The following is a 51,714-nucleotide window of genomic DNA, read 5'->3' as shown; positions in this document are numbered from 1 at the left end:
GGGTCGCGATGCATGGCATCGCGCCCGCCGTTTTTCGTACGGAGAGCGTTTGGTTTCGGGGTCGACGCCGAGTCTGGTGTTGCGCTTGACGACGCGCCGATCCGGTTCGGTATTCCGGCGTAAAAATGTCACGCATTGTGAGTGCGCGTGCTTCCTGATAGCATGAGGGCTGCTTCACGGAGATGGCATACCTCCGGCGTTCGTTTCGCAAACCGCCCCTCCCCGGGGCTGATGATGCCTGCAAGATCCTGGCGTGCCGGGAGGTTGCGGGCTATGCGTACGAGCATTTCTCTCGTTCCGTTCGAATCCCGATTCCCTTCCGGCAGTGTTCAGGCAATTTGTCGACGACGTCGCTCGTCCCGATGTTTGAGTCCATGAAGATGTTTCACGATTCCCCGTTGCGTGACCTGTTCGGTGTACTGCCGCGTGCCGCCCATGTCAGTGCGCTCGCCGCGCTCGTCGGTGTGATGGCCGGCAGCGCCTCGGCGCTATTTCTCGTTGCGCTCGATCTCGCGACCGATACCCGGCTGATTCACCCGTGGCTGCTGTGGCTACTCCCGGTGGCCGGCTTCGCGGTCGGCTGGATCTACCTGCGCCTCGGTGCCAGTGTGGAAGCCGGCAACAATCTGCTGATCGACGAGATTCACGATCCGCAACGCGTCGTGCCGTTACGCATGGCGCCGCTCGTGCTCGTTAGCACCGTCGTCACGCATCTGTTTGGCGGGTCCGCCGGGCGGGAAGGCACCGCCGTGCAGATGGGCGGCGCCCTGGCCGATCAACTCACCCACGTCTTCCGGCTGTCCGGCGAACAGCGTCGTGTGCTGCTGATGTCGGGTATCGCGGCAGGGTTCGCATCGGTGTTCGGCACGCCGCTCGCGGGGGCTGTCTTCGGTCTGGAAGTGCTCGCCATCGGGCGCTTGCGTTATGACGCCCTGTTGCCGTGTCTCGTTGCGGCGCTGGTTGGCGACGCCGTCACGCGTGCCTGGGGAGTGCATCACACCGCGTACATGATCGCACCTGGCTTATTTACCGCGTCGATGTCGCTCTCGGGCGCGTTCAGTGCCGCCGTCGCCGGGGTGCTTTGCGGCCTGACCGGCATGGCCTTCGCGCAGGCGACGCACGCGACGTCTGCCTTCATGAAACGGCGCATCGCCTATGCCCCGCTGCGGCCCGTAGCCGGGGGCGTGCTGGTTGCGGCCGCTGCCACGGCGTTGGGCACGCCGCAGTACCTCGGTCTCGGTATTCCGACCATCGTCGACGCGTTTCATACCACGCTGCCCTGGTACGACTTCCTCGGCAAGGCGCTCTTCACGGTGGTCACACTGGGCTCGGGGTTCAAGGGCGGGGAGGTGACGCCGTTGTTCTACATCGGCGCGACGCTGGGCAACGCACTCTCGCATGTGTTAACGTTGCCCGCAGCCGTGCTCGCGGGCATCGGCTTTGTCGCGGTATTCGCCGGGGCTGCCAACACGCCCATTGCGTCGACGTTGATGGCCATCGAGATCTTCGGCCCGCAGATCGGAGGCTATGCTGCGATCGCGTGCGTGCTGGCGTATCTGTGTTCCGGGCATACGGGGATCTATCGTGCACAGCGCGTCGGGCACGGCAAGCATGGCGCCGTGCCGGAAGGCATGCGGCTTGCCGACCTGCCGGCATGGCGCAAGTCGCTCGGGGCCGGTCGCCGTGCTGCGGAAGACGCGCAGGACACGCGCCGCCGCTAAACGGTGCCGCGCGCCAGATCCCTCAGCGTTCGCTGAAATGCCGCCGCGTTTTTCATGCCCTGATCCTCGTGATTCGTGTTGAAGAGGACATGTGTGTCGTCGGCCAGCGCCGCAATGCGTTGGACGCGAGCCGAAATGTCGATCAATTCGCTCGCGCTGTATTCGTAGACGAATCGCCCGGACGAGGCGACAACGCCCTGCCGGTTCCACGCGTCCGCATTCCGGCCATGCAAACGCACGACACACAGATCGTCGCGCGTCGTCGCCCATACGGCGGGCACCGTATTGTCGAATCCCCCCGGACTGTCGACGATGGTGTGCGCCGCGCCCGTCTCGCGCAACATGGCCAGCGTGGCGGCTTCGCGCGATGGCGTGTCGAACCAGCTGCGGTGCCGGAATTCGATGGCGTGCCGCTCGCCCTCCAGCCGCCGTGCCGTCTCGAAGACGAGCGCCCGGCCTGCCTTGTCGTTGCGCACGCGCGGCGAGAACTGGAAGTGAATCGCCGTCAGTTGTCCGCTCTGACGCAGCGGCTCGACGGCTTCGAGATAGCGTCGCCAGAGTTCGTCGCGCAGTTCGGTGGGGATGTCGTGCGGCGTGACGTCGCCTGCAAGCCCTGGTCTCGCCCCACCGCTCGCGCCAAGTGCGTCGGCGATGTCGGGGGGCAAGGCCGCGAGGGGTGTCGTATGGCCGGTGAACGCGCGAAACGCCTTGATGTGGAAGCGAAACGAGGGCGGCGTACGTTGCGTCCATCGCCATGCCACGGCGGCATCGGGCAAACGGTAATAGCTGCTGTCGACTTCCACCAGATCGAACTTCGACGCGTAGTGACGCAACCGTGCCTCGGGCGTAGCAACGCCCGGCGGGTAGAACCGTCCGCAAGCAATGAGTGTCGGATCGGTCCATGACGAGGTGCCGGTGCGAATCGTCATGAGGCAGGTCGGTGGGGCTTCAATAGGGCGCTGGCGGGGAGGCAGCCGCGAATTGTCTCGAATTGTCTCGAATTCGAAAGGGACTCGATGGGCATTGGCGACGCCGTTATAATGTACAAATATACAGTACTCTTTGAGCGTAACCCCGGGCAATCGTCCGCATTCCCGTGGTTTTCCCAGATCTCGCATGTCAGAACAGCCGACTGCCGCCGCCCGCAATCCGTGGGCCGAACTCAACGAACGCCAGCGCGAGGCCGTCGACCACGGTGTGGGTGACGGTGGCGAGCCCGGCGGCCCGTTGCTCGTCATTGCCGGGGCGGGTTCGGGCAAAACCAGCACCCTTGCCCATCGCGTGGCCAACCTGATCGTGCGCGGGGCGGATCCCAATCGCATCTTGCTGCTCACGTTTTCGCGCCGCGCGGCGGGCGAAATGGAGCGGCGTGTGGGGGCCGTGCTTCAGAAGGTGTTGGGGCTGGCGTCGTCGCAACCGCCGTCGCTGCCGTGGGCCGGAACGTTTCACGCCATCGGCGCGCGCCTGCTGCGTGACTTTGCTTCGCGCATCGGTCTGTCGGAAGCGTTCACTATTCACGACCGCAGCGATGCCGAGGATCTGCTTGGCATCGCGCGTCACGAACTCGGTTTTTCCAACACGCAGTCGCGCTTTCCGCTCAAGGGCACCTGCCTGTCGATCTATTCGCGGGTGGTGAACAGTCAGGCACCGCTCGCGGAGGTACTCGCGAAGCATTTCCCGTGGTGCGCGCAATGGGAGGCGCAGCTCAAAACGCTCTTTGGCGCCTATGTCGACGCGAAGCAGGCACAGCACGTTCTCGACTACGACGACTTGCTGCTGTACTGGGCTGAAACGATGGGTGCACCGGAACTCGCACGCGAGTTGGGCGAGCGCTTCGATCATGTCCTCGTCGACGAGTATCAGGATACCAACCGCTTGCAGGCGCAGATTCTGCTCGCGATGAAGCCCGATGGGCGCGGCCTGACCGTTGTCGGGGACGATGCGCAGTCCATCTATGCTTTTCGCGCGGCCACGATCCGCAATATCCTCGATTTCCCGGCACAGTTCGCCGAGCCCGCGCATGTGGTCACGCTCGAGCGTAACTATCGGTCGACACAACCGATTCTGGATGCATCCAATGCCGTGATCGCCGAGTCGAGCGAGCGCTATGCGAAGGCGCTGTGGACCGATCGCCACTCGACGCATTTGCCGCAGCTCGTCAACGTGAGCGACGAATCGGGGCAGGCGCGCTGGGTCGCCGATCAGGTGCTGGCGCAGCGCGAGACCGGCACGCCATTGAAGCAGCAGGCGGTGTTGTTTCGTACCGGCAGCCATAGCGCCGCGCTGGAGTTGGAGCTGACACGCCGCAACATCCCATTCGTGAAGTTCGGGGGGCTGAAGTTTCTTGAGGCGGCGCATGTGAAGGACATGCTGTCGATCCTGCGCTGGGCGCACAACCCGGCCAGCCGCCTGTCGGGGTTTCGGGTGGCGCAACTCATCCCGGGCATCGGTCCGGTGAGCGCGACACGTCTGCTCGACGCCATGGCGCAATCGGCCACACCCGCTCAGGTGCTCGCGGACTTCAAACCGCCGTCGGCGGCAGCCGCCGATTGGCAGGCGTTCGTGGAAGTCTTCATGGCGTTGCACGACACACGTGTTGCCTGGCCCGCCGATGTCGATCTCGCGTTGCGCTGGTATGCGCCGATGCTCACGCAACGCTTCGACGATGCCGCCGTGCGTCAGGCCGATCTCGAACAGCTCGCCCGCATTGCGGGCACGTACGGCTCTCGCGAGACATTCCTGACCGAATTGACGCTCGACCCCCCGGACGCGACGAGCGCGCAGTCCGGCGTGCCGTTGCTCGATGAGGACTACCTGATTCTGTCGACCATCCACAGTGCGAAGGGGCAGGAGTGGCACTCGGTCTATGTGCTCAACGTGATCGACGGATGCATTCCGTCCGACATGAGTACGGGTGACGACGCGGACATCGAGGAAGAGCGGCGGCTGTTGTATGTGGCGATGACGCGGGCGAAAGCATCGCTGCAACTGGTGGTGCCGCAGCGGTTTTACGTGCATCAGCAAACCGGTCTGGGAGATCGTCACGTGTATGGCACGCGCAGCCGCTTCGTCTCCGACAAGATGCTGCCGCTGTACGAAATGTTGCCGAAGCCGCGCGAAGGCGATGTGCCGCGTGGGCCGGTGGGCGACGTGACCGTCCACATCGATGTCGCAAGGAAGCTCCGCAGTGCGTGGTCCTGACATCGTTCTACGCCAGATGCGGTTACGCCGAGGTCGCGATGTATCCCGGCGAGGAATGGGGTAGCGGCTTCACGACCGTGTTTGCCGGCCAAGGCCCTCTGAGCCGCGAAAACGCTCGCCACGTTTTTCGTTGTCAGATACGGAAATTTTCCGAAGTTGCCCTCTTTTGCGCATCAGGTATAGTCGCCGCATCGGCGGCGGGGCGTTGCGCATCGCCGCCATGCCGTTTCCATAGAAACTTCAAAAGACGCATGCGAGGGGATGCAAATGCAATGGCTGGTTGACCAATTGACGTTGCTGCCGACGGGAGTGTTGCTTGTCTGTATGGCGCTCGGCACGGCGGTGGTTGCCGTCGTCGTCGCCTGGCTTGCGCGTATCTGGTTGTTCGATCGGCTGGCCGACCCGTCCGAAGTGCGCGGCACGGTGGCCGACGTGGTCCATGGCAGCCTGCTGGCGTTCATCGTCTTCGTGCTTGCTCATGTGTTGACCGACGTGCGTGGCAACCTTGGCCGCGCCGACGATCAGGCGTTGCACGAGGCGTCAGTGGTGAGGCGTCTGGATCGGGAACTCAAGGCGGTAGGAGATGCCGATGCGCAGGCCGCGCGCGTGCTGCTGCGCAGTTACGTGAAGTCTGCGGTCACCGACGAATGGGCGACGTTGGGCGCGGCCGATCCCGACCTGTCGCCGGTGACGGAGCAAGCGCTGACGGCGTTCGTCGGTGTCACGCGCCGAGTGATCGCGAAGCACGAAGACAGCGCCAGTTCGATCCGCACGCTGCTCGACCGGCTGGAGGAGTCGCGGCAGGGACGCTTCGAGAACTCGACGAAGACAGTACCCGGCGTGTTCTGGTGGGTCATTTCGCTCTTCATGCTGGCGGGAATGGCGATGAATGGGCGGTATCCCGGCTCGTGGAAAGGAAATTTCATCATTGCGATCCATATGGGTGCCATCGGGATGGTGGTTGCCCTGATCATCAATCTGGATGAGCCGTTCCGTGGTGTGTCGGCCATCTCGCCTGCGCCACTGGCGAAATCGGTGGGTATCGCGGTGACCCGCTGACGTGGGCGTTTCGCGAGCGTTTCTTGTCCCGGATTGGTTCCGGTTGTCGTAAGCAGGAGAGGAGAACGATGTATTCGAATATGCCAGCGCCGTCGGCGGAATCGACACCGGAAATCGAGGCGTTCCGCCCAGGTGTCTACCGTCACTACAAAGGCAATTGCTACCTCGCGCTGGGCATCGCCCGCGCCGACGAGACCAATGAACCGGTAGTCGTCTATACGCGACTCTATCCACGTGAAGGGTTGCCCATGAGCACCCGCCTGCTGCGCATTTGGAACGAGCCGGTGATGACCCAGAGCGGGCCGGTGCCGCGCTTCACGTACATCGGCCACACCACCCCCGCCGCGTGAGCCATCGTGTTTGCGCGCCTGCGCGCTCGGTATCGGCGCCGCCCGAACTGCACGATTCACCTCACCTCGCCATTTTCAGGATCTCGCTCCCGTGACCTCACTCCTCCCGATGCGCCATCAGGCCATTGCCGCTTCCCGCGCGTACCCCGTAGCGGCCGACGAGCACGATCCCCGCATCGCCGAGACGAATGACGCGACATCGGCGTCGAAGCCCGCACCGCGCAACCTGCGCCGTTGGTGGGCCTTGTTCGCGATTCTTCCGTTTGTGACTTCGGTGTCGGGGTGTGGATTGATGGCCGCGCCATGCCGGGTGACGTCAGCGGGGCTGAAGATCATTCCGGGCGTCGGGGGCGTGCTGGCCGCGCCGACGGACGCTTGCGCAGCGGCCATCGACTGATCGTCCCGCGTGACAAGCGGCCGGACGGCAGCCAGTTTCCGGACGTAGAAAAAAAGAAAGCCCGCAAGCTGCGGGCTAAATCCATATCAGGAGGAGACATGGAGGAGACGAGTTCAGTATAGGACGACGTGCTGCAACGCACCATATGTATTTTTACGTAAGTCCCCACATGTTGCGTACTTGCAACGACAAATAAATCTCATGAAATCAATGATTTATTTCCATTGCAACGTATGTCCCGGTCTGTCCGGTTTCTTGAATTTCGATTTCTTCCTCTAGTTATTGTGCGTGCGCACGTCTTTTCGTCGACATTTGCTCGAGGATGAACGGCACCGAATCGCGCAGGGACGGATTGAGCGTCGCGTCGTGGTCGAGTCCATCGTATAGGTACACGCGCGTCGTGGTGCCCGCTTTGGCGACGTCGTGCGCAAATGCTTGCTGCATGATGACCGGCACGTCGATGTCTTTGCTGCCAATACCGATGAACACCGGGTGCTTGATGTGAAGTGTCGGGTAGCGCAGCGACGGCGTTTGGTGGTTCAGCAGCGTCTGGATCATCGGCTGAAGGCTGTTGCCGGCGTTCAGGCCTGCGGCGGTGGAATGACTGGTCAACTCGTCAATGCAAAGCGTGCGGGCCTCGTCGAGCACAGGTAGCGCCTGCGGTGAGAAGTACCGCGCTGCCTGCAACGTCGGATCACGGTCGGCCGCCGACAGGAACAGGTACATCGCGTAGGGAATCTTCGGGTCCGGCGCGCCCGGATCGGGTTGACCCGCGAACAGCATGGCGGCGGACGTCTGGGCATTGAAGTACGGCGTGCCCGTGAGCACCGTCGCGATCACTTTGACGTCCGGCGCGTACAACGGTTGATAGCCTGCCGCCGAGAACGCCGCATGCGCCCCCTGCGACTGCCCGACGATGACCACGCGATTCTGCAACGGGAACACGCTGCGTGCGGCGAGCAGACTGTCGAGCACGCTATAGGCTTCCGCGCGCGCATTCAGGTAGTGATGCAGCCCTTGCGAGCCGAGGCCCGCGTAGTCGGGCGCCACAATCGCGAAGCCGAGCGAGAGCCAGGTGCCAAGGTACTGAATGTCGCGTTGGCTGCGCACGTTGAGCGACGGCGCACACGCGCTGGCGATACCCACGGTGCCATGCGCCCACACCACCACGGGCCAGCCGCCGCGCGGTGCCGGCCCCTTGGGCAGGAAGACTGCGCCCGTGTCCTCGCGGGCCTCGATGCCGCCAACGCCGTCGATGGAACTGTAACGAATGCGGAATTGTTCGCCGGCTTCGGGTAAGCCATGGTCCGCTTCGAGTGGCTGCCGGTCGACGATGGCACCGTGAGGAATGGTGGCGGGAGCGGCGTCGGGCGTGATCGCGTGGGCGGCGCGGCCGATGACCAGACTGGCGAACAGGGCGGCGCTCGCGAAGCGCCAAAGGCGGTTGAACATGTTGAGCTGTCCTCGTCTTGGGTTGTGCTTCTGAAGCTCTCACGGGCGGCGAATATGCGTTGTCCGCATGTCGGCAGCCATTGCCCTGGCCAGTACAGGTGACGTTACACCGTCCCCTGCCGAATGTCTCGACGGATCCCGTCTCAACCTGGCCTCAACCCGTCGTCAGCCGTGCGACGCCTGATTGCCCTGCGTTTGCGCGACGGCGGCTTGCTCTGCGGCCTCACGCCACGCGCGACGCGACCGGCGCATGCGACGCAGCGCGAGCGACGACATCGTGATCCAGCCGAACGGACGCGGATCGACGAGCATGCTCACCGCGCGGGCGTAATCGAGCACCAGACCCGGCGTCCAGGCCATGGTCTTGGCTCGCTTGCGCAGTTGGGCCGCGACCCATAGTTCTGGCGTGAGCCACAAGCGTACGAATGTCCACCAGCCGGCGTCCGCACCGTCCTGCAGTCGCCCGACCCGGCCTTCGATGGCGGCTTCGAGTGCCTTGGCGACGCTGCTCGAGCAGTTGCGGTGCGTGAGGTTATACGTGGCGTTCTGTTGGTACGTCTGCCAAAAGGCGCTCAGTTGCCGGGGGCTGTAGTTGCGAATGCGGACTTTGACCGTCGACGGACACCAAGCCTTCGATTCCGTCGCGTAGTCCGGCTGGAACACGCCCGGCACATCGTTTTCGCGCGTGGCGCGCAGCAATTGCCCGAACTGGTCCGGCGAGCGGTCGATTTCCTTGGCCGGGTAAAGACTCACGTATATACCCTCATGGCTTTCCAGCGCCGCGTGACCCGTCGAGATCACGCCGTTCTTGTCGACGGCGGCGATGTAGCGATCGATTACCGGGTGGCGGCGTGCCGGCGCCTTGGCCGAGCCCGAGGGTGTCCAGACATGGACGGTCAACGCCGGCTCGGAATCGGCCGGTGGGCCTTCCCAGCGCGGTGCACGCGGACGCTCTTCCCACAAGTGCCGCTTGTCCTCCGGGCTGCCGAGAATCTGCTCGACGCGGAAGTCGCGGCGCATGCGTCGCGCTCGCATCGCGAGCACCAACACGTTCCAGCCGGTGAACGCGAGTCCCAGCCCGATCGCATACGGCAGCGTGCCTTTGTAATGCGTCGGATACGGTTGGTAGAAGAAGATCGCGACGGCGATCTCAAGCAACCCACCCGCCATGGCCCACGCCCAGCGCGGATAGCGCACGACATACGCGGCCACGCATTGCAGCAGGCCGTCGGCGAGGAACAGGGTGCCGAACAGCATCGACAGCCAGAAGTTGCCGGATCGTTGGTCGAAGAACAGCACGAGCAACGCGGCCACCGTGAACGCGCCTCCTTTGAGCCCGCGCACGATGCGCTGGCCACCTACGCCAATGGTAACGATGGCGAGCGTTGCCAACCCTTCGAGCAGGAGCAGCCAGGCGAACACCTTGAGCGGGAAGTGCACCACACCGTCGAGTGCGTCGAAGATGAGCGCCAGCCCGAAGGCGAAGAAGATCGCACCGATCCAGATCAGTGCGCGCGCCCGGCGGCGCAGGTAATCAACGCCAAGCAACAGCAGTATCAGACGTACCAACGTTAGGTCTCCATCGCATGCGTCCACCCCGCCGATCACGGGGAAAGCGCGCGCCCCGAATGCGGGAGGAATTGGGAGTTAGCTTATTTGACGCTATCTTAGCGCGTGAACCGTGACAGGCCAAAAAACAAAGGCGGCGCGCTCCTTTCGGGGCGCGCCGCCTGTTGTGACAGACAACACAGACGCAGCGCCCCGTGGGGCGATGCGTTAGCCGGCTGACTTACTCCTTTTTGCCTTCGAGCTGCGGCAGGGCGTCGTCGCTCGATGCGGTGAGCAGACCGGCCTTGGCGTAGGTCATCAGCTTCTCGCGCGTGTCGACGATGTCGAGCGTGCGCATCGTGAGTTGACCGATGCGGTCGAGCGGCGTGAAGACCGAGTCGCCCTTTTCCATCGTCAGGCGCTCGGGCTTGTAGGTAAGGTTCGGCGAGGTCGTGTTGAGCAGCGAGTAATCGTTGCCGCGACGCAGTTCGATGGTCACTTCGCCGGTCACGGCGCGCGCCACCCAGCGTTGCGCCGTCTCGCGCAGCATGATGGCTTGCGGGTCGAACCAGCGGCCCTGGTATAGCAACCGGCCCAGACGGCGGCCGTTCTCGCGGTACTGCTCGATGGTGTCTTCGTTGTGAATGCCGGTCACGAGCCGCTCGTAAGCGATGAACAGCAGCGCGAGGCCCGGGGCTTCGTAGATGCCGCGGCTCTTCGCTTCGATGATGCGGTTCTCGATCTGATCGCTCATGCCCAGACCGTGACGGCCGCCGATGCGGTTGGCTTCTTCGAACAGTTCAACGGCGTTGGCGAACGTCTTGCCGTTCAGCGCCACCGGTTGACCCTCTTCGAAGCGCACGGTGACTTCTTCCGCCTTGATCGCGCAATCGTCGCGCCAGAACGGCACGCCCATGATCGGCTGCACGATCTTGATGCCCGAATTCAGGTGCTCGAGATCCTTGGCTTCGTGCGTCGCGCCCAGCATGTTCGAGTCCGTCGAATAGGCCTTCTCGACCGACATCTTGTAATCGAAGCCGTTGGCGATCAGGAATTCCGACATTTCCTTGCGGCCGCCGAGTTCGTCGATGAACGTCTGGTCCAGCCACGGCTTGTAGATTTGCAGGCCCGGGTTGGTCAAGAGACCGTAGCGGTAGAAGCGCTCGATGTCATTGCCCTTGTACGTGCTGCCATCGCCCCAGATATTGACGTCATCTTCCTTCATCGCGGCGACGAGCATCGTGCCCGTGACGGCGCGGCCGATCGGCGTGGTGTTGAAGTAGGTGACACCGGCGGTCGAGATGTGGAATGCGCCCGATTGCAGGGCGGCGATGCCTTCGGCCACGAGTTGCGTGCGGCAGTCGATCAGGCGGGCATTCTCGGCGCCGTACCCCATGGCGCGGCGCGGGATTTCGTCGTAGTCCGGTTCGTCCGGCTGACCCAGATTGGCCGTGTAGGCGTACGGAATCGCGCCTTTTTGGCGCATCCAAAGCAGCGCAGCGCTGGTGTCGAGACCGCCCGAAAAGGCGATGCCGACCCGTTGTCCCGTGGGAATGTGTTGCAGAATCGTGGTCATCGGCGTGAAAAAGCTGGGTTTTTAACCTGTCAAGTATCCCCGTCCGGGCTATGGATGGTCAAGTCTGACGGCCGATTCCCGTGTGCCAGGACGGCTGCGACCTCCCGAATTCTCACCATTGCGTACCCGCCACGCTGCACGCCGAGGCCAGAAAATCCGAAAACGCCCGGATCACGAGCGATGCCTGACGATGCTGCGGATAGACCACGTGAATTGCCGTCGGCGCGGGCGCGAAGTCGTCGAGTACCGTGACCAGCCGCCCGCTCAGCAGGGCCGGCGCGACGATGAACACCGGCAGCCATGTCAGGCCGAGCCCCGCCACGGCAGCGTCGCGCGCCAGTTCACCGTTGTTCACGCGCAAGCGTCCAACCACCGGTATGTCGACTGGATGCCCGTCCCGTGCGTAGGTCCAGCTCACGCGCTGGGTGTGGCCGTAGGGCAGCAAGGCGTGCTCGCGCAGGTCTTCCGGGGTTTGCGGCGCATCGCGGGCTTCGAGATAGCGAGGGCTGGCGCACGTGACCATCCGCATGGGGGCAACGGTTCGGGCGATCAGCGACGAATCGGCCAACTCGCCGATGCGGACCGCCACGTCGTAGCCTTCGGCAATGATGTCGACGGTGCGGTCGTTCAGTTCAAGCTCGATCGTGACGTCGGGATATGTCGTGAGGAACGACGGAATGACCGAGCCGAGGAACATCGTCCCGAACGACATGGGTGCCGAGACACGTAGATTGCCGCGCGGACGCTCGCCCTGACTGCTCACGGCGAGGTTGGCCGCCTCTACGTCATCGAGAATGCGCCGGGCGCGCTCGTAATAGATCCGGCCGAGGTCCGTGACCGCCAGCCGCCGCGTCGTGCGCAGCAATAGCCGCACGCCCAGCGCTTGCTCCAGCGACGAGATGCGGCGGCTCACGAATTGCTTCGAGAGCCCGAGCTTCGCCGCTGCCCCCGTAAAGCTCACCGCGTCCACGGCGGTGACGAAGATGCGCATATCGTCGAGCAAATCCATCGGCAAGATTCCAGTCGTAAGAGAATTCGGGTGACAACGACGGGATTTGTCCCGTGATTGTCACCCGGTAGCTGACAATCTTAGCCGACGCGGGCGTTGCCTCGCTTGTGCCTCGCTATCGAAGCGCCAACCGCAGTCCCAACAAGATCGCGGCGGTGCCCGCCACGGCGAGCGCGGTCGGGCGATGGCCGAAGATGCCCCAGTCGAGCAATGCCGTCACCACGGGTACCAGATAGAACAGACTGGTGACGGTGACGAGGTTGCCCGTTGCGATCATGCGGTAGAGCAGCAGCGTGGCGCCGACCGAAATCACGAGGCCCATATACAACAATGGCAGCCAGAAGCCCCACGACGCGTCGAGGTGCCACGGCTGCGTGGGCGCGACAAGCAACGCCAACGCGAGCCCAACCGCGTATTGCAGCGGCAGTACGTCGAGCGGCGTCTGGCGCGAGCCTTTCTGCGCGAGCGTGCCGAGTGTCATGCATGCGAGCGCGCCGAGCGCCCACACCGAGCCTGCCGCCGACAATCGCGCCGACATCAGACTCTGCGCGACGACGAGCGCCAGTCCTGCGAGAGCAACGGCAAGCCCGGCAAGACGCCGTGCGCTGTGCGTCCGCTCAAGCGCCACGAGCGTGAGAATCGGCTGCACGCCCAGCACCGTTGCGAGTGCGCCGGGCGTGATGCCGTTCGCGAGCGCCAGCAGATACGCCGCCTGATAACCGCCGATGAGTAATACCCCGGTGCCCGCGACTTGCCATCGGGTGCCCGCGGCCGGCCACCATTGACGGCGCGTGAACGCAATGAGTGTAAGCGCAGCGAGCGCCACGCCAAGCCGCACCACGAGAAACGCAAACGCCGACGCATGCGTCAGCCCCCATTTGGCGGCCAGTGCGCCGCCGCTCCACAACAGAACAAACAAGAGCGTGGCGCCATGCCGGCGCCACGCGAGACTTTCCACTTGCATCGATCTTCTCCTGAGCAGGATGTGCGGCCTGCCGGGCGTCGCGTCTATAAAAATGGCTGGAGAACGCCATGTCCCGTGACGCGACACAAGGCGCATACGCAGCGTGAAGACGTGTCGTCGCGTACGACGGACGACAGGCGACGCGCCGGCAGGCGGATCAGTACTGAAATTCGGATGAAAAGGTGTTGTGCCGGGTGTTGGGCACCCAGCGCGCCAGACGTGGCGTCAGGCCACGACGCTGACGTCGGCAACCACCACGGCGGGCGGTGCCACACCGGCCGGCGGCGCCGGCAGAGGCGCTACGACTGCTGTGAAGCGTGCGCGCAGACGCGAGCCGGCACCGCATTGCAGCGGTGCGACATCGGACTTGGCAAGTCGGAGAGACGCGCGAGCAGTCATGGATCAATGAGGAAACAAACGATGCCCGTCACTCGAAGGGCGTGGCCACAATGTACACGCCGCGGCTGCACGCGGCAAGCCCCAACGTCGACGAGGGATCAAGCCGCCGGCCACGCACCCGTGCGTTCGACGCTGGGCGACGTCTCGCCGTCACGCCACCGTGCGGGCAGCGCGCCGCGCACGCGACGGACTTCACGCACGCGTAAGCGCACGAGTCGTTGCGCGCCTTCGAAGCCGCTCTGTGCTTCGTCATGCCAAAGAATTTCGGCGTTGCCTGCCACGTGAAGAAAGTCGCCGGACGCGAAGTCGACGAACACCAATCCCGCGCGCGGATTGGCGTGCAAATTGCCGAGCGTGTTGTAGAACGCATTGCCACGAAAATCGGGCCACGTCAGCGTGTGTGCATCCTCGACACGCACGAAGCCCGGCTTGCCGCCACGGTGCGACACGTCGGCCCCGGCACTGTGTTGCGCCGCACCGTCGCCGGCGTAATGCGTGGCGACGAAGAACGTATCGGCACTGGCGATCTGCCATTGCGCGTCGTCGTCGAGCGACGTTTGCGCCGGTTCTGCCCGTGGCGCTTTGTCGTGACCGTCCGGCGAAATGTCTCGTTTGCGGATGTACTGCGGGCAGTTGCCGAAGCTCTGCGCGACGCGAATCGCGAAGCCCCGCGTATCGGCTTCGACGACCGGCCCGTTCACGCGATTCCTGCGACGCGTCGATGGCTCCAGCCCCAATATGCCGATCGGCGCGCCCAACGTCATTGCGCCATGCAGCGGATCGGTCGAGGGCGGCAACGTGTCGACACGCAGCCGCGTTGCGTCGGGGGAGTGCGCGAAGCCGGGCGTGCCGCTGAGCAGCGTTGCCCAGGGCTGCCCGCGCGCGTCCAGTGCGCCTACGACGAGAAACGGCAACTGGGCAAAGAACTGGCGATGCTGATCCGGCATTGCGGTACGAATGACGCGCGCCCCGATTGCCGCCATGGCTTCGCGGGAACCGGCGAGTGTCTGAACGGCGATCTCACCCGCATGGAACGGCGAGGCAGCGAACGAGGTTTCTACGGGCGCGGTCATGATTTCCTCCCGACGTTCAGGCGGCGTTCAGGCCGCATGCCGTCGATACCATCGGCACGAAGCGCGGTAGCGCGGCCACACGAGCCAGCCATGCACGCACGGCGGGATAGGGGGCGAGCGAGACGTTGCCCTCGGGGGCATGGGCGAGATAGGCGTAGCAGGCAACGTCGGCAATCGTCGGCGTGTCGCCAGCGAGGAACGGCGTGGCTTGCGGTGCGGTGAGATAGGCCTCGGTGCGCGAGAGCAAAAGCGTAGCGCGCTCGATCATCGCGCTCGCGTCGACGGGACGCTGGAACACCACGACGACACGTGCCGCCGCCGGCCCGAATGCCATATCGCCCGCTGCCACCGACAGCCAGCGTTGCACCTTCGCGGCGGCGACGGCATCGCGCGGCAACCATGTGCCACGGGTGTCGTAGCGCGTCGCCAGATACGTGAGGATGGCATTCGAATCGGCAATCACCCGCCCGTCGTCATCGATCACGGGGATCTGACCGAAGTGATTCATGGCGAGAAACGCGGGCTGCTTGTGTTCTCCAGCGAGGAGGTCGATATCGATGGTCTCGTAGGGCAGATCCAGCAAGTGCAGCATCAGTTCGACGCGATGGCAATGCCCCGAGAGCACGTGCCGATAAAGGCGGATCGGGCGGGCAGGGCGAGCGGGATGTTGCGCTTGAGCTTCGGCAGGATGAGTCATGAAACGTCTCCGGGTAATGACGGGCGGGTGCCGGCCCTGTTGCCGGAGCCGCCACACCATGAGCGCATTGTCCATCCTGCCGATTTCCGGATAAATGCTCCGAAGTTGATTTGACTACTCCGAAAATCGGAGTAATGATGCGCGGCATGGATAAACTTCGTGCCATGCAGACGTTCGTCGCCATCGTCGATCGGGGCAGCCTGAGCGCTGCGGCGCGCGCGCTCGATTCATCGCTTCCGGCAGTGGTGCGCACTCTGGCGGCGCTCGAGACTTCGCTCGACGTGCGCTTGCTCAACCGCACGACACGCCGCATCGCGCTGACCGAAGAGGGGCGGACGTATCTCGACACATGCCGCCAGATACTCAGCGCGCTACAAGAGGCCGAAGCACGGCTGGCGGCACGGCACGAAGCGCCCACGGGTACGCTCGTGGTCACGGCGCCGGTGCTCTTTGGCCAACTGCATGTCGCGCCTGCGCTGTATCGCTTTCTGCGCGCCTATCCGGCCGTCAAGTGCCGTCTGTTGCTCAACGACCGCGTGGTGAATCTCTGGGAGGAGGGCATCGACGTCGGCATTCGCATCTCGCCATTGGAGGACTCCAGCCTGGTCGCGCAGAGCATTGGGGCGATTCGTCGTGTCGTGGTGGCGAGTCCCGAATGTCTGGCCGAGCAGGGCGAGGTTGCGCATCCGCGCGAGCTTGCCGGCAAGAACTGCATCCGCTCGCATGGCGGCGGCTATGGACAGTGGCGGTTCTGGGAGGGTGGGCGGGAGTTCGTCGTGCCGGTCGACGGCAATCTCGAAATCAGTCACGGCTTCACTGCGGTGGAGGCGTGCATCGGCGGGATGGGCTACGGCTGCTTCCTCTCGTATCAGGTGGCCGCGCCGATGGCGGACGGACGCCTGGTGCGCGTACTCAAGGACTACGAGGGGCCGGCACGTCCCGTCAATATCGTGTATCCGCATGCCCGGCTGCTGCCGTCGCGTACGCGGGCATTTGTTGAGTGGATGAAGCGCGAGTTGCGCGACGTGCCGATGGTGTGAGCGCGGGCGTGCGACAGGGAAGACGCGAGCGTCAGATAAAAGAACGCGGAAAGCGGCAGTGCCGCTTCCCGCTTAAAAAGCCCGCCGACGCCAACCGGCGGGCCGCTTCGTACTTGATGGGGTCAGTCGTCGTCGCCGCGGCGCCAGCCATGGTGCCAGCCGCGATCGCGGCGCTCGTCCCAGCGGCGCTCGCGCCAATCGTGCCAGCGATCGCGGCCGTAGTAGACGACCGGCTGCGGGGCTTCGTACACCGGACCCGGCTGCACATAGACCGGCTGCGGTGCGACGTAGACGGGCGGGGCTGCGACGACCGGCCCGGGCATGCCCAGATATACGCCAACGTCTACGTGGGCCGATGCGGCGGTCGAAGCGACAGCGGCGGCGGCGCCAAGGGCAGCGATGACAAGCATGCGTTTCATGATGACCTCCAGGGGCGCTCGCAGGTTAACGCAAAGGGCGAGGATGCTGCGCGCGCGTAGGCAATGTAGCCAGTGAGTCGGATCGATTCGCGAAGGCGGGTGAAGCGTTGGGGGAGCGATGCCTGTCGTCGAACCGTTGAGGCAAGTGTAGCGACGAGGCTGCGTAGCAGGTGCTACGAGTTTGTCTGGGATGTGTCGTTTTGTAACGCGACTGGACGGGCTTCGCCAGCGTGCAGAGCCAGACGAGTCGACGAGAGAAGGCGGCCGGAAAAATCGGTCGCGGAAAAAACAAAAGGCGTCACGCGAAAACGCGCAACGCCTTGTGCTTTGATTCGTTGGTAGGCTCGATTGGACTCGAACCAACGACCCCCACCATGTCAAGGTGGTGCTCTAACCAGCTGAGCTACGAGCCTAGAAAGACCGCGAGTATAGGGTCAATTTCTAAACCTGGCAAGTGTTTCGCGCGAAATAGCCGGAAAAAGTCGCCGGCGTGCTCATTCGCCGCGCTTCACCGGCCCGCGCTTCGGCTTGATGCGCACCCAGAGTCCTTTGTTGCCCCCGCTGCCTGCACGCTGCTCGACGTCGAACAGGCCGATAGTCGTCACGAGGTCGCTCAGCTTGCCGAAGCCATAGTTGCGCGCGTCGAAGTCGGGTGCCTGCTTGGCGATGTGACTGCCGATGGGGCCCAGGCTGGCCCAGCCGTCTTCGTCCGAGACACCGGTCACCGCATTGCGCAGCAGCCGCACGAGGCGTGTGTCGCGCTTCAGATCCGACGCGGTGCGGCGCTTGCGCGGCGCAGGCGCCTCGTCGCCGTCGGGCTCGTCGTCCTGGCGCAGCAATTCCGTGTAGATGAATTTGTCGCAGGCGGTTACGAACGGCTGCGGGGTCTTGCGCTCACCGAAGCCGTACACGATCAGGCCTTGCTCACGGATGCGCGAGGCGAGGCGCGTGAAATCGCTGTCGCTGGAGACGAGGCAGAAGCCATCGAATCGCCCCGTGTAGAGCAGATCCATCGCGTCGATGATCATGGCGCTGTCGGTGGCGTTCTTGCCGACGGTGTAGCGGAATTGCTGGATTGGCTGGATCGAGTATTCGAGCAGGCACTTCTTCCAGCCGTCGAGATTCGGCTTCGTCCAGTCGCCGTAGATGCGCTTCACGCTCGCCACGCCGTACTTGGCCACTTCGGTGAGCAGGCCTTCGACGATAGCGGGGGCGGCGTTATCGGCATCGATGAGAACGACGAGCGTGGGGCCCTGGGCGGCCACCGGTGTTTTTTCAGGCATGGCGAGATTCCTTGATCGCGAAGACGTTTCGCATTATGGCCCGGAACCGTGTCCGCCATGCTTCGATGCGAGTCAGTATGCGCCGCGATGCCGACCTTGCCGCGCCCGCTGCCCCAATGGCGCGAACCACAGCACCGCAATGCCGACGAGCAGGCTCGCCGCCGCGAACATCAGGCCAGAGGTGAAGGCGTGCGTCCAGTCCTTGAGCACGCCGACGACGATCGGGCTCAGCGCCGACCCGAGATTGCCGACAGCATTGATGACCGCCAATCCGAGTGCGCGCGTGTGCGGCGCCAGACTGCGATCGGGCACCGTCCAGAAGATCGCCATCGCGGTATAGGCGCCGGTCGAGGCCATGGCCACCCCCGCCAGTCGCAGCGATGGGTCGGGTGCGAAACACGTCACGACCCAGCCTGCGGCGGAGAAGAGCATCGGCAGCACCAGATGCCAGCGGCGCTCCTGCAACCGGTCGGAGCGGCGTCCCCACCAGATCATGCCGGCAATCGTGCACACCGACGGAATGGCCGCGAGCAGGCCGATGGTGACGTTGCTGCTCGTTGTGCCGAAGCTCTTCACGATCTGCGGAATCCACAGCGATGCGAGCGAGAGCGTGTTGACGAGGCAGAAGTACCCGAGCGCGAACTTCGCCACGCTCGGCGTGAGGATGGCGCGCCACACGCTGCCGCCCTCGCTCGACGCCGTACCTGCTTGCTGCGCGCTGGCCGCAGCGCGGTCGCGGGCGATCATCGTGTCGAGCGTCTGCTTCTCGGCGGGGCTCAACCAGCGCGCGTCGGCCGGCTTGTCGTCGAGATACCACCACGTGACGAGACCGAGCAGCACCGTGGGCAGTCCCTCCAGCACGAACAGCCATTGCCAGCCCGCGAGCCCGGCGACACCGTCGAGCCGCAGAAGATAACCCGATGCAGCGGCACCCAGCGCTGACGTGACCGGCATCGCGATCATGAACCAGGCGTTAGCTCGGGCACGGGCGGCCGACGGAAACCAGTCGCCCATGTAGAGCAGCATGCCCGGCAGGAAGCCCGCTTCGGTGACACCGACGATGGCACGAATCAGGTAGAGGCTCGTGGCGTCGTGCGCGAACATGGTGGCGCTCGAGGCGAGTCCCCATGCCATCAGAATCGTGCCGATCCAGCGGCGCGCGCCGAACTTCACGAGCATTAGATTGCTCGGCACGCCGCACAGCACATAGGTCAGGTAGAACACGGTCGAGGCCATGCCGAACATCGTGCTCGTGAGCCCCAGGTCCTGGCTCATCGTGAGCGCGGCGAAGCCGACGTTGATGCGGTCGAGAAACGAGAACAGGAACAGCACGAACAGGAAGCCGAGCAAACGGCGGGAAACCTTGCGGACGACGGCGCGCGCCATCGCGTCGTTCGGAGCCTCCTGTTTCGTGTGTGCGTCATCCAAGGCGGATGCGGATGCGGCAACGCCACCGGCGAGGCCGGCGGCAGACGTGATGCGACTCATGATGGGTGTCTTCTCCAACGCTCCCCGCCTTGGTTTGTACGTGGCGGTGTAATGAAATCGGCGCCGCCATCGAGGGCGGACGCCAAAAGGAAGGGTGTTGAACGGCGAGTCAGTTCGCTTGGGTCAATGCGTTCTGCGTGCTGCTCGCCGCACGTCCGATGAGATCGATCACCCGTTGCGGATCGCGGATCTCATGGGCCAGCAGCAGGGCGACCTTGGCGAGCAGCAACTCGCGTTTGTCTTCCGGTGCGGCGTCGATGGCCAGTGCGAGGGTGTCGTAAATTTCCTCGAGTCCGGCGATGGCGGTTTGTTCGGTAGTCATGACAGTGTTTCCTTGAGGGGCGCGACGACTCAGGCGCGAGCCGTTGCCTGCGCGAGCGCGCTGGCAAGACGCGTTGCGTCAAGCTGCTGCCAACGTGCGCAGACATGATGGTCGGGACGCACGAGATACGCCGTGCCGCCGGCCGCACCATATTTCGCGGCGGCGCGGCCATTCGGATCAGGCAGCGTGATGTCAGCGCCTGCGACGGTGCGTTGCGACGCCGCAAACGCGATCACCTTCACCGGCACACCGTTTTCACGCCACGTCGCGATTTCGTGACGCAAGCCCTCGCCGAGCGGTGCATCGCCAAACGTCACCAAATGAAATGCAGCGCCGAGATGGTCGTAGAGATAGTGGTTATCGCCGAGCTTCACGTTCGGTGCCGGGGCACCGACGGCGGGGCCTGTCGTCATCTGCGCGTTGTCGTCGTTGGGGCAGTTCAGCGGCGAGTCGCGGTAATCGTGCGCCCGCGACGTGCGCCAGTGAAACAGCGGCCGCACGAATTCGTGATCGAGCGAGAGATCCAGCACGGCGTCGCGCAATACACGAAAGCCGTGCGATGGCGGCGTCATGAAGCGCGTGCTCTTGCCGGCTTCGGCAATGATCTCGCGTGCGGCGCCCACGCGGTCGTGCGTGTACGAGGCAAGCAGTGGCGCGGGCGCTGCGCCTTTCGCGACGGCCGCGAGTTTCCACGACAGATCGATGGCGTCCTGAAAGCCGGTGTTGGCGCCGCGCACACCGAAGATCGGCAGCAGATGCGCGGCGTCTCCTGCGAAGAGCACGCGGCCCTGCACGTAGTCGGGCAGCGTGAGCGCGCGTGCCGAATACACCGAGCACCAGTCGAGTTCCCACGGCTTGCCGCCGAGGCCCATCATGTCGAGTTGCGCGTCGATGCGCTCGCGAATCGTCTCGGGTTGGAGCGCGTGCTCGGAGGTCTCGGATGCAGGCAATTGATAATCCACGCGCCAGATGCCGTCCGGCTCACGGTGCATGAGCACGGTGTTGCCCGGATTCCAGTCGGGGGCGAAGTAGGCCAGACGCTCGGTCGGCAGATCGAGATCGATACGAATGTCGGCGATGACGAAGCGGCCCTCGTAGCTCGCGCCTTCGAAGCGCAGGCCCAGCGCGGTGCGCACGGTCGAGCGCGCCCCATCGGCGGCGACGAGCCAGCCGGTACGTTGGGTGTACTCGCCGTCGGGTGTGTCGATTTGCAGGGCAACGCCATGCGCATCCTGTGCGAGTGCGACGAGTTTGTTGCCCCAGCGCATGTCGATGAGCGGCTCACGCTCGACGGCGTCCACCAGATAACTCTCGAGCACGTTCTGTTGCAGGTTGATGAGCGGCGCGAAGCGGTCGTCCTCGTCCACCGGCGATTCCATGCGGAAGACGCGCTGGCCGCGATAGTAGGAATTTCCGCTGGTCCAGGGCAGGCCTTTGGCGACGACGGCGCCGGCCACGCCCACGGCTTGCAGAATCTCCTGCGAGCGACGCGTGAAGACGATGGCACGGCTGCCTTCCGAGACTTGTTGTTCGGCTTGCAGCACGACGCAACGCACACCGTGGCGCGCCAGCGCGAGCGCCGTGACCATGCCGATGGGGCCGCCGCCGACGACGGTGACGGGCACCTCCGGGGTGTCGCCCTGCGGCGCAAAGTGAGGATGGACGCGATACGTGTGATAAAGCGATGCGCGCGGGGTGGTCTCTGGTCGATGCATGATGCGGCACTCAATAAGCCGCTCGGCACGTGCGCAACGGGTCTCGTGTCAGCGGCGAGACAACGGTTGCACATCGCGCGAATGACGAAAAACGCCACCGAGCATTTGGTTGCTAACGCAACAATTCTAGTGTGCTAAGGTTGCGTTCGCAACCAAATATCGACCCATTTCGTCTAGGGGAAAACACTGAAATGCGGCCAGCCCACAAATCGCTCGATCAGTTCCTGACGTACAAGATGCACCGTCTGATGAAGCAGCACGACAAGCGTGTTGCGCAGTCGTATGCCGACGCGGCGCAGTTGAGTCTGGCCGAGTCGCGCGTGCTCGCCGCCGTGGGCACGGCGGGGGCGTTGTCGAACTCCGAGCTGGCGCGTCGCGCGAATCTCGACAAGAGTCAGGCTAGCCGGGGGGCGGATGGTCTGGTCTCGCGCGGGCTGGTGCGTCGCGGGCCGGACGAACACGACGGTCGCGCGGTCAAGGTGGCGCTCACACCGGAAGGCGAGCGTGTGTGGCGCGTGGTGATCGACGCGGCGCGCGCGCACTACGACCGGTTGTTCGAAGCGCTGACGGACGACGAAATGCGCGTGTACGAGCGCTTGCTCGACAAACTGTTGTTGCGCTCGGACGAACTCGACGCGCTTGAGTGACGCTCACTTCACGCGTTGCGTCACCACAAAAAGCAAGGGCACCCGAAAGTGCCCTTTTTTATGCGTTCTCGCCTAAGCCGATCGCCTGCTCACGCGAACGTCAGCGTCTTCGTCAGATCGCCCGGCGGCATCGCGCCGCGTTCGGCGAAAGCCGCGTTGCGATGGGCGATGCCTTCGAGCGTCGGCAGATCGTGCAAGCGCGTGACAAAACGCAGGATCGACGTGGTGTCGTAGAACGTGTGATCGACATTGCCGCGCTTGGCGAACGGCGAGACCACGAGCGCCGGCACACGCGAGCCCGGACCCCAGCGATCTCCCTTCGGCGGCGCGACGTGATCCCACCAGCCGCCGTTCTCGTCGTACGTAATCACGACCAGCATGTTCTGCCACTGCGGTGCTTTCATCAGGTGCGCGAGCACGTTCGCCACGTGCTGGTCGCCCGACTCCACATCCGAATAACCGGCGTGCTGGTTCAGGTTGCCTTGCGGCTTGTAGAACGTGACGGCCGGCAGCTTGCCGGCGATGGCGTCGGCGATGAATTTGTTTGCGATCGGGCTATCGCCCTCGCCGCCATCGCGCAGATGCGCTTCGCGAGCGGCCGTGCCCGGCGCGAACTGTGCGAAGTAGTTGAACGGCTGATGGTGGTACTGGAAGTTCGGCCTGTCTGCACCGCCCTTGTGATCGAGCGCCGATTGCCATGCGCCCGCATACCATGCCCACGACACTCCCTTCGTCGAGAGCAGGTCGCCGATGGTGGCGAACGTTTGCGGCGGCAGCGTAGCGGGGTTCGACGGATCGGCCAGACGCTTGTCGCCCGACGCTGCCGGCTTGATCGGCGACGGCTGGTAAGCCGGCATCATCGTGTTCACCGCGAAGTTGTCGGGCGTGATGGCGCCGTCGCGCACGAACTTCGGCTTGCCGTCGGCGGCCGATGCGGGCGATTCCGGGGCCACTGCGAGACGCACACCTTGCGGCCCGTCGGCCAGCACGGCGATCTTGTCCTTGGCGGGGCTTTGGGCCGCGTTCGGATACACGGGCGGGCGGCCCGAAATCAGGAACTGGTGATTCAGGAACGAGCCGCCGAATGCCCCCATGAAGAAGTTGTCGCACATCGTGTACTGCTGCGCGATCTTGTACATGTCGAGCGTCTTGGCGGTCTCGCCGTAGTAACCCATGACAAGACCACCCGAATCGGCCCATGCGGCGAACTGGTTGTTCGCGCCGTCGTTGATCTGCATCTGGTTCTGCCAGAACAGGTGCCACAGGTCGCGCGTGATGACCGATGTCGGCAGCAACTGACCCTCGGCGTCCTTGAGCATGAACGGTGCGTTCGGCTGACGGGCGATGTCCTTCTCGGTGATGTGGTACTTCTTGCCGCCAAGGGTCTGCGCGCGCGGCACCACGCCGTCGAAGAACGGCGGCAGCATCGGCATCGGCGTCTTGCCGTCGCGATCGAGCTGCGTGTAGGCCGCTGCGGCGACCTTCGAGAGCGGCTTCTCCAGGCCGGGGAAATCGGCGAACAGATTGTTGAAGCTGCGGTTCTCGAGATAGATCACGACGACCGTCTTGATGTTGGCCTTGAGCTGCGCGTCGAATGTGCCGCCTGCGGCCACCGCCGTCGGCGCACCGGCGCCGCCTTCGGCGGCACAGCCGGTCAATGCCGTGGTAGCGCCTGCCGCACCGGCGGCACCGATGGCGGCCAGGCCCTGAAGCAGGCGGCGACGCGACGGGTCCGACGGATTGTCGTCGTGCGCGAGATCGGCATCCAGAGCGGGGTCGTGGGGGTGGGGCGTGGCGTCGTTCGTCATGATGTCCTTGATTGGCGTATCGGGCAGCGGCGCTCGGCCAGGCGCGCGCGAACATCCGCAACCGGTTGGCAGGGGCAGACGTCGACGTACGGGAACGGCGTCGCCGGCTGACCCGGGCGGGCGAGGCAGACGACGTTTTTACGCGGGGATTGTGTCAATTCGGTGACGCCGCCATGGCGTCACGACAGGCGAAACGCAGCGGGGCGCTTCAGGCGGATGGCGTGGCTTGGTGTCCGGGGTAGCCGGTGTCTTCGAACAGCCCCGTGCGGAACTGTTCGACCAGATCGTCGAGCAACGCGCGCAGGGCGCTCGGCATCTGCTTGCGCGACATGTACACGCCGTAGACGGTCATCTCGCGCGGCACGTAGTCGGGCAGCAGGGCTCGCAGGGTGCCGTCGCGCAGATGCGGCAGCACCGCATAGACGGGCTGCATGGAGATGCCCGCGCCTGCCAGCGTGGCGGCGAAGACCACGTTCACTTCATTGGCCGACAGATTGCCGCCGACGGGCACGCCGAGCGGCGTGCCGTTGTGCGTGAACTGCCAGAGGCTCTTGCCGAAGTAGGTGTACGTCAGACAGTTGTGCAGCGCGAGGTCTTCGGCGCGCTCCGGCGTGCCATGGCGCTGGAGATACGACGGTGCGGCGCAGATCACGGAGTGGCATGTGGCGAGGCGCCGCGCGATGAGACCGGGCGAAGGTTCGTTGGTCACGCGAATCGCCAGATCGATGCGCTCGTCCACCAGATCGACGGTGCGGTCTGCCACCACGAGGTCGATGGCCACCCCTGGGTGCCGAACGATGAAGCGCGTGACGGCTGCGGCGAGAAACGCCTGACCGAGCGACGTGCTGCAAGCCACCCGCAGCAGGCCGCGCGGCGTGCTGTCGGTGTGCGAGGCGCCCGCCAGATCGTCGGCGATCCCGAGCATTTCCCGGCAGCGCGGCAGCGCGTCGTTACCGGCGTCGGTGAGGCTCACCGCGCGCGTGGTCCGGTGCAGCAGCCGCGTGCCGAGCCACGCTTCGAGTTCCGCCAGATACCGCGAGACCATCGCCCGCGACATGTCCAGCCGCTGCGCCGCTGCCGTGAGCGAGCCGCGTTCGGCCACTTCGGTAAAGACACGCATTGCCGTCAGACGGTCCATGATTTGCTCGATCGATGCAACAAAGTGATCGTCATTATGGGCTTTTTTTGAACGATTGACGCGACTACGATGGCATTCATGAGACGCCGTCGAGCGACGGCACTGCACGACACAGGACATACCGAAATGACTCAGGCAACGTTGCATTACATCGCCGATCCGCTGTGCGGCTGGTGCTACGCTGCCGCGCCGCTGGTGCGCGCGGCACGCGACGTGGCGGGCCTCGACGTCGTGTTTCACGGCGGCGGCATGATGGCCGGCCCGAACGCGCAACCCGTCACACCGCAGCTTCGCAACTACGTCATGCCGCACGACCATCGCATTGCGGCGCTCACCGGTCAGCCGTTTGGCGACGCCTATTTCGAAGGGTTGCTGCGCGACGGCGCCGCCGTGTTCGACTCCGCACCGCCCACGGCCGCCGTGTTGGCTGCCCAGGCGCTGGCCGGGCGCGGCCTCGACATGTTCGCCGCGTTGCAGCGCGCCCATTACGTCGACGGCAAACGTATTGCCGAGCGCGACGTGCTCGCCGGTATCGCGGCAGATCTCGGCCTTGACCGGGACGCCTTCGCCAACGCCTTCGACGCACAGGATGCGGCCGCGCTCATGCGGCATTTCCGCGAGAGCCGTGCGTGGCTCACCCGGGTGGGCGGCAGTGGCTTCCCGACCTTCGCGCTGGAGATCGGCGCTCAGATAGAACGGCTCGAACCGGGCCGCTATCTGGCGCAACCCGATGCCTGGCGCGATGCGCTGCGCGAGCGTTTGCTGGCGGCGCAGACGAAGGCATCTGCCGAGGGTGACGCTGGCGTGTTGCCGCAATGCGGTCCCGACGGCTGCGCGCACTGAGCATTCCCCCCCCTTATTCCGAATTCCCCCTCACCTCCAGGAGATTCCTGATGAAAGTCGCCTTGATTGGTATTACCGGCCGCGTGGGTACGCGCGTTGCCGCCGAGTTGCTGCAACGTGGTCACACCGTCACGGGGATCGCCCGGAATCCCGAGCGCGTCGAAGCCGAGGCGGGTCTCACCGTCGTCAAGGGTGATGCGGTGAACCCGGCGGCGCTCGCGCCGCTGCTCGCCGGTCACGACGCCGTGATCAGCGCCGGTCGTTTCGCGTCGATGGATGCGGGCAAGCTCCTCGACGCGGTGACGCGCGCGAGCGTGCCGCGTTTGCTCGTGGTGGGCGGTGCTGGCAGTCTGGAAATCGCGCCGGGCAAGGCGCTCATCGACACGCCGGAATTTCCGGACGCCTACAAGCCGGAGGCCAGTGCCGGGCGTGTCTTCCTGCAAGTGCTGCGCGCCGAGCCGAAAGACTCGCCGCTGAACTGGACGTTCCTGTCGCCGTCGGCGTTGTTCGAGCCGGGGGAGCGCACGGGCAAATTCCGCGTGGGTGGCGACGGCCTGCTGGTCGACGCCAACGGCAAGAGCTGGATTTCGATGGAAGACTACGCCATTGCGCTGGTCGACGAACTCGAGAAGAACCAGCACCCGCGCGCGCGTTTCACGGTCGGGTATTGAGCGCAGTACGACGGCGGTGCGCGCCGCTCGCAAGAACGATCAGCGCGCCAGCCGGAACGTGAGGTTGTAACGCACGGCCCGAGCGTCGAAGCTGCCTTCGACGCTCGCAATACCGTGATAGACGAGCCGCGACGGCCCGCCCCACACGACCACGTCGCCCGGCGCAAGACGCACGCGACGTGTGCGATCGCCGCGCTGGAGACCGCCCCACAGGAAGGTCGCGGGCAGTCCGAGCGAGACCGACACAATGGGCGCGTCCAATTCACGTTCGTCACGATCCTGATGCAGCGTGAGTCGCGCATCCAGCGCATAGCGATTGATGAGGCAGGCGTCGGGTCTGAAGTCGGGATAACCGGCTGCCTCGGCAGCGTGACGGGCGAGCGCAACGAACGAGGCGGGCATCGGTGGCCACGGTTGCTTCGAGAGCGGATCGTGCGTGCCGTAGCGATATCCCTGCCGGTCGCTGATCCATCACACTTCCCCGCAATTCGTCATGGCGACCGACATGCGCTTGCCACCCGGCGTCAGCCAGTGACGCAACGGCGCCCGGGCAACGACCGCATCGATGTCCGCCTGCAAGGTCGCCAGTTGCGACTGCGCAAACCCCCGCAGCACGAAGGCCCCCGGACCGAGTTCGTCGACCGGCGGGCTGTCGTGGCGGGCGTCGTCGTTTGCGCTGCCGAAGAGATCGAGCGTCATGTGGCGTCGTGCAGGATCACGCCGAGCGTATGCCGATGGCCGCTGTGCACGCGGCTCACGCCGTGCCGCATGTTCACGCGATACACCCCGCGCGTGCCGTTCGCCGGACGGTGGTGCACGGCGAACACGACGGCGTCGCCGCGCGTGAGCGGCACCACTTCGGCACGCGACTGCATGCGCGGGCGCTGCTCGGTGAGGACGAATTCGCCGCCCGTGAAATCCTCGCCGGGCTGCGACAGCAAAATGGCCACCTGCAACGGGAAGACGTGTTCCCCATAGAGGTCTTGATGCAGGCAATTGTAGTCGCCCGCCTCGTAGCGCAGCAGCAACGGCGTGGGGCGGCGCTGCCCGGCCGCATGGCATTGCGCGAGGTAGGCGCTGTGCGTGGGCGGGTAGCGGACATCGATGCCCATCGCCGCGTGCCAGCGGTGCGCGATCTCACGCAGCGGCGCGTAGAACGCTTCGCGCAGTTCGGCGACGAGCGGCGGCAGCGGGTAGGCGAAGTATTGATATTCCCCTTGTCCGAAACCATGACGCGCCATCACGACACGGCTGCGAAAGCAGGGCGATGTCGGCATGGTGCTCATTCTCCCGTTCGTCTCGCCGTACATCGCGCAGAGATCGTGGCATTCGTTGCCGTTCAGCAGATGGGGAATGCGCGCTGCACCGAAGCAATCGAGTTCGTCTTCCAGTGCGGCCCAATCGAGGGATTTGACTGACTTGGGGGGCGTGAGCGACGAAGGGCGAGCGTTCACAGTTCCCCCTTATCCGGATTCGACGCTTCGCTGCTTTCCCCGCGCTCGTGAGCGAGCAGTGCACGCTTGCGCTCGACCCCCCAGCGATAGCCCGACAGTGCGCCGTCGTTGCGCACGATCCGGTGACACGGAATCGCCACGGCCAGCTTGTTCGACGCGCACGCTTGCGCCACCGCACGCACCGCACGAGGTGAACCGATGCGCTCGGCGATTTGCGCGTAGCTGGCCGTCTCCCCTGCGGGGACTTCCCGAAGCGCCTGCCAGACACGTTGCTGAAATGCGGTGCCACGCACATCGAGCGGTAACGACAGACCGATGCGCGGTGACTCCACAAACCCCACGACTTGCGCGACCCAGCGCTCGAACTCCGCGTCCGCGCCCACCAGTTCCGCCTTCGGGAAACGGTCCTGCAAGTTCCGCACGAGCGGCTCGGGTTCGTCGCCCAAAGAGATGTCGCACAGGCCGCGCGAGGTGGCGGCAACCAGTAGCGCGCCGAGCGAGCACTGCGCCACGGCGAAGCGAATCGACTCGGCCTTGCCCCCTGCGCGGAACGCGGCCGGCTTCATGCCGAGCAGCGCATCGGCCTTCGCGTAGAAGCGGCCGTTGGAATTGAACCCGGCATCGTAGAACGCCGACGTGACGCTCTCGGCCGAAGGCAACGCGTCGCGCACACGTTCGGCACGGCGGGCGTTGGCATAGGCGCGAGGGGTCACACCCGTGACGGCGCGAAAGAGCCGGTGGAAATAATGCGGACTCAGGCCTGCTTCGGCGGCGAGGACTTCCAGACGTGGAGGCGCCTCGGCCGTGTCGATACGCCGGCACGCGGCGCTCACCAGTGCAGCGTGCCGCGCGTCGAGTGCGTCCTGATCCGGCTTGCAGCGCTTGCACGGACGAAAGCCCGCCCGTTCGGCCGCTGCCCTATCCGTATGGAACGCCACGTTCTCGCGCCGTGCGAGCCGCGCCCCGCACGATGGGCGGCAATACACGCCGGTTGTGCGCACGGAGTAGAAAAATTCCCCATCTGCCTGCTTGCTGCGGGCAACGACCGCTGCCCACTTGGCGTCGTCGGTCGCATAGCGCGGCGAGGCCGGGGCAGGCGTTGCCCGGGCCTGCGCATCGCGCGGGCCAGAGGTGGCGGTGCCGGGGCGAAGCGGACGTTTGGCGGTCATTTGGTCGGTACGCATCACGGTGTTCTCCCGATGACTGAAGTGTTGCCTTCAGTGTAGGGAGCGGGGCGCGACGCTGCGCTCCGTTTCTTGCTATCGAATTCGATCAGATGCCCGGGGGCATCGTGGTGCCAAGCTTCGCGGCCAGACTCATTACCATTACCAGCACGAGGGCTTCGATAGCGACGACGCGCGCGAAGGCCGTCGTATCGAGCGGCGTCTCACCCGTATCGAGCGCAAGGCGAGGCAGGAAATGCCAACGATTCCAGGCCCCGAGCAACGCGGCACAGGCCACAAGCACGAGCTTCGTCATCAGCCACGCCAGATACGGCGCATTCTGATCGGCGACCCACAGCGAGGGTGTCTCACCGAGCACGCGCCAGGCGTTGAACGCCCCCGTCACGAGTGCGACGAACATCGCCAGCGCGGCGACCGACGACAGCCGTTCACCGTAGGCGGCGCGCGCCCCGACGGGCCAATGACGCCAACTCGGGATCGCACATCCGGCCACGAGCAACGCGCCCGCCCACGACGCGGCGGCTCCGACATGCAGCGCACGAACGCCGATGGCGAGCCACGGCGTCGACGCATCGGCCGCGTGCCCCGTGCCAGCGCGAGCGAGCGCCAGCACGACAGCCCCGGCCGCGTAGATCGTGCGAGCGTAACGCTCCTGACGACGCTCGCGCCGATGATGCCGGTCGCGGGGATCGTCGGCGATAGGCAACACGGCGCGCAGACGGCGGCGAGCGTCGTACCAGGCCCATGCCCCCGCACACAGTAGCGCTACGCCGAGCGCCGCGACCCACTGCATTCGGCCGAAGTGCGATTGCGTGAGCACCCGCCACACGTCGCCGAGCATGGCAGACGTGTTTTCCCAGTCGCCGCCGGTCATCGTCTCGGTACTTGCGACGACGTAGGCAACCCACGCGAGCATGGCAAGCCCGGCGGCAAACGCGGGCAGCACGCGCACCGTGAGACTGCGCCGCACGGCGTGCGGACTGCGCAACAGCAATACGCCGAGCGCGAGCGCCAGCGCGAGGTTCAGCAGTCCCGCCGTGGCGGGTTGCCACGTCCCGGCGGCCAGATCGCTCGACATCACTTCACAGTGAACTTGAAGTGGCCCTGCGTGCGATGGCCGTCGCTCGCCACGGCGGTCCAGTTCGTCTGATAGATGCCGGCAGGCAGCGTGGGAAGCGATAGCGTGAGTGTTTTGCGCGCGGTGTCGAGTTCGGGCTTCGTCTGCGTGACCGGCTTGCCCTGGGCGTCGACGACACTCAGCTTCGAGAAGGCGCCTTCAAGCGCCGAGTCGAACGTGACACGCACCGACTTCGGCGCTTCGACGGTGGCCTGCGCGGCGGGTTCGCTCGATACGGCGTGCGCATGTGCCCATGCCCCCTGAGAGAGCCCGGCTAGCCCCAGAACTGTCGCAAGCGCGAGGCCCTGCGTCGCGCGACGCAACAAGGCGGTGGCGCGAGGCGCGCGGGAAGCGATCTTGGAAGGACGCATATCGAGTTCGGCAAAAAAGACGGAAAGATCGGGAAGGTCTGAAAAGCGGCGTTCGCGGGCGAACCGGCGACCTGTGAACAGCGCGTCGTGCACCCGATGCCGGGGTCGCCGGTGGCCGATCTGGCACGCATGGATACGCGACCCGCGCCGCTCGCGCAGTATCGCAGACCTTGCTGACCCGTGCAGCCGCCCGTGGGTTCCGGCGACAGGCTTCGTGCGGCGATGTGTTGCGTCAGCCGTTGTGTTGCCCGCCGGGAATGTGCAACTGAGTTGCAAAAATAGGATGGCCGCCGTATCATCGCGGCATATTGCAACTCTGTTGCATTAATTTGCCTGCGGACGGCGCGGCGACGGGCGATGACGCCGGTGCGGCGAGATATCCCGGGCGGGTGTCGCCGGCGCGCATCCTTCAGGGGATCGCGTGTGCTGAGCGCGCCTTGCCCGCCCCACAAGATCACAGGACTTTGTTGTCATGACCCTCCCTCTCGCGAAATCCGGCGGCGCCGATCGCCGCCTGCCTGTCACCGTGCTTTCCGGCTTTCTCGGCGCGGGCAAAACCACGCTGCTCAATCATGTGCTGCGCAATCGCGACGGCTTGCGAGTGGCCGTGCTCGTCAACGACATGAGCGAGGTGAACATCGACGCCTCTTTCGTGGAGCGCGGCGCGGCCAACGCGGGTGCGGCGCTGTCGCGCACGGAAGAGCGACTCGTCGAGATGAGCAACGGTTGCATCTGCTGCACGCTGCGCGAGGATTTACTCATCGCCGTGCGTGAGCTTGCGTTGGATGGCCGCTTCGATTACCTGCTCATCGAGTCGACGGGCATTGCCGAGCCGATGCCGGTGGCCGCGACGTTCGAGTTTCGCGACGAGGCCGGCCAGTCGCTCGCCGACATTGCGCGTCTGGATACGATGGTGACGGTCGTCGACGCCTTGCATGTGCTCGAAGACTTCCACAGCCTCGACACGCTTGCGCAGCGAGGCGAAGTGGCAGGGGAGGAAGACGAGCGGCGTCTTGCCGAACTGCTGACCGAGCAGATCGAGTTCGCGGACGTGGTGGTGGTGAGCAAGGTGGATTGCGTCGATGCAACGCGGCTCGACGCCGTCAAGGCGCTGATTACCGGTCTCAATCCGTCGGCCCGCATCGTGTTGGGCGGGCGCGGACAGGTGCCGTTGCCCGAAGTGCTGGGCACGGGGCTGTTCGATGCACAGCGCGCGCAACAGATGGCCGGATGGGCGCAAGCGCTCGCGGGCGAGCACGACTCGGAAGCCGACACTTACGGCGTGACGAGCTTCGTGCTGCGCCAGCGTGAGCCGCTGCATCCGGCGCGCTTCGCATCGTTCATGTCGATGCCGTTCGATGGGCTGATTCGTGCCAAGGGGTATGTTTGGGCCGCGAACCGGCCGGCGTGGGCGCTGGCCTACTCGCGCGCGGGCAACACTGCGACGCTGGAGCCCGTGGGTCATTGGTGGGCCGCCGCAGACGAGGATCAATGGCCGCCGGAAGGTGACCCGCAGCGTGCCGTCATCGAGGCGAATTGGGAAGCGCCGTGGGGCGATCGCATCAACGAAGTGGTCTTCATCGGACGTGACATGGATCGCGATGCCGTCGAACGGGCGTTCCACGCGTGTTGTCTGAGTGCTGTCGAGCTGTCGCAGGGCGATCGCGCATGGCGCGATGCCGAGCATGCGCTGCCGATCGAGATGGAAAGCGAGATGGCAAGCGAGAACGCATGAGCCGTGAGGGATCGCCCAAGTCGCGTGGCGAGCGCGAGCGTCCGCTGAAGCGAACGGTGGAACGCGGCCCCCGCAGTCTCGCCGTCACACAAAAGCGGGCGCAGTTCACACTCTCGCGCAGCTTCGTGTTCGAAGCGGCGCACACGCTGATTCGGCACGACATCGATTCGCCGAGCATCGACGCGAGCCGCCGCATCCACGGCCATAGCTACCGTGCGACGGTGGAAGTGACGGGCAGTCCGCAAGGCGAGAGCGGCATGGTGCTCGACCTCGCTTGCCTCGATGCGCAATTGCGCCGGGTGAGCGAGCGGCTCGATCACCGGCTGCTCGACGATGTCGCCGGTCTCGGCCCGGCGACACTGGAGAATCTCTGCGCGTTTATCTGGCGCGCGCTGGCGCCGCATCTGGCCGGGCTCTCGCGGGTCACGGTCAGCCGCGACGCACGTGGCGACGCCTGCTCGCTTACGATGCGCGACGCCTGAATTACCCGAGGAATCGCGGGCGCCGCCATAAGAAAACGCGGCCGGCACCGTGAGGTACCGGCCGCGCGGGCGCGTGGAGAGTCGCGTCCAAGACGCCACGTGCGTAGAGACGCAGACCGTACGCAGCGTCTACCTGCCTCGCCTTAGAAGTTGGGCGTTTCCTCCGGCCGCAGGTCGAACACGAGCACTTCGGCGTCGGTGCCGTTCGAGAGCGTGAGCGCGGTTTCGTCGCGCACCCGCACCCCATCCCCTTCACCCAACGCCACCCCATTGAGGCTCACGCTGCCGCGCGCCACATGCACATAGGCGTAGCGGTTCGGCGCGAGCGTCAGCGTGGCCGACTCATCACCGTCGAACAGGCCGGCATACACCCGCGCATCCTGATGGATACGCAGCGAGTCGTCGCTGCCGTCCGGCGAGATGATCATGCGCAGACGGCCGCGCTTTTCTTCGGGCGTGAAGCGTCGTTGCTGATACTCCGGTGCAATACCCGTCTGATTCGGCACGATCCAGATTTGCATGAAGTGCACCGGCGACGTGGGCGAGTGATTGAACTCGCTGTGCGCAACACCGCGCCCGGCGCTCATCAATTGCACGTCACCCGGTTCGATCACCGACCCCGTACCCATGGTGTCCTTGTGTTCGAGCGCGCCTTCGAGCACGTACGAAAAGATCTCCATGTCGCGGTGCGGGTGCTTGCCGAAGCCCTGTGCCGGGGCCACGCGGTCGTCGTTGATCACCAGCAGATCGGAAAAGCCGACTTGCTTCGGATCGTAATAATTGGCAAACGAGAACGTGTGGCGCGAACTGAGCCAGCCGTGATCGGCAACGCCTCGGTCTGCAGCTTTTCTGATGTCCAGCATGATGGGCTCCTGTGTCTTCATCGTTTCGTTAAGAGGCTTGATTGACCTCGATGAATGTCATTTTAGAGTCCTGACGGAGAACTACAATCCACTTGAATGGCGAATTATTGTCAACTGGTTGGTGACAATTGGCGGCGGTTGGCGAACGCTCGCCGTCCGGCGGGGAGACAGACGATTCCTATCGGCCAGGGTACAAAAGGCCGAAAGCGTCAGCATCGGTGCGCGTGCCGCCGCTCGATGTGCGAGACTACGAACCTTCTTTCGCAAGGCCAGCCGGCCGGCCACCGCAGCACAAACTGGCGCGGCCGGCAGATATCGGCACCTCCGGCTGACAAGGCCCGAGGGCCGTGCCGTTGTCCGCCGCCCCCAACTGGAGATTTGTCATGAGCCGCACCTATGCATTTCGTATCGTCAATGTGTTCGCCGAAACCACCTTCGGCGGCAATCCGCTGTGCGTGTTCGAAGACGGGCGCGGCCTGAGCGATGAGGAAATGCGATTGCTGGCACGGCAGTTCAATCTGTCGGAGACGACATTCATTTTTCCCTCGGAGACGGCCGACGCGCATGTGCGCATCTTCACGCCCGGCTACGAGATGCGTTTCGCCGGGCATCCGACGCTGGGTACGGCACACGTATTGCGCGCCATGCGTGAGCTGGGCGACGACGTGACGCTGCAATTCGCCGCCGGACTCGTGCCGGTCAAGGCCGACGGCGATCACTGGACGCTGACGGCGCCCTCGTCGGGTGAGCCGAAAATCAAGAAGGCAAGTGAAGCGGATGCCGACATCGCGGCGCTGGTGCAACTGAGCCGCGACGATCTCGCGCAATCGCCGCAATGGGTCGATACCGGTGCCGATCAACTGCTGATTCCGCTGCGCGACGCCAACGCCGTCGCGCGGGCGCAGCCCGACAGCGCGCGTATGGAGCGGTGGCCACTCTCGAGCCTTGAGCGCAAGACCGGTTACGTGTTTTCGATCGATGGCGAGAAGGACGGCGAGTTGCAGGTGAGCGCACGCTATTTCTTCACGACACAGGGTGGCGGGGTGAACGAAGATCCGGGCACCGGTTCGGCTTGCGCCAACCTCGGCGGCTGGTTCATCGGTCAGGGCTATCCGCTGCCGGTGCGCGCACGCGTGACGCAGGGCGATGCCATCGAGCGTCCGTGCCGACTGACGCTTGAAGTGACGGCAAATCGGGAGATTCGCGTCGGCGGCAACGTCATCGAACTTGCGCGCGGCGAGGTGCGCCTGTAAGGCGCGGGGGAAGAGTGTCGTATGTATGCATTGGCAGCACCGGTCGAGACCGAGCTGGACATCAGGAAAAGCCGGTTTATCGGCATCGTCATGCCCGTGACCTCGCGAGAGGCCGCGATGCGCGAACTCGACGCGCTGCGTGGGCGTTACCCCAACGCCACGCATTACTGCTGGGTGTTGTTGTGTGAAGGTGCGTCGGGTTTCGACGACGACGGTGAGCCGGGAGGCACGGCGGCCAAGCCGATGTACAACGTGCTCATGCACAAGGGGCTGGCGAATGTGCTGGCGGTTGTCGTGCGGTACTACGGCGGTATCAAGCTCGGCGCAGGCGGGTTGACCCGGGCTTACGGACAGGCGGTGAGCGAAGCGCTGAAGCTTGCGACGCTCACTGCCGTCGAACCGACGACGGAGCCGCGTTACCGCTGCACGTTTGCGCACGAAGCGACGCTGCGCCGGCTGGCGGAGCGTCACTCGGCCGAGGTGCTCGACGCCGCCTACGACGATGCCGTCACGCTCCGGTTACGGCTGAAGGTGCGTGACGTGGCGGCATTCGAAGCCGACGCGACCGAAGCGCTCAGCGGTGGTCTGGCGCGGTGCGACTGACCGCCTGAAAGGCGGCAGCCGCACCGGAGATGCACTGGACATGTACCGGCCTCGCGTGGGGACGGCGCCGAAGCAGACGCGTCCCCGGCGTGCCGGTTACGGCACCTCCGCGCTGCGATCAGCGTACGTTGACCACGCCGCGCATGCCGGCTTCGAAGTGCCCCGGTTCGAGGCAGGCGAATTCCACCGTCCCCGGTTGGGTGAAGTGCCACACGAGCGTCTTGCGCTCGCCGGGTTCCACCGTCATGGCATTGGGCTCGGCGTGAGTCATGCCGGGCATCTGCTGCATCATTTTGGCGTGCTCAGCGAGCGACGCTGCCGTGCCAAGCGTCATTTCGTGACGGATCTTGCCGTTATTGGTGACGACGAAGCGCACTGTGTCGCCACGGCGCACGGTGAGCGTGGCAGGCGAGAAGCGCATGGTGTCGCGCATGTCGACGTCCACGGTACGCGTGACCTGGGCGTCGTCACCGGGTTCCCCGATGGCCGCCGCCGCGCCGCCGTGACCGTGCTGCATGTGCATGGCGTGCGGATCTTCGGCCAATGCGGGAAGGGTGAACGCCAGCGAGGCGGCGCCGAACACGAAGGGAACCGCGAAAGCACGGGTGAAGCGCGACGAGACACGTGAACGAATCATGATTTGACTCCGGTTTTGCCCGCGTTGGCAGGCTGACGATGGGTAGAGGGTAACGCTGAAGTGCTGCCTTGCCACGGGCTCGCAACCGAGCCTCGCGGCGCGCGATACCAGCCGGGATCGCGATAACTGTCGCGCGGCAGGTCCTGCCGCACTTTCAATGTGGTGAACATGCCGCCCATTTCGATGGGGCCGTACGGGCCGGTGCCGGTCATCATCGGCAACGTGTTTTCCGGTAACGGCATTTCCATACCGTTCATCGAGGCGCCGGTTTCGCCCATCGCCATATAGTCGGGAATGATGCGGGCGATCTTGGTGGCGATCTCGCGCTGGTTCACGCCCAGCATGGTCGGCACGTCGTGACCCATCGGGTTCATCGTGTGGTGCGACTTGTGGCAATGGAAGGCCCAGTCGCCGGGCTCGGTGGCGTCGAACTCGATGGTGCGCATCTGGCCCACGGCAACGTCGGTTGTGACTTCCGGCCACTGCGCCGTGGGTGGTACCCAACCCCCGTCGGTGCCGGTCACCTTGAACTCGTGACCGTGCAGATGGATCGGGTGATTCGTCATCGTGAGGTTGCCGATACGAATGCGCACCCGGTCGCCCTGACGCGCCACCAGCGGATCGATGCCCGGAAACGCGCGGCTGTTCCACGTCCAGAGATTGAAGTCCGTCATCTCGTTCACGCGCGGCGTGCGGCTGCCAGGGTCGATGGCGTAGGCGTTGATGAGGAACACATAGTCGCGCTCGACCGGCATGAACGACGGGTCTTTCGGATGCGTGACCCAGAAGCCCATCAGGCCCATGGCCATTTGCATCATTTCGTCGGCGTGCGGGTGATACATGAAGGTGCCGGCACGCTTTGCTTCGAACTCGTAGACGTAGGTCTGTCCCGGTGCGATGGCACGCTGGTTCAGGCCCGCCACGCCATCCATGCCGTTCGGCAGACGCTGGCCGTGCCAGTGCACGCTCGTCGCCTCGGGCAGACGGTTCGTCACGTACAAGCGCACGCGATCGCCTTCGACGACTTCGATGGTCGGCCCGGGGCTCTGCCCGTTGTAGCCCCACAGGTTCGCCTGCATGCCCGGTGCGATTTCGCGCACGACGGGCTCGGCGATCAGGTGAAACTCCTTGACGCCATTGCGCATGCGCCACGGTAACGTCCAGCCGTTGAGCGTCACGACCGGACGATACGGGCGGCCGTTGGGCGGCGAGTGCGGTTTGGCAGTGCTGGCGTCGCTGCGCGTGGCGGCGTCGGGCAGGGCGGCCAGGGCGGTGCGTTCGACGGCGGTCGCGCCCATCACGGCGAGGCTCGCATTACGTAGGAATCGTCGGCGCGAAGTCATGCGCCACCTCCATGTTGGTGAGCGGAAGACGGTTGTGAGGGCGATACGGCACGGGTGGGCGGTGAGGCCGTGCCTTGTGGGGCCGCAGGCGCGGAAGCCGTACCGGCGGTGTCGTGGCTGCCGGCCTCACCGCCGCCCAGGCTCTCGCGAAACGACGCTTCGGCCAGCCAGAAGCCGGCCGTTGCGTCGATGTAGGCGAGCACCGTATCGCGCTGCTCGCGAGCGTCGGTCAACAGGTCGAAGACGCTGGCGAGCATGCCGTTGTAGCGCAGCAGCCATTCGTCGGAGACGCGCTGACGCATCGGCAGAATCGTGACGCGGTAGTGCTCGGCGATGTCCCACGCGGCGAGCGTCTGGGCGCGACGCGTGCGAACGTCGGCGCGTGCTGCGACCGCCGTGTCCGCGAGGCGATCGACGCTCTGGCGATAGCGGGCTTGCGCACCGGCCACGCGAGCGGTGCCCCAGTCGAAGAGCGGCACCTCCAGCGAGATTTCATAACCGCGCTCGCTGGGCGAGCCTGTTGCACTGTTGTTGCGATAGGCGGTATCGAGCACGTTCACGAAACGCGTAATGCGCGTGAGCCCCAGATCGCTCGCCGTGCTGTCGAGCGCGGCGCGAGCGGCCCGAATGTCGGCGCGATCGCGTAACGCCTGTGCTTCTGCGTCAGGCCACACCGGACGCGTGCGCGGAAGCGCGGGCAGACGCGCCGGTAGCGTGAATGGCAATTGCTGGCCCCACAGGCCCATTTGCCGGGCGAGTTGCTCTCGCGCCGTGCCCGCCTGCTCCCGGGCTCGCGCGAGACGCGCTGCCGTGTCGGCGTAGACGAGATTCTCCTGCGTGCGGCGCATTGCGCTGAAGTTGCCCGCACGGGCCATGCCGTCGGCGAGTTCGCTGGCAGCCTGCGTGGCGAGACTCGTCTGTTCGAGAATCTGCACACGCTCCTGCGCCGCAACGGCCTCGATCCAGGCGCGGCGTGTAAGCGTTGCCTGTTCGATGATCGCTTGCGCCACTTGCGCCTGCACCTGCGCAAAGCGGCGCGCCTCAATCCGCGAGGCGAGTGGCATCGTGAGCACGCGAACGAAGTCGAGCCCCCACGTGCGCTCGATGCTGATATCGCCGCCGCCTTGCAGCCGTTGAAACGAGAAGCGCGGATTCGGCAGCCGGCCCGCTTGCACGAGCGAGGCTTCGGCGATGCCGAGTTCCTCGTACGTGGCTTGCAAGCCACGATGATTGAACAAGGTCAGCCGTACGGCGGCGTCGATGTCGAGCGGACGAGAGAGCAGATCGTCGCGCGCCTTCGCAAGGTCTTGCGCCGCCGCATCGTCGCGTGCCCAGGTCACAGGTTGGCCGAGATGTTGCTGCGTCGCGTCGGCGACCGCACCGAAGCCGCCGTCGCTGCTGAACGTCGCGCAACCCGACAGGGCCAGCGTGGCAAGCACTGCGGCGGCCCATGGCGCCCGGCGGTGATGGGGGTGGCGCGGTCGCGATACGACCGGCGTGGCGCGTCTATCGACGCACGACAGCGGCAAGCCGGGGAAGGGATGTGAGACCGTCATCGCGAGTCTCCCTGCACGTTGTGTCCCGCATTTCCGGTATGTCCGGCATGTCCGGCATGTCCGTTCGATGGCGGCGTGTCCATGTTGCCGGTGGACCCTCCGGTCATGTCAGGGCTACCGCCGGGCATACCCGTCATGCCCGGCATCGCGGCGACGCTGGCATTCACTTTGCGCCAATCGCCCGTTGGAACGGACAACGCAGGCCGTGAGAAGTCATGGAGAACGCCGACCGGCGGCGGCCCGGCGGGGGCCTCCGGTGCCGCGGGATCATTGGCACCGGTCATGCCGGTATGGTCGTCGAGCGCCGGCGGTGCCGTGGCGCTCGACGCGTTGGCGGCCGGCGCAGACCATGCGCCCAACAGCGATAGCGCGACCGGCACGATCCACGCGTGCCGTCGTAGGGAAGGAAGCATCATTGATACGCTCGTCAAGCTGGCGATGCCGTGGCCGCGCCGTAAAGCGGCGGGGTAGTCCGGCGTCGCACGTTCGTCGGGCGGACGGACTCAGGGCACAAATGACGGGCGAACGCAGGCCAGTCACGAAATAGTGCGGAAAGTCAGTCCGACGGGGAACAGAGACGGCGGGCGGCAGGCCGGGGAGGGTACGGCATCAGGCGATGCCGCTGTGACCTTCGGCCCGACGCGCGACCGTCAGGCGGCGAGGTCTTTGGGAGGGCGCTCAAGCACGGCGACCACGGCGCTGGCGGCCGACGTGCGCAGGAAGGGAATGGCGGTGGACGGCTGTGCGTCCGGCATGCGAATGACGACACTTGGCGGCAGCGCCGTGCAGACAACGCAGGCGGCACACGCCGAGCAACTGGTGTAATGGCTGTGCGTATTGCTGTCTGACGATGCGTGGTCCCGCGATGTATCCTGGTGCGCCATCGGATGCGACGGCGCGTCGTCCGGGGCCGCACTGTCGTGGCGATGCATGCCCGGCATGGCGTCGCCCTGTGCGGACATCGTCATGGCGTGAAGCATGGCCATCGAGGCGGTGGCGTCATTCTCAGCCGCAGTGGTGGCGCTCTGCATTGCCGATGCCGAAGTTTCCGGCGTGCAATGCGTGCGCAGTGCGGCCATGGCCTGTAACGGCATGGTTACGCACAACAGCCACAACACGAGAAGTTTGCGCCAGCGATTCATGCCGCGCAGTCTAGCATCGCCCGCGCCATACTCGCAAATCGGCGCGAGGGTGGCGCGTTCGTCAATGTTCGAACAAATGAAATGCTTCGAAGTGCGTGCGCCGCCGCGAGAGCGCAACGAGATTGACAACACACACCACGGCGACCAGCACGAAGAGGGGTGCCGAGACTTCGATAGTGTCGCGGGCAAGAAACGAGATGAGTGTCAGCCCGATCATGAGTGTCAGCATCGCCCGGTGCAGCCACGCAGCCAGACGAAGATGCCGTTCGGATTGCGCAATCAGCACCACGAGCGAAACATAGAACGGCGCGGCTAGCAGCGCCAGCGCGCAAAGCGCGAGCAACACGCCGAGCACGCTTGCGAGTAACTCGTGCCCATCGGCAGCGCTCGATTGCACGCCGGCGACGATGGCTGCGGCGAGGTAGAGCAGCATCAGACCATCCAGAACGATCGCGAGTCGGCTCATGACTTCTCTCCACCTATTGATAACAGGCCCAGCCAGATTGCCGCCGCCTCAATGCTTGCGGGATCGGATGCCATCTGAATGCGGTAAATCGACACGTTGCCGTTGTCGTCGGCACAGAACAGGTCGCGCTCGAGATCGGCAACGATATCGAGCCGCTGCTGGAATCGGTAGAAGCCCAGTGGCGTGAGATCCTGCACGAGCGCGGCGAGCGTCTCGGGGTATAGATACAACCGTTGGGGCCAGTGACCATGGCGGAACCGGAACTTGCCGATGGCGCCGAGCACGTGGGCGAGCGTGCCGCCGTGGCCGCGAACGTGCCGCATCGCGTGCGCCGTATGGCGTGCCGCGCCAGCAACCGGTCTATGGGGGCGAAGACCGCCACGAAGGGCGAGGTGTCCCATGGTTCACCCCGCGTAACGCACAACGACGCGAGCGCATTGCATGCCATGCACCGCTGATGACGTCCACGTATCCACAAACACTCCGTTGACTTCCCGAAAGTGAGTGCCCCGGCGAATATTGATCTTGTGTGTTGATAGTTACAGAGCGATGCCACGCGCGAAATCCGCACTTTCGCTTAATCCGTCGGCATGAGGTGTGGCACAAGTCCGCCTGCGCGCGAGGGGATGCGTTTCAGTGCGAGCGATACCAATGAAAACCGGCGGACTGAGCCGCCGGTTGAGGCCCCATCGGGGCGTCGCCAGCCGCGTGTACCGGCGCGGCATGGTAAGGGCCAAGAAGACTTGGCACCTGAGGGTATTGCCGTCATGCACTGAACCACCATCGGTTCCCGGCCTTGCCCATGCAGTCTCACTGCAATTTAAGTATAGGTCGCCAACGGCGCTCGTGAATCGGTCTTTTGGATGAGAGCACGCAGTGCGCGAACTATCAGACCTGCTGGCACTCGAATTGGCGCACGATTTCCCCTGTGACCGTGGTTTCGTCCGCGCAGACTTTGCGTTCTAATGGCACCATTCATGGCGGATATCGCAAGTGGCGCAGCCCCATACGGCAGCCACGCCGCACGCCACCGCACCCCGTTACAACATTCCAACGATGGCAACGAACTCACGACAACGATGGGCCCTGCTGGCTTGCCTTTGCGCAGCACAGTCGACCTACGCCGCAGACCAGTGCGAGGGCATCCTCATGCTGGCCAAGAGCGCACAGAATGGTTTTGAAGATGTCACCGGCCCGCTCGCGGCCAAGAACGACCGCGGCGAGAGCTATCAGGCTACCTATTCGGTGCCCGGCGGCGACTGCAAGGTGTTCCGGGCCACGGGCCTCGCGCCGACCTACGAGTGCATCTGGGATTACCAGAAGATCACACCGATGGATCTGCGCAATCAGGCGCAAGCGTTCGCTACGCAGGTTTCGCGCTGCACCCGGGGTGTGACCACCCTGCGCACCACGACGACGAACCCGGCCGGCCTGCCCGCCGAATGGCAGAGCGCGAGCAAGAAGTACGCGCGTGTCGTCAACTTCACCGTTACGGCGCAGGATCTGGTGACGCAGCGCGGCGAGCGTCTGCGCGAAATCTCGCTGTCCGTCGAGAAACAAGTCGAGAAGTAAGGCGGGTGCCGGACTCGCAGCGGTCGATCGCCCCCTCGGCGCCCGCCTGTCACGCGGTTGCCAAGCGGTACCGGGCAACGCTTCCCGGGCTTTCTCGCGTGGCCGTGTTGCGGCAGTTACAAACGGTTGCAGACCCCGTCAGGCATTAACATTTTTTCGGTCGACGCTCGTTCGGCTGACCCGGTACAGTCATCCTTGAGGCGTATGGCGCACATGCAACCCGCAGGTGCCGATGCGTCCCGTGCCAACCGGCCCCACTCAGGGCCGGGTGCCGTGGTTGAACCCAAATGCGTGCCCGACTTCATTACTGTTTCCTGTTGCTGCTTGTGTGTGCCTACCCTGCCTGGGCCGGAGGCGGGCGAGGGCGCGATATGCTGGACGTGAACAAGGCGTCGCTTCGGGAAGATATCAGCCGTTTCAATGCCGATCGCGGCCGTGGACAGTCGGCCTATCCGAACTGGGCGGCACCGGCGGAACCGCGTGAGCGCCAGTACACGCCGCAAGGCGAACCGCGTGGCTCGCGCGACGGCGGGGGCAACCGTCGCAATCGCTAACAGCTAACGCTTCGCCGCCAACCGCTAGCCGCCGTCACAGCATCCCGACGTTCGCCGCTGCCGATGGGACTTCCCTCCCGGCATGCTGCGACGTCGCTCCCCCCTCATCCATGCTTCATGGCACCCGGCAACGCGCCCGGTCCGGACTCCTATTTTTTTCTACCCCGCGTTTCCGTATGCACCTGATGTTGCACATGCGCAACGTTGGATCTGGCTGACCCTTTCCAACGGCGTCTGCCGGTCGTGCTTGCCCACTCCCTATTGTTCCCGAACATCGTGGCGTATGTGAGTAATCGCCAACCTGCCGATGTAAGGAATATATCGATTTTGTTATACCGAGATTAATAGCGGCGCGGGTGGCCGTCCGATTTTTGTCTCCCCACCATTTCCTGGCCACTTCGTGTGGTGCATTTTTCGCACGGTTCCGGCCTATCTGCGCATGGTGGGGCTGTGCGAGAATCACGGCCGTTTAACAGGGAGGCGCTTCTTCAGCGGGCGCCAGCAGGTCCCGCGCAACGCGGGAACAGGCACACAAAATACATAAACCAAGGAGAAGTCAATGAAGCGAAGCATGGCCAAGGGCATCGGCGGGGCACTCGTTCTGGGGGCGTGTGTGAGCGCACCGGCATTCGCACAATCGAACGTCACGCTGTACGGTCAGGTCGACGCCTGGGTGGGTGCGGTCAAGAATCCGGGGGGCAATCGCGCCTGGACGCAGGGCGGCGGCGGCATGTCGACGTCTTACTGGGGCATGAAGGGTAGCGAAGATCTTGGCGGTGGCCTGAAGGCCGTGTTCGTGCTCGAAGACTTCTTCCGTCCGCAGAACGGTCAGTACGGCCGTTTCCAGGGTGACACGATGTTCTCGCGCAACGCGTACGTCGGTCTGTCGTCGGACACCGCAGGCACGGTCACGATGGGCCGTCTCACCACGTCGTACTTTGTCTCGACGATTCTGTTCAACCCGTTCGTCGATTCGTACACCTTCAGCCCGATGGTGTTCCACACGTATATCGGCCAGGCCGGTCAGGGCATTGTGGGCGACTCCGGCTGGAGCAACGCCGTGATGTACACGACGCCGAACTTCAAGGGGCTGTCGGGAAGCGCGTCGTACGCGTTCGGCAACAAGGCAGGCGAAACCGGGCAGAACAAGTGGAGCGCGTCGGCGCTGTACTTCAACGGTCCGTTTGCCGCGACCGTCGCCTATCAGCAGGTGAAGTTCGACTCGCAGCCCGACGACCTCGCCGGCATGGCAGGCTTTCGCAGCCAGCAGGCCGTGCAACTGGGCGCGACGTATGACTTCCAGGTCGTGAAGCTCTTCGGCCAGTATCAGTACATCCGCAACAACGTCACCGGCGGCGGTGTGTCGGAGAACGGCGGTCAGCTCGGCGTGTCCGTGCCGGTGGGCGGTGGCAGCGTGCTGGCTTCGTACGCATACATGAAGAGTTCGGGCGCGAGCAACGTCAATCGCAAGACGTGGGCGCTCGGCTACGACTACAACCTGTCGAAGCGCACCGACATTTACGCTGCCTACATGAACGATAAGGTGAGTTCGCTCTCGGGCGGCGACACCTTCGGCGGCGGCGTTCGCATGAAGTTCTGATGTTCCGGCGCACGCGTGAGCGAGACGCGTGCCGGGGAAGATCATCGAAGGGGGCTGACGCCGTTTGGGCGCGTCTGCCCCCTTCGTTCGTTGATCGATGCCGGTGCGCCCGGCATACCGCGCATCGGCGCCAGAGCGTTTCGCACAGCGGTTTCATGTGTCACCGATCCGACGCGCCCGCGCTATGATTTGTGCACCGCGCAAGACGGTATTCCCGCCACCTTTCAGCACAAACGGAGCAGAGACGACATGACGATTCAACACGTAGGCATCATTGGCGCAGGCACGATGGGTAACGGCATCGCACAGGCCTGTGCGGTGGCCGGCTTGCCGGTGACGATGGTCGACATCAGCGATGCGGCCGTGCAAAAGGGTGTGGCGACGATATCCGGCAGTCTCGACCGCCTCATCAAGAAAGACAAGCTCACTGCGGCCGACAAAGCGGCGGCGCTCGCAAGAGTTTCGACGGCAACCGACTACGCGGCGCTTGCCAACGCCGACATCGTGATCGAGGCGGCCACCGAGAACTTCGATCTGAAGATCAAGATCCTCAAGCAGCTCGAGGGCGTGACGAAGGCCGATGCGATTCTCGCGTCGAACACGTCGTCGATCTCGATTACCAAACTCGCGGCAGTGGTCGCCAAGCCGGACCAGTTCATCGGCATGCACTTCTTCAATCCGGTGCCGCTCATGGCGCTCGTGGAGATCATTCGTGGTTTGCAGACGAGCGACGAGACGCACGCCCGTGTCGACGCGCTCGCGCGCCAGCTCGGCAAGTCGCCGATTACGGTGAAGAACGCACCAGGCTTCGTCGTCAATCGCATTCTGGTGCCGATGATCAACGAGGCGTTCTTCGTGCTGGCAGAACATCTCGCGTCGCCCGAAGAGATCGACGAAGGCATGAAGCTCGGCTGCAACCATCCGATCGGACCGCTCGCGCTCGCCGACATGATCGGTCTGGACGTGTGCCTGTCCGTGATGAACGTCTACTACGAAGAATTCGCGGACTCGAAGTATCGTCCGTGTCCGTTGCTCAAGGAGATGGTCGCCGCCGGGTACCTCGGCCGCAAGACCGGGCGTGGCGTGTACACGTATTGACGACGGTGTGAAGGGGCGGGACGCACCGGCGCGGGCATCGCGCCGGCGACGGGCATTGGCCGAGTGTTAATCCGAAGGCTCGGCGTCTTCCAGGAGCGATGGCAATGCATCTCCGGGCGTCGGGCTGCCGCCCTGGCTTGTGGTGCTCGCCGCCGATTGACTCGACGCGCTGTCGGAGTTCAACGAATTTCCCCGGTCTCTCACCGTGACCCTGTGAATGCCCAGCGGACGCGTGACGGAAACCGTGTACGGATGCCCTGGTGTATGTCCGATGTCGATCAGTGCCTGGTTGATGAGGCGTCCTGCATCGATCGGACTCGTTGCGCTGGCGAACGAGATTGCCTTTGTGGTGCTCCACGGATCGAGAAGTACTGTCGATTGACGTGTCAGGTAGACAGCCTCCCGGAAAAGTTCGTGGCTGAGGCCATCCGGGTGCCTCACGTTCGGTGGCTGCGGTGTGGAACGGTCCATCAGTTCGATAAATTGTTTGGAGTCCGAGTAAATTACCATGACGTGGGGTGGTCGGTTTTTCGGCTTGATCGTGATCATACGAAGTTGACTTCTCGATAGGCCGTTCCGGCGCAGGTTAAAAAAGAGAATTTCAGAGTTCTCTTGACAAAATGCCTCGGCCGCAGGGTTCCACGAGTAATACATTGCCGTGATCTCGGACGCGATGCATTGCTGTTTTATCAAAGGCAAGTTCGGATCAATGTTCTCCCTCATGCTAGCGCGCAGGGCGGCACGGTGATTGATGATCGAATTGTCGCGAAGCGCTCGCAGATCGGCGCGATTCGATCGCCGCAGACTCAGTTCCCCCAAGGCGAAAAGTGCTTCTGGAATGGCTTGTCGCGTAGTTTGGTCGGGGATATGTTGAATAGTGCTGGCCACATCTTCAACGCTATCGACCACGCTGTCATACGGATGATCGACTTTGCTCGAAGCACACCCGCCACCGCACAGTCGCAGAGGCGCGTGCGCGTGCCACTCTCCAGTGCTTTCGTCATACGTTACCGGCACTTGCGCCCGCCTGTCGCTGCCCTTGGGCGCTTCGACAAGCCAATGATCGGCGCTGAGGCCGGGCTGTGCCTGGTAGTAGCCAGCTTCGCCCCTCAGGTAGTGGTGTCCATCCACCAGCACGACACGCGACGGCTCGGCAGCAGGAAGCCGATCCGCCGACAATATTTGTGCATAGCCTTGCAAATGTTCCTGCTCACCCACGATGCGCGGGGGGGGCGCCCACGCGGGGCCGCCTACGCGGCCGGAAGCCGGCGGTGGCACGTCTTGAGCGTTAGCCGCATCAATGCTCTCGTGTGCGCCGGATCGGACGCGACTCGGTTCAGGGCGTAACGGGTCGGAATGATGCGCCGTCTGAGTACTTTCCTCAGGCAGAGGCACTGGCGGCGAGTGAATCGGCACACGCGAGCCGGCGGGATGCAGGGGATCCGATCCCAGCGTGCGCGGATCGGCGAATTGCAGAATACCAACGAGCTTTTCAGAATCGAAGCCCTTGCCTTCCAGTTCATCGCTGACGATGCCTGCAAGATCGCCGGGCAGGCGCGCTAGACGGACCTGTGGCAGTAGTCCGGTCGCGACGTCCAGCGCATCTGCGCCATTTTGAACGCCGTCGCGCACGTCCGGGCCGACGGTCTGCCCGCTGAGTATTTCATAGGCATCACCCATCGCTTCCCCGAGGTGCTGGAATGGGGCGCTTGTCTTGGACACCGCCTTGAGGAACTCCTGAAAGGTGTACTCGGACTTGATCGGCGAAGCACGTTGCACGGGCCTGACGATCACGTCGTCGGGCATTGAGGATAAAGGCACCTCGACGGCGAGTTGCGGGCCGGGGTTGAACGCACGGGAGTGAGGCCCCGTCGCTTCGTTGTTGTCCTCCCCGTGAAATGCGCTTCGTGACACGTCGCTGGACGCAGAGGCGGCAAGATTGGAGACCAGCATGATGGCGAGCGCAGCGGGCCAGATCGTGTTGCGCGGCGCTCGGCCGGTGTCCATGTGCCGGGGATGCAGTAGCGTGCGCGACCCGATCTCGGAAGGCACACAGCGCGCGTTGCGGAAGGTGCGAGGAAACCCCGCCGTGGCATTGGTCGCGCTCTCTTGGTGCCGAAGGGGATGAGGGAGGCCGTAACACGGAGAATGACGCGTGACGTGGTGGTGCGAAGCAATGGGCATGAACCCCTCCAAATGGCTGAAGCGCCGAAGCGCTGACGTGCGGAAGGCCGGAGATGAGGCGAGTCGGAGATCGTCGGGCGGCGATACGGCGACGCCGCCATTCGTGCCGGATGCGGACGATGTGCGGCCCGAGCCGTCCGGGTCTGAATCTCCGGCGCTTCCCAGGCGCATCTCATTGCCGGGGCCGCCCGTGCTGTGTTGGTGAGGCGATGACAGGACAGATATGGCACGACCACATCTCCGTAGGGTGTGCGACACGGCGAGAGGGACGCCCCCCGGCGGCTCACGGACGGCATCGACGCCGCCCGTGCGCAAGTGCTCCGGGGGCGATGGTCAAGCCGGGGTCAAAGCGGCGTGCCGTAGTCGCCTTTCTGCGATGCGCCTGGCGGGTCCCGGTGAGATGGGCCGGAGCGTACCGAGTCGCCCGCCGAACTACTCCGGCTTCGCGTGCTGGTGGAACTTCCGCTTAAGGATACGGAGCGCTCCCGAGGCGCGGGGTATGGCCGGGTCAGAGATACCGTATAGGGGCTGCCGGGAATGCGCGCGGTATCTGCCAGTGCGATGTCGAGCACATGTCTCACTTCGTCGACGTCGTTGGTCCATGGAAACGACGATGCCTTGATTCGGCTCCAAGGGTCGAGCAGCACGGTGGAGTCGCGAGACAGGAAGAGGGCACTCGCAAACACGTCGCCCGAAACGCCGTCATCCTGGCCAAGGATGGGCGGCTGCGGCGTCGTCAGATCGAGCAGATCGATAAACGGGTCCGACTCCGTATAAAGCACCATGACGTGGGGCGGCCGGCCTTGCGACCTTACGGTAAGCATCCGGATGTTGTTGCCGGGAATCCCGCGCGCGAGCAGATAGTGAAAGAGGATTTCCGCGTTCTCCTGACAGAAGGCCTCGGGGCTGAGGTCAAGGAGACTGTTATCCACGTAGTTGTCATAGTGGATCGCGGTAATGAGAGCCGCCTCGCGTTGCTGTTCGAACAAGGTGGAATGCGGATCGATTCGCATCAACTGCGGCACCAGAATACGGCGGTGCTCGACAATCGAGTTGTCGCGCAATGACCGCAGGTCTTCTCGGTTGGTGCGCATCAGGTGCAAGTGCGCCAGATCGCCGTATGCCTGCAGTATCGCGTCGTGCACGTCGCGGTTGGCAAGATGGTGAATCGCCTCGGTGACGCTGTTCTTGCTTATGTCGACGCTGTCCGGTGAGGACGCCCGGCTCGGGCCGCATCCGCCGCCGCACAGACGCAACGGCGGGTCTGCGCGCCATGCATCCGTCTGCGTGTCGTATGTCACCGGTACTTGCGCGCGTGTGCCGCGCGGCGCGTTGATCAGCCACTGGTTGGCACTCTGCCCGGGTGTCACGTGGTAGTAACCGGATTCTCCGACGAGATAGTGACGGCCCTCAATCGCCACCAACTGCCGCCGCGATCCGGTGGAAACTTGCGCTGATTGAAGCGTTTGTTCGTACCCCTGAAGGTATTCGCGCTCGCCTTCGATGCGCAACGTGCTATCGGCGTCATCGGGAGCATCCGGCGCATCGATGCGATTGACGCCGGCAGTGTCAACGGCGGACACGCGCGAACTGAGGGAATCGACGTCGTTCGGCGAGGCCGCTTCCGGCGGTATCGCCGGCGGATTTCCGTCCACCGGCACCTGGCCGGCGTCGATGCCGTCAGCAGGGGCCGCCTCGGGTACAGGCACACGCCGGAGCAGCACGGGTTGACCTGGCGGCGCGTCCTGCGGCGCAGGCGCCTGGCCCCCGAACGATCGAGGGTCGCCAAACTGCAGGAGGTCGGTGATCTTCGACGATTGGGGCGGCTTGCCATCGAGGGCATCGGCGCCGGCATCGGCGACACGTCCGGGTAGCCGGGTGATCTGAACGTTCGGAATCAGCCCGGTCGCGGCATCGACAACGCTGCCGACACGCTGCGCCGTCGCGATCGCCGACGGGTCCGCTTCGTCGCCACTCATTGCCTCGTAAGCGTCACCCACCATTCTGCCAAGATTGCGGAACGGCGCACTGGCTGCGGCGACGGCTCTGAGAAACTCCTGAAAGGTGTAGTTGGATTTGATCCGTGGGTGATCGAGGGGATGTCTCTGGATTTCGTGCTGGGCTTGCGTCGGCTCCCCGGGCGGGAGTGTTGTGGTGAAGTCGTGAGGGCTATCTCCCTCCCGCCATCGATTTGGCTGACGCGGAAGCATAGGGGTTGCCAGGGCTGGGGGTGCCATGAGATTGGCGACCAGCATCACGGTAAACGCGATCGACCAGGGACCGGGCGATGCTGCACCGGCCCTTGCAGGGGAGGTGCAGTGCGATGGGGTGCTGCCGGGGAATTTCCGCGCATTGCGTGTGCGTTGCAACGCGTGAGGGAAGGCGGGTGTGGCGAACGCCTGTGTTTCACGAGACGGCGGGTGACGGTCGGCTTGGTAACAAGGGGGAGCATTGATCGCACGACAATGCGACGAATACCGCATGAAATGACCTCCCGAGGATAGGCTGAATGTGAGTGTGGCTGGACTGGCCCAATGCCGATCCTGCCATGGAGAAGACTGCCATCGGTTGACATGGCGTGTTTGCGCTTCGGCTGCGTGCGTTATCGATTCCGTCGCATCGCAGCAAGGTGGCGACGGAATCCACGCCATATCAGGTGGGAGGGGCGGCATCGCTGTTCGGCACCGAATCGGCTCTGTCGCTCGACTCGGATTCGGGGGGAGGCAACGGCTCGGGATGTGAGGGGGCCGAGCCCTCGCCGCCAAACGTATTTCCGAGCCTTGCCGGGCTGCCGTAAGTGCTTAGGCTGGATATGCTGCGCTGGCGAGCGCCGAAGATGCGAGAGCCGAATGGCCGGGTGACCGACACCGTGAAGGGCTGACCGCTTTGGTGCCCGATGTCCGCGAAGGCCTCGTCCAGCGTTCGCATGACGTCGCTTTCGTCGCGCGCACGGGAGAATTCGATGGCTTTAGTCGTACTCCATGGGTCGAGCAGAATCGTCGTTCCCCTGTTCATGTAGATGAAGCCGCTGAACGTCGCGCCGCTGATGCCGTCGCGGTGATTGAAGACGGGGGGCTGAGGCGTCGCAAGATCGAGCAGTGTGGTGAGATCGTGCGTCTCGCTATAGAGCACGAGCACGTGTGGCGAGCGGCGCTGCGGGGTGATGTTGATGATGCGAATCCGGTCTTCCGATACCCCATTCTGCAACAACTGATGGAAGAGGATTTCCGCGTTCTCGTGGCAAAAAGCCTCTGCGTGGTGGTTCCAGTAGTAGTACCCGGTCGTGACTTCTGCCGCTTGCCGTTGTTGCGTCACCAGCGGTGCGTAACGATCAATATGTTCCATCGCTTTGCGCAACGCCGCGCGGTGGGTCATGATCGAATTGTCCCCGGTACCCCTCGTGTCGGGACGGTTCGTTCGGAGTAGATGCATATGAGCCAGTTCCTCCATGCCATGCAGAATCGCCAACTGCATTTTCTCGTCGTGAAGGTGGCTGACTGCCGCTTCGATTTCCGAATATCGCCCGTCGATGCTATCCGTCGACAGGCCTTTGCTCTGGCCGCAACCTCCTCCGCACAGGCGAAGGGGGGCGTGCGCCTGCCATTGTCCGCTTGCCCTGTCGAATGTCACGGGAACCTGCGCCTTGTCGCGTCTCGGCGCGTCGATCAACCAATGATCGT

At 64.5% G+C, this 51,714-nt stretch carries 47 protein-coding genes, 1 tRNA gene, 2 pseudogenes and 1 riboswitch (1 of these 51 only partly in view); of the genes and pseudogenes, 17 read left to right on the top strand and 33 right to left on the bottom strand.

Going from position 1 to position 51,714, the window contains the following annotated elements:
• Nucleotides 1-169 precede the first annotated feature (169 nt).
• Nucleotides 170-248, top strand: a riboswitch (Fluoride riboswitch).
• Nucleotides 249-380: 132 nt separating this feature from the next.
• Nucleotides 381-1,721, top strand: coding sequence for a voltage-gated chloride channel family protein (locus C266_RS19720; protein ID WP_246831205.1), 1,341 nt, complete (start codon nt 381-383; stop codon nt 1,719-1,721).
• Here the strand turns inward: C266_RS19720 and C266_RS19715 are convergent.
• Entirely contained in the window at nt 1,718-2,650 is a 933-nt protein-coding gene (locus tag C266_RS19715) for a DUF72 domain-containing protein (protein WP_010808313.1), read from the bottom strand. The genes C266_RS19720 and C266_RS19715 overlap by 4 nt on opposite strands.
• Before the next feature lie 187 nt (nt 2,651-2,837).
• Here C266_RS19715 and C266_RS19710 point away from each other — a divergent pair, with 187 nt between their 5' ends.
• The 4 genes from C266_RS19710 to C266_RS28460 all read left to right on the top strand — a co-directional run bounded on the left by C266_RS19710 (nt 2,838) and on the right by C266_RS28460 (nt 6,728).
• A complete protein-coding gene (locus C266_RS19710) occupies nt 2,838-4,922 on the top strand; it encodes an ATP-dependent helicase (protein WP_010808314.1) in 2,085 nt (694 codons plus the stop codon).
• 267 nt (nt 4,923-5,189) lie between these two features.
• Entirely contained in the window at nt 5,190-5,981 is a 792-nt protein-coding gene (locus C266_RS19705; protein ID WP_168162936.1) for a DUF4239 domain-containing protein, read from the top strand.
• 68 nt (nt 5,982-6,049) lie between these two features.
• Complete coding sequence (locus C266_RS19700; RefSeq protein ID WP_010808316.1) at nt 6,050-6,331, top strand: DUF1653 domain-containing protein; 282 nt, start codon at nt 6,050-6,052, stop codon at nt 6,329-6,331.
• Between the two features lie 226 nt (nt 6,332-6,557).
• Entirely contained in the window at nt 6,558-6,728 is a 171-nt protein-coding gene (locus C266_RS28460; RefSeq protein WP_036663866.1) for a DUF6726 family protein, read from the top strand.
• A 279-nt stretch (nt 6,729-7,007) separates the two neighbouring features.
• Here C266_RS28460 and C266_RS19690 read toward each other — a convergent pair whose 3' ends face one another.
• The 8 genes from C266_RS19690 to C266_RS19660 all read right to left on the bottom strand — a co-directional run bounded on the left by C266_RS19690 (nt 7,008) and on the right by C266_RS19660 (nt 15,446).
• Nucleotides 7,008-8,180, bottom strand: coding sequence for a lipase family protein (locus tag C266_RS19690; RefSeq protein WP_010808318.1), 1,173 nt, complete (start codon nt 8,178-8,180; stop codon nt 7,008-7,010).
• Between the two features lie 165 nt (nt 8,181-8,345).
• The gene (locus tag C266_RS19685) at nt 8,346-9,749 is read right to left on the bottom strand and encodes an HdeD family acid-resistance protein (protein WP_010808319.1); all 1,404 of its coding nucleotides are present in this window, start codon (nt 9,747-9,749) and stop codon (nt 8,346-8,348) included.
• 220 nt (nt 9,750-9,969) lie between these two features.
• On the bottom strand, nt 9,970-11,304 hold the full coding sequence (argG, locus tag C266_RS19680) for an argininosuccinate synthase (protein WP_010808320.1): 1,335 nt from the start codon (nt 11,302-11,304) through the stop codon (nt 9,970-9,972).
• 112 nt (nt 11,305-11,416) lie between these two features.
• A complete protein-coding gene (locus C266_RS19675) occupies nt 11,417-12,313 on the bottom strand; it encodes a LysR family transcriptional regulator (protein WP_010808321.1) in 897 nt (298 codons plus the stop codon).
• Between the two features lie 115 nt (nt 12,314-12,428).
• Entirely contained in the window at nt 12,429-13,277 is an 849-nt protein-coding gene (locus C266_RS19670) for a DMT family transporter (protein WP_010808322.1), read from the bottom strand.
• Between the two features lie 225 nt (nt 13,278-13,502).
• A complete protein-coding gene (locus C266_RS27805; RefSeq protein ID WP_168162935.1) occupies nt 13,503-13,676 on the bottom strand; it encodes a hypothetical protein in 174 nt (57 codons plus the stop codon).
• A 98-nt stretch (nt 13,677-13,774) separates the two neighbouring features.
• A complete protein-coding gene (locus C266_RS19665) occupies nt 13,775-14,749 on the bottom strand; it encodes a pyridoxamine 5'-phosphate oxidase family protein (RefSeq protein ID WP_010808323.1) in 975 nt (324 codons plus the stop codon).
• Nucleotides 14,750-14,765: 16 nt separating this feature from the next.
• Nucleotides 14,766-15,446 carry a glutathione S-transferase family protein gene (locus C266_RS19660; protein ID WP_010808324.1) on the bottom strand — a complete coding sequence of 227 codons (681 nt, stop codon included), beginning with the start codon at nt 15,444-15,446 and terminating at the stop codon, nt 14,766-14,768.
• A 146-nt stretch (nt 15,447-15,592) separates the two neighbouring features.
• On the opposite strand from C266_RS19660, the gene C266_RS19655 reads away from it, so the two are divergent.
• Complete coding sequence (locus C266_RS19655) at nt 15,593-16,486, top strand: LysR family transcriptional regulator (protein ID WP_036663858.1); 894 nt, start codon at nt 15,593-15,595, stop codon at nt 16,484-16,486.
• Nucleotides 16,487-16,608: 122 nt separating this feature from the next.
• Here the strand turns inward: C266_RS19655 and C266_RS19650 are convergent, their stop codons facing one another.
• The 6 genes and pseudogenes from C266_RS19650 to C266_RS19625 form a co-directional block, all read right to left on the bottom strand.
• Nucleotides 16,609-16,905 (bottom strand): hypothetical protein, encoded by a 297-nt coding sequence (locus tag C266_RS19650; protein WP_010808326.1) that lies wholly within the window; start codon nt 16,903-16,905, stop codon nt 16,609-16,611.
• A gap of 336 nt (nt 16,906-17,241) precedes the next feature.
• A tRNA-Val gene (locus C266_RS19645) sits at nt 17,242-17,318 on the bottom strand.
• 108 nt (nt 17,319-17,426) lie between these two features.
• A pseudogene (locus C266_RS19640) lies at nt 17,427-18,188 on the bottom strand (NYN domain-containing protein); the annotation flags it as partial.
• A 72-nt stretch (nt 18,189-18,260) separates the two neighbouring features.
• Nucleotides 18,261-19,676, bottom strand: a complete 1,416-nt coding sequence (locus C266_RS19635) for an MFS transporter (RefSeq protein WP_010808328.1) — start codon at nt 19,674-19,676, stop codon at nt 18,261-18,263.
• A 109-nt stretch (nt 19,677-19,785) separates the two neighbouring features.
• Entirely contained in the window at nt 19,786-19,998 is a 213-nt protein-coding gene (locus C266_RS19630; protein ID WP_010808329.1) for a hypothetical protein, read from the bottom strand.
• A gap of 29 nt (nt 19,999-20,027) precedes the next feature.
• Complete coding sequence (locus C266_RS19625; RefSeq protein WP_010808330.1) at nt 20,028-21,713, bottom strand: FAD-dependent monooxygenase; 1,686 nt, start codon at nt 21,711-21,713, stop codon at nt 20,028-20,030.
• A 191-nt stretch (nt 21,714-21,904) separates the two neighbouring features.
• On the opposite strand from C266_RS19625, the gene C266_RS19620 reads away from it, so the two are divergent.
• Nucleotides 21,905-22,360 carry a MarR family winged helix-turn-helix transcriptional regulator gene (locus C266_RS19620; RefSeq protein ID WP_010808331.1) on the top strand — a complete coding sequence of 152 codons (456 nt, stop codon included), beginning with the start codon at nt 21,905-21,907 and terminating at the stop codon, nt 22,358-22,360.
• 89 nt (nt 22,361-22,449) lie between these two features.
• Here the strand turns inward: C266_RS19620 and C266_RS19615 are convergent, their stop codons facing one another.
• Both C266_RS19615 and C266_RS19610 read right to left on the bottom strand, forming a co-directional pair.
• Entirely contained in the window at nt 22,450-24,168 is a 1,719-nt protein-coding gene (locus C266_RS19615) for an acid phosphatase (protein ID WP_010808332.1), read from the bottom strand.
• 208 nt (nt 24,169-24,376) lie between these two features.
• Complete coding sequence (locus tag C266_RS19610; RefSeq protein ID WP_010808333.1) at nt 24,377-25,306, bottom strand: LysR family transcriptional regulator; 930 nt, start codon at nt 25,304-25,306, stop codon at nt 24,377-24,379.
• A gap of 126 nt (nt 25,307-25,432) precedes the next feature.
• Here C266_RS19610 and C266_RS19605 point away from each other — a divergent pair, with 126 nt between their 5' ends.
• Both C266_RS19605 and C266_RS19600 read left to right on the top strand, forming a co-directional pair.
• Nucleotides 25,433-26,149 carry a DsbA family protein gene (locus tag C266_RS19605; RefSeq protein WP_010808334.1) on the top strand — a complete coding sequence of 239 codons (717 nt, stop codon included), beginning with the start codon at nt 25,433-25,435 and terminating at the stop codon, nt 26,147-26,149.
• 50 nt (nt 26,150-26,199) lie between these two features.
• A complete protein-coding gene (locus tag C266_RS19600) occupies nt 26,200-26,820 on the top strand; it encodes an NAD(P)-dependent oxidoreductase (protein WP_010808335.1) in 621 nt (206 codons plus the stop codon).
• A 39-nt stretch (nt 26,821-26,859) separates the two neighbouring features.
• Here the strand turns inward: C266_RS19600 and alkB are convergent.
• The 5 genes and pseudogenes from alkB to C266_RS19575 form a co-directional block, all read right to left on the bottom strand.
• Nucleotides 26,860-27,519 (bottom strand): annotated as a pseudogene (gene alkB / locus C266_RS19595) (DNA oxidative demethylase AlkB).
• Nucleotides 27,516-28,274, bottom strand: a complete 759-nt coding sequence (locus tag C266_RS19590) for a 2OG-Fe(II) oxygenase (protein WP_010808338.1) — start codon at nt 28,272-28,274, stop codon at nt 27,516-27,518. The pseudogene alkB and the gene C266_RS19590 overlap by 4 nt, the downstream one beginning before the upstream one ends.
• Nucleotides 28,271-29,458 (bottom strand): bifunctional DNA-binding transcriptional regulator/O6-methylguanine-DNA methyltransferase Ada, encoded by a 1,188-nt coding sequence (gene ada / locus C266_RS19585; protein ID WP_010808339.1) that lies wholly within the window; start codon nt 29,456-29,458, stop codon nt 28,271-28,273. Before ada ends, C266_RS19590 begins: the two co-directional genes overlap by 4 nt.
• An 88-nt stretch (nt 29,459-29,546) precedes the next feature.
• Nucleotides 29,547-30,536, bottom strand: coding sequence for a copper resistance D family protein (locus C266_RS19580; RefSeq protein ID WP_010808340.1), 990 nt, complete (start codon nt 30,534-30,536; stop codon nt 29,547-29,549).
• The gene (locus tag C266_RS19575; RefSeq protein WP_051126467.1) at nt 30,536-30,946 is read right to left on the bottom strand and encodes a copper resistance protein CopC; all 411 of its coding nucleotides are present in this window, start codon (nt 30,944-30,946) and stop codon (nt 30,536-30,538) included. The genes C266_RS19580 and C266_RS19575 overlap by 1 nt, the downstream gene beginning before the upstream one ends.
• A gap of 472 nt (nt 30,947-31,418) precedes the next feature.
• Here C266_RS19575 and C266_RS19570 point away from each other — a divergent pair, with 472 nt between their 5' ends.
• Nucleotides 31,419-32,681 carry a GTP-binding protein gene (locus tag C266_RS19570; protein WP_010808342.1) on the top strand — a complete coding sequence of 421 codons (1,263 nt, stop codon included), beginning with the start codon at nt 31,419-31,421 and terminating at the stop codon, nt 32,679-32,681.
• On the top strand, nt 32,678-33,163 hold the full coding sequence (locus C266_RS19565) for a 6-carboxytetrahydropterin synthase (RefSeq protein WP_010808343.1): 486 nt from the start codon (nt 32,678-32,680) through the stop codon (nt 33,161-33,163). Before C266_RS19570 ends, C266_RS19565 begins: the two co-directional genes overlap by 4 nt.
• A 143-nt stretch (nt 33,164-33,306) precedes the next feature.
• Here C266_RS19565 and C266_RS19560 read toward each other — a convergent pair whose 3' ends face one another.
• A complete protein-coding gene (locus C266_RS19560) occupies nt 33,307-34,026 on the bottom strand; it encodes a pirin family protein (RefSeq protein ID WP_010808344.1) in 720 nt (239 codons plus the stop codon).
• Nucleotides 34,027-34,409: 383 nt separating this feature from the next.
• Between C266_RS19560 and C266_RS19555 the strand changes: the two genes are divergently transcribed.
• Together C266_RS19555 and C266_RS19550 are read left to right on the top strand one after the other, a co-directional pair.
• Nucleotides 34,410-35,279, top strand: a complete 870-nt coding sequence (locus tag C266_RS19555; protein WP_010808345.1) for a PhzF family phenazine biosynthesis protein — start codon at nt 34,410-34,412, stop codon at nt 35,277-35,279.
• Between the two features lie 21 nt (nt 35,280-35,300).
• Complete coding sequence (locus C266_RS19550; protein WP_010808346.1) at nt 35,301-35,882, top strand: YigZ family protein; 582 nt, start codon at nt 35,301-35,303, stop codon at nt 35,880-35,882.
• 118 nt (nt 35,883-36,000) lie between these two features.
• Here the strand turns inward: C266_RS19550 and C266_RS19545 are convergent, their stop codons facing one another.
• From C266_RS19545 to C266_RS19515, 7 genes are all read right to left on the bottom strand, one after another.
• The gene (locus C266_RS19545; RefSeq protein WP_010808347.1) at nt 36,001-36,519 is read right to left on the bottom strand and encodes a plastocyanin/azurin family copper-binding protein; all 519 of its coding nucleotides are present in this window, start codon (nt 36,517-36,519) and stop codon (nt 36,001-36,003) included.
• On the bottom strand, nt 36,516-37,862 hold the full coding sequence (locus tag C266_RS19540) for a multicopper oxidase family protein (RefSeq protein ID WP_010808348.1): 1,347 nt from the start codon (nt 37,860-37,862) through the stop codon (nt 36,516-36,518). The genes C266_RS19545 and C266_RS19540 overlap by 4 nt, the downstream gene beginning before the upstream one ends.
• Entirely contained in the window at nt 37,859-39,418 is a 1,560-nt protein-coding gene (locus C266_RS19535) for a TolC family protein (protein WP_010808349.1), read from the bottom strand. Before C266_RS19535 ends, C266_RS19540 begins: the two co-directional genes overlap by 4 nt.
• Nucleotides 39,415-39,834: a hypothetical protein gene (locus C266_RS27565; protein WP_144265871.1), complete on the bottom strand. Its 420-nt coding sequence runs from the start codon at nt 39,832-39,834 to the stop codon at nt 39,415-39,417. Before C266_RS27565 ends, C266_RS19535 begins: the two co-directional genes overlap by 4 nt.
• Before the next feature lie 234 nt (nt 39,835-40,068).
• A complete protein-coding gene (locus tag C266_RS19525; protein ID WP_010808351.1) occupies nt 40,069-40,560 on the bottom strand; it encodes a hypothetical protein in 492 nt (163 codons plus the stop codon).
• A gap of 61 nt (nt 40,561-40,621) precedes the next feature.
• Nucleotides 40,622-41,026, bottom strand: a complete 405-nt coding sequence (locus C266_RS19520; RefSeq protein ID WP_010808352.1) for a hypothetical protein — start codon at nt 41,024-41,026, stop codon at nt 40,622-40,624.
• Nucleotides 41,023-41,349: a hypothetical protein gene (locus C266_RS19515; RefSeq protein WP_010808353.1), complete on the bottom strand. Its 327-nt coding sequence runs from the start codon at nt 41,347-41,349 to the stop codon at nt 41,023-41,025. The genes C266_RS19520 and C266_RS19515 overlap by 4 nt, the downstream gene beginning before the upstream one ends.
• A 670-nt stretch (nt 41,350-42,019) precedes the next feature.
• On the opposite strand from C266_RS19515, the gene C266_RS19510 reads away from it, so the two are divergent.
• The 4 genes from C266_RS19510 to C266_RS19495 all read left to right on the top strand — a co-directional run bounded on the left by C266_RS19510 (nt 42,020) and on the right by C266_RS19495 (nt 45,850).
• Complete coding sequence (locus tag C266_RS19510) at nt 42,020-42,598, top strand: hypothetical protein (RefSeq protein WP_144265870.1); 579 nt, start codon at nt 42,020-42,022, stop codon at nt 42,596-42,598.
• Nucleotides 42,599-42,885: 287 nt separating this feature from the next.
• Nucleotides 42,886-43,152, top strand: coding sequence for a hypothetical protein (locus C266_RS19505; RefSeq protein WP_144265869.1), 267 nt, complete (start codon nt 42,886-42,888; stop codon nt 43,150-43,152).
• Between the two features lie 559 nt (nt 43,153-43,711).
• Nucleotides 43,712-44,752 carry a porin gene (locus C266_RS19500; protein ID WP_010808356.1) on the top strand — a complete coding sequence of 347 codons (1,041 nt, stop codon included), beginning with the start codon at nt 43,712-43,714 and terminating at the stop codon, nt 44,750-44,752.
• A gap of 249 nt (nt 44,753-45,001) precedes the next feature.
• Nucleotides 45,002-45,850 carry a 3-hydroxybutyryl-CoA dehydrogenase gene (locus C266_RS19495; protein WP_010808357.1) on the top strand — a complete coding sequence of 283 codons (849 nt, stop codon included), beginning with the start codon at nt 45,002-45,004 and terminating at the stop codon, nt 45,848-45,850.
• 66 nt (nt 45,851-45,916) lie between these two features.
• Here the strand turns inward: C266_RS19495 and C266_RS19490 are convergent, their stop codons facing one another.
• The 3 genes from C266_RS19490 to C266_RS19480 form a co-directional block, all read right to left on the bottom strand.
• Entirely contained in the window at nt 45,917-47,857 is a 1,941-nt protein-coding gene (locus C266_RS19490; RefSeq protein ID WP_010808358.1) for a hypothetical protein, read from the bottom strand.
• Between the two features lie 521 nt (nt 47,858-48,378).
• Nucleotides 48,379-50,292: a hypothetical protein gene (locus C266_RS19485; RefSeq protein WP_144265868.1), complete on the bottom strand. Its 1,914-nt coding sequence runs from the start codon at nt 50,290-50,292 to the stop codon at nt 48,379-48,381.
• 394 nt (nt 50,293-50,686) lie between these two features.
• On the bottom strand, nt 50,687-51,714 hold the 3' portion of the coding sequence (locus C266_RS19480; protein ID WP_144265867.1) for a hypothetical protein. It continues 739 nt past the right edge of the window; the window shows 1,028 of its 1,767 coding nt (coding positions 740-1,767); its start codon lies off the right edge, out of view; it ends in the stop codon at nt 50,687-50,689.

This window comes from Pandoraea sp. SD6-2 (genome assembly GCF_000389825.1).
Lineage (GTDB): Bacteria > Pseudomonadota > Gammaproteobacteria > Burkholderiales > Burkholderiaceae > Pandoraea > Pandoraea communis.
The sequence above is the reverse complement of the archived record's forward strand: the minus strand, read 5'-3'. Positions and strand labels throughout refer to the sequence as shown.

Coding starts and splice junctions, on each gene's coding strand:
- C266_RS19525 (WP_010808351.1), bottom strand. CDS start 40,560: ATGAATCGCTGGCGCAAACTTCTCGTGTTGTGGCTGTTGTGCGTAACC.
- C266_RS19540 (WP_010808348.1), bottom strand. CDS start 37,862: ATGACTTCGCGCCGACGATTCCTACGTAATGCGAGCCTCGCCGTGATG.
- C266_RS19490 (WP_010808358.1), bottom strand. CDS start 47,857: ATGGACACCGGCCGAGCGCCGCGCAACACGATCTGGCCCGCTGCGCTC.
- C266_RS19625 (WP_010808330.1), bottom strand. CDS start 21,713: ATGCATCGACCAGAGACCACCCCGCGCGCATCGCTTTATCACACGTAT.
- C266_RS19655 (WP_036663858.1), top strand. CDS start 15,593: ATGGATAAACTTCGTGCCATGCAGACGTTCGTCGCCATCGTCGATCGG.
- C266_RS19535 (WP_010808349.1), bottom strand. CDS start 39,418: ATGACGGTCTCACATCCCTTCCCCGGCTTGCCGCTGTCGTGCGTCGAT.
- C266_RS19615 (WP_010808332.1), bottom strand. CDS start 24,168: ATGACGAACGACGCCACGCCCCACCCCCACGACCCCGCTCTGGATGCC.
- C266_RS19575 (WP_051126467.1), bottom strand. CDS start 30,946: ATGCGTCCTTCCAAGATCGCTTCCCGCGCGCCTCGCGCCACCGCCTTG.
- C266_RS19720 (WP_246831205.1), top strand. CDS start 381: ATGTTTCACGATTCCCCGTTGCGTGACCTGTTCGGTGTACTGCCGCGT.
- C266_RS19620 (WP_010808331.1), top strand. CDS start 21,905: ATGCGGCCAGCCCACAAATCGCTCGATCAGTTCCTGACGTACAAGATG.
- C266_RS19550 (WP_010808346.1), top strand. CDS start 35,301: ATGTATGCATTGGCAGCACCGGTCGAGACCGAGCTGGACATCAGGAAA.
- argG (WP_010808320.1), bottom strand. CDS start 11,304: ATGACCACGATTCTGCAACACATTCCCACGGGACAACGGGTCGGCATC.
- C266_RS19675 (WP_010808321.1), bottom strand. CDS start 12,313: ATGGATTTGCTCGACGATATGCGCATCTTCGTCACCGCCGTGGACGCG.
- C266_RS19690 (WP_010808318.1), bottom strand. CDS start 8,180: ATGTTCAACCGCCTTTGGCGCTTCGCGAGCGCCGCCCTGTTCGCCAGT.
- C266_RS19670 (WP_010808322.1), bottom strand. CDS start 13,277: ATGCAAGTGGAAAGTCTCGCGTGGCGCCGGCATGGCGCCACGCTCTTG.
- C266_RS19495 (WP_010808357.1), top strand. CDS start 45,002: ATGACGATTCAACACGTAGGCATCATTGGCGCAGGCACGATGGGTAAC.
- C266_RS19630 (WP_010808329.1), bottom strand. CDS start 19,998: ATGACTACCGAACAAACCGCCATCGCCGGACTCGAGGAAATTTACGAC.
- C266_RS19500 (WP_010808356.1), top strand. CDS start 43,712: ATGAAGCGAAGCATGGCCAAGGGCATCGGCGGGGCACTCGTTCTGGGG.
- C266_RS19565 (WP_010808343.1), top strand. CDS start 32,678: ATGAGCCGTGAGGGATCGCCCAAGTCGCGTGGCGAGCGCGAGCGTCCG.
- C266_RS19700 (WP_010808316.1), top strand. CDS start 6,050: ATGTATTCGAATATGCCAGCGCCGTCGGCGGAATCGACACCGGAAATC.
- C266_RS19505 (WP_144265869.1), top strand. CDS start 42,886: ATGCGTGCCCGACTTCATTACTGTTTCCTGTTGCTGCTTGTGTGTGCC.
- C266_RS19580 (WP_010808340.1), bottom strand. CDS start 30,536: ATGTCGAGCGATCTGGCCGCCGGGACGTGGCAACCCGCCACGGCGGGA.
- C266_RS19610 (WP_010808333.1), bottom strand. CDS start 25,306: ATGGACCGTCTGACGGCAATGCGTGTCTTTACCGAAGTGGCCGAACGC.
- C266_RS19605 (WP_010808334.1), top strand. CDS start 25,433: ATGACTCAGGCAACGTTGCATTACATCGCCGATCCGCTGTGCGGCTGG.
- C266_RS27805 (WP_168162935.1), bottom strand. CDS start 13,676: ATGACTGCTCGCGCGTCTCTCCGACTTGCCAAGTCCGATGTCGCACCG.
- C266_RS19650 (WP_010808326.1), bottom strand. CDS start 16,905: ATGAAACGCATGCTTGTCATCGCTGCCCTTGGCGCCGCCGCCGCTGTC.
- C266_RS19560 (WP_010808344.1), bottom strand. CDS start 34,026: ATGCTGGACATCAGAAAAGCTGCAGACCGAGGCGTTGCCGATCACGGC.
- C266_RS19660 (WP_010808324.1), bottom strand. CDS start 15,446: ATGACTCATCCTGCCGAAGCTCAAGCGCAACATCCCGCTCGCCCTGCC.
- ada (WP_010808339.1), bottom strand. CDS start 29,458: ATGCGTACCGACCAAATGACCGCCAAACGTCCGCTTCGCCCCGGCACC.
- C266_RS19570 (WP_010808342.1), top strand. CDS start 31,419: ATGACCCTCCCTCTCGCGAAATCCGGCGGCGCCGATCGCCGCCTGCCT.
- C266_RS27565 (WP_144265871.1), bottom strand. CDS start 39,834: ATGATGCTTCCTTCCCTACGACGGCACGCGTGGATCGTGCCGGTCGCG.
- C266_RS19705 (WP_168162936.1), top strand. CDS start 5,190: ATGCAATGGCTGGTTGACCAATTGACGTTGCTGCCGACGGGAGTGTTG.
- C266_RS19635 (WP_010808328.1), bottom strand. CDS start 19,676: ATGAGTCGCATCACGTCTGCCGCCGGCCTCGCCGGTGGCGTTGCCGCA.
- C266_RS19520 (WP_010808352.1), bottom strand. CDS start 41,026: ATGAGCCGACTCGCGATCGTTCTGGATGGTCTGATGCTGCTCTACCTC.
- C266_RS19555 (WP_010808345.1), top strand. CDS start 34,410: ATGAGCCGCACCTATGCATTTCGTATCGTCAATGTGTTCGCCGAAACC.
- C266_RS19515 (WP_010808353.1), bottom strand. CDS start 41,349: ATGCGGCACGTTCGCGGCCACGGCGGCACGCTCGCCCACGTGCTCGGC.
- C266_RS19665 (WP_010808323.1), bottom strand. CDS start 14,749: ATGACCGCGCCCGTAGAAACCTCGTTCGCTGCCTCGCCGTTCCATGCG.
- C266_RS19715 (WP_010808313.1), bottom strand. CDS start 2,650: ATGACGATTCGCACCGGCACCTCGTCATGGACCGATCCGACACTCATT.
- C266_RS19710 (WP_010808314.1), top strand. CDS start 2,838: ATGTCAGAACAGCCGACTGCCGCCGCCCGCAATCCGTGGGCCGAACTC.
- C266_RS19545 (WP_010808347.1), bottom strand. CDS start 36,519: ATGATTCGTTCACGTGTCTCGTCGCGCTTCACCCGTGCTTTCGCGGTT.
- C266_RS19600 (WP_010808335.1), top strand. CDS start 26,200: ATGAAAGTCGCCTTGATTGGTATTACCGGCCGCGTGGGTACGCGCGTT.